General features: G+C 37.9%; 53 protein-coding genes and 1 tRNA gene. 16 read left to right on the forward strand and 38 right to left on the reverse strand.

The window, feature by feature from the left end; genetic code table 11:
- Positions 1-325 precede the first annotated feature (325 nt).
- The gene (gene mscL / locus RTK36_RS11315; RefSeq protein WP_312047298.1) at positions 326-715 is read right to left on the reverse strand and encodes a large-conductance mechanosensitive channel protein MscL; all 390 of its coding nucleotides are present in this window, start codon (positions 713-715) and stop codon (positions 326-328) included.
- Positions 716-1085: 370 nt separating this feature from the next.
- Here mscL and RTK36_RS11320 point away from each other — a divergent pair, with 370 nt between their 5' ends.
- A complete protein-coding gene (locus RTK36_RS11320; RefSeq protein WP_312047300.1) occupies positions 1086-1781 on the forward strand; it encodes a cell division ATP-binding protein FtsE in 696 nt (231 codons plus the stop codon).
- Positions 1778-2638: a C39 family peptidase gene (locus RTK36_RS11325; protein WP_312047302.1), complete on the forward strand. Its 861-nt coding sequence runs from the start codon at positions 1778-1780 to the stop codon at positions 2636-2638. The genes RTK36_RS11320 and RTK36_RS11325 overlap by 4 nt, the downstream gene beginning before the upstream one ends.
- Positions 2639-2724: 86 nt before the next feature.
- On the opposite strand, the gene RTK36_RS11330 is transcribed toward RTK36_RS11325, so the two are convergent.
- Genes RTK36_RS11330 through fliD form a run of 3 tightly spaced genes read right to left on the reverse strand, consistent with a single transcriptional unit; the run spans position 2725 to position 6041 of the window.
- Positions 2725-3147 carry a hypothetical protein gene (locus RTK36_RS11330; RefSeq protein ID WP_312047304.1) on the reverse strand — a complete coding sequence of 141 codons (423 nt, stop codon included), beginning with the start codon at positions 3145-3147 and terminating at the stop codon, positions 2725-2727.
- A gap of 22 nt (positions 3148-3169) precedes the next feature.
- Entirely contained in the window at positions 3170-3556 is a 387-nt protein-coding gene (locus RTK36_RS11335) for a flagellar export chaperone FliS (RefSeq protein ID WP_312047306.1), read from the reverse strand.
- Positions 3557-3581: 25 nt separating this feature from the next.
- Positions 3582-6041: a flagellar filament capping protein FliD gene (gene fliD / locus RTK36_RS11340; RefSeq protein ID WP_312047308.1), complete on the reverse strand. Its 2460-nt coding sequence runs from the start codon at positions 6039-6041 to the stop codon at positions 3582-3584.
- 140 nt (positions 6042-6181) lie between these two features.
- On the opposite strand from fliD, the gene RTK36_RS11345 reads away from it, so the two are divergent.
- Positions 6182-6955, forward strand: a complete 774-nt coding sequence (locus tag RTK36_RS11345; RefSeq protein ID WP_312047310.1) for a ParA family protein — start codon at positions 6182-6184, stop codon at positions 6953-6955.
- Positions 6956-7260: 305 nt separating this feature from the next.
- Positions 7261-7848, forward strand: coding sequence for a late competence development ComFB family protein (locus RTK36_RS11350; RefSeq protein ID WP_312047312.1), 588 nt, complete (start codon positions 7261-7263; stop codon positions 7846-7848).
- 129 nt (positions 7849-7977) lie between these two features.
- Here RTK36_RS11350 and RTK36_RS11355 read toward each other — a convergent pair whose 3' ends face one another.
- The 21 genes from RTK36_RS11355 to RTK36_RS11455 form a co-directional block, all read right to left on the reverse strand.
- Positions 7978-8901, reverse strand: coding sequence for a chemotaxis protein (locus RTK36_RS11355; RefSeq protein WP_312047314.1), 924 nt, complete (start codon positions 8899-8901; stop codon positions 7978-7980).
- A 220-nt stretch (positions 8902-9121) separates the two neighbouring features.
- Positions 9122-9607: a chemotaxis protein CheD gene (locus RTK36_RS11360; RefSeq protein WP_312047316.1), complete on the reverse strand. Its 486-nt coding sequence runs from the start codon at positions 9605-9607 to the stop codon at positions 9122-9124.
- On the reverse strand, positions 9600-10226 hold the full coding sequence (locus tag RTK36_RS11365) for a chemotaxis protein CheC (protein WP_312047319.1): 627 nt from the start codon (positions 10224-10226) through the stop codon (positions 9600-9602). The genes RTK36_RS11360 and RTK36_RS11365 overlap by 8 nt, the downstream gene beginning before the upstream one ends.
- A 30-nt stretch (positions 10227-10256) precedes the next feature.
- Positions 10257-11027 carry a flagellar hook-basal body protein gene (locus RTK36_RS11370; protein ID WP_312047321.1) on the reverse strand — a complete coding sequence of 257 codons (771 nt, stop codon included), beginning with the start codon at positions 11025-11027 and terminating at the stop codon, positions 10257-10259.
- An 86-nt stretch (positions 11028-11113) separates the two neighbouring features.
- Positions 11114-11860: a flagellar hook-basal body protein gene (locus tag RTK36_RS11375; protein ID WP_312047323.1), complete on the reverse strand. Its 747-nt coding sequence runs from the start codon at positions 11858-11860 to the stop codon at positions 11114-11116.
- Between the two features lie 98 nt (positions 11861-11958).
- Positions 11959-12720: a sigma-70 family RNA polymerase sigma factor gene (locus tag RTK36_RS11380; RefSeq protein WP_312047325.1), complete on the reverse strand. Its 762-nt coding sequence runs from the start codon at positions 12718-12720 to the stop codon at positions 11959-11961.
- Positions 12721-12737: 17 nt separating this feature from the next.
- Positions 12738-14795, reverse strand: a complete 2058-nt coding sequence (gene flhA, locus RTK36_RS11385; protein ID WP_312047327.1) for a flagellar biosynthesis protein FlhA — start codon at positions 14793-14795, stop codon at positions 12738-12740.
- An 18-nt stretch (positions 14796-14813) separates the two neighbouring features.
- On the reverse strand, positions 14814-15878 hold the full coding sequence (gene flhB / locus RTK36_RS11390) for a flagellar biosynthesis protein FlhB (protein ID WP_312047330.1): 1065 nt from the start codon (positions 15876-15878) through the stop codon (positions 14814-14816).
- Between the two features lie 108 nt (positions 15879-15986).
- Entirely contained in the window at positions 15987-16751 is a 765-nt protein-coding gene (locus tag RTK36_RS11395; protein ID WP_312047332.1) for a flagellar biosynthetic protein FliR, read from the reverse strand.
- Between the two features lie 87 nt (positions 16752-16838).
- Positions 16839-17096: a flagellar biosynthesis protein FliQ gene (fliQ, locus tag RTK36_RS11400; RefSeq protein ID WP_312047335.1), complete on the reverse strand. Its 258-nt coding sequence runs from the start codon at positions 17094-17096 to the stop codon at positions 16839-16841.
- Between the two features lie 15 nt (positions 17097-17111).
- Positions 17112-17768: a flagellar type III secretion system pore protein FliP gene (fliP, locus tag RTK36_RS11405; RefSeq protein WP_312047338.1), complete on the reverse strand. Its 657-nt coding sequence runs from the start codon at positions 17766-17768 to the stop codon at positions 17112-17114.
- 62 nt (positions 17769-17830) lie between these two features.
- Positions 17831-18163 (reverse strand): FliO/MopB family protein, encoded by a 333-nt coding sequence (locus RTK36_RS11410; protein WP_312047340.1) that lies wholly within the window; start codon positions 18161-18163, stop codon positions 17831-17833.
- 39 nt (positions 18164-18202) lie between these two features.
- Positions 18203-18562, reverse strand: coding sequence for a response regulator (locus RTK36_RS11415; RefSeq protein WP_312047342.1), 360 nt, complete (start codon positions 18560-18562; stop codon positions 18203-18205).
- 57 nt (positions 18563-18619) lie between these two features.
- Positions 18620-19975 (reverse strand): flagellar motor switch protein FliN, encoded by a 1356-nt coding sequence (gene fliN / locus RTK36_RS11420; RefSeq protein ID WP_312047344.1) that lies wholly within the window; start codon positions 19973-19975, stop codon positions 18620-18622.
- Positions 19976-20002: 27 nt separating this feature from the next.
- On the reverse strand, positions 20003-21001 hold the full coding sequence (locus tag RTK36_RS11425; RefSeq protein WP_312047346.1) for a flagellar motor switch protein FliM: 999 nt from the start codon (positions 20999-21001) through the stop codon (positions 20003-20005).
- 188 nt (positions 21002-21189) lie between these two features.
- Positions 21190-21981, reverse strand: a complete 792-nt coding sequence (locus RTK36_RS11430; RefSeq protein ID WP_312047348.1) for an OmpA/MotB family protein — start codon at positions 21979-21981, stop codon at positions 21190-21192.
- A gap of 227 nt (positions 21982-22208) precedes the next feature.
- Positions 22209-23009: a motility protein A gene (locus RTK36_RS11435; RefSeq protein WP_312047350.1), complete on the reverse strand. Its 801-nt coding sequence runs from the start codon at positions 23007-23009 to the stop codon at positions 22209-22211.
- A gap of 40 nt (positions 23010-23049) precedes the next feature.
- Positions 23050-23253 carry a flagellar FlbD family protein gene (locus RTK36_RS11440; protein WP_312047352.1) on the reverse strand — a complete coding sequence of 68 codons (204 nt, stop codon included), beginning with the start codon at positions 23251-23253 and terminating at the stop codon, positions 23050-23052.
- Between the two features lie 271 nt (positions 23254-23524).
- The gene (locus RTK36_RS11445) at positions 23525-24451 is read right to left on the reverse strand and encodes a flagellar hook-basal body complex protein (protein ID WP_312047354.1); all 927 of its coding nucleotides are present in this window, start codon (positions 24449-24451) and stop codon (positions 23525-23527) included.
- A gap of 95 nt (positions 24452-24546) precedes the next feature.
- Positions 24547-25038: a flagellar hook assembly protein FlgD gene (locus tag RTK36_RS11450; RefSeq protein WP_312047356.1), complete on the reverse strand. Its 492-nt coding sequence runs from the start codon at positions 25036-25038 to the stop codon at positions 24547-24549.
- 2 nt (positions 25039-25040) lie between these two features.
- Positions 25041-26261 (reverse strand): flagellar hook-length control protein FliK, encoded by a 1221-nt coding sequence (locus RTK36_RS11455; RefSeq protein WP_312047358.1) that lies wholly within the window; start codon positions 26259-26261, stop codon positions 25041-25043.
- Positions 26262-26885: 624 nt separating this feature from the next.
- Between RTK36_RS11455 and RTK36_RS11460 the strand changes: the two genes are divergently transcribed.
- Positions 26886-26958: transfer RNA gene (locus tag RTK36_RS11460), tRNA-Arg, on the forward strand.
- Positions 26959-27251: 293 nt separating this feature from the next.
- Here the strand turns inward: RTK36_RS11460 and RTK36_RS11465 are convergent.
- Genes RTK36_RS11465 through RTK36_RS11480 form a run of 4 tightly spaced genes read right to left on the reverse strand, consistent with a single transcriptional unit; the run spans position 27252 to position 34776 of the window.
- Positions 27252-32438, reverse strand: coding sequence for an S-layer homology domain-containing protein (locus tag RTK36_RS11465; RefSeq protein WP_312047361.1), 5187 nt, complete (start codon positions 32436-32438; stop codon positions 27252-27254).
- The gene (locus RTK36_RS11470; protein ID WP_312047363.1) at positions 32425-33033 is read right to left on the reverse strand and encodes a PilZ domain-containing protein; all 609 of its coding nucleotides are present in this window, start codon (positions 33031-33033) and stop codon (positions 32425-32427) included. Before RTK36_RS11470 ends, RTK36_RS11465 begins: the two co-directional genes overlap by 14 nt.
- A gap of 35 nt (positions 33034-33068) precedes the next feature.
- Positions 33069-33377 carry an EscU/YscU/HrcU family type III secretion system export apparatus switch protein gene (locus RTK36_RS11475; RefSeq protein ID WP_312047366.1) on the reverse strand — a complete coding sequence of 103 codons (309 nt, stop codon included), beginning with the start codon at positions 33375-33377 and terminating at the stop codon, positions 33069-33071.
- Positions 33364-34776: a hypothetical protein gene (locus RTK36_RS11480; RefSeq protein ID WP_312047369.1), complete on the reverse strand. Its 1413-nt coding sequence runs from the start codon at positions 34774-34776 to the stop codon at positions 33364-33366. The genes RTK36_RS11475 and RTK36_RS11480 overlap by 14 nt, the downstream gene beginning before the upstream one ends.
- Positions 34777-34902: 126 nt before the next feature.
- Here RTK36_RS11480 and RTK36_RS11485 point away from each other — a divergent pair, with 126 nt between their 5' ends.
- Genes RTK36_RS11485 through RTK36_RS11500 form a run of 4 tightly spaced genes read left to right on the forward strand, consistent with a single transcriptional unit; the run spans position 34903 to position 39404 of the window.
- Positions 34903-37005, forward strand: coding sequence for a chemotaxis protein CheA (locus RTK36_RS11485; protein ID WP_312047371.1), 2103 nt, complete (start codon positions 34903-34905; stop codon positions 37003-37005).
- Positions 37006-37020: 15 nt separating this feature from the next.
- The gene (locus RTK36_RS11490; protein WP_312047373.1) at positions 37021-37500 is read left to right on the forward strand and encodes a chemotaxis protein CheW; all 480 of its coding nucleotides are present in this window, start codon (positions 37021-37023) and stop codon (positions 37498-37500) included.
- A gap of 15 nt (positions 37501-37515) precedes the next feature.
- Entirely contained in the window at positions 37516-38328 is an 813-nt protein-coding gene (locus RTK36_RS11495; RefSeq protein ID WP_312047375.1) for a CheR family methyltransferase, read from the forward strand.
- 29 nt (positions 38329-38357) lie between these two features.
- Positions 38358-39404: a protein-glutamate methylesterase/protein-glutamine glutaminase gene (locus RTK36_RS11500; protein WP_312047377.1), complete on the forward strand. Its 1047-nt coding sequence runs from the start codon at positions 38358-38360 to the stop codon at positions 39402-39404.
- Between the two features lie 138 nt (positions 39405-39542).
- Here RTK36_RS11500 and RTK36_RS11505 read toward each other — a convergent pair whose 3' ends face one another.
- Positions 39543-40205: a CPBP family intramembrane glutamic endopeptidase gene (locus tag RTK36_RS11505; protein ID WP_312047379.1), complete on the reverse strand. Its 663-nt coding sequence runs from the start codon at positions 40203-40205 to the stop codon at positions 39543-39545.
- 265 nt (positions 40206-40470) lie between these two features.
- On the opposite strand from RTK36_RS11505, the gene RTK36_RS11510 reads away from it, so the two are divergent.
- Genes RTK36_RS11510 through RTK36_RS11540 form a run of 7 tightly spaced genes read left to right on the forward strand, consistent with a single transcriptional unit; the run spans position 40471 to position 45194 of the window.
- Positions 40471-40776, forward strand: a complete 306-nt coding sequence (locus RTK36_RS11510) for a flagellar biosynthesis anti-sigma factor FlgM (RefSeq protein WP_312047382.1) — start codon at positions 40471-40473, stop codon at positions 40774-40776.
- Between the two features lie 23 nt (positions 40777-40799).
- Positions 40800-41249: a flagellar protein FlgN gene (locus RTK36_RS11515; protein ID WP_312047384.1), complete on the forward strand. Its 450-nt coding sequence runs from the start codon at positions 40800-40802 to the stop codon at positions 41247-41249.
- A 33-nt stretch (positions 41250-41282) separates the two neighbouring features.
- Positions 41283-42848 (forward strand): flagellar hook-associated protein FlgK, encoded by a 1566-nt coding sequence (flgK, locus tag RTK36_RS11520; RefSeq protein WP_312047386.1) that lies wholly within the window; start codon positions 41283-41285, stop codon positions 42846-42848.
- Positions 42849-42867: 19 nt separating this feature from the next.
- Positions 42868-43860, forward strand: a complete 993-nt coding sequence (locus RTK36_RS11525; protein WP_312047389.1) for a flagellin N-terminal helical domain-containing protein — start codon at positions 42868-42870, stop codon at positions 43858-43860.
- Positions 43861-43897: 37 nt separating this feature from the next.
- The gene (locus RTK36_RS11530) at positions 43898-44503 is read left to right on the forward strand and encodes a DUF6470 family protein (RefSeq protein WP_312047391.1); all 606 of its coding nucleotides are present in this window, start codon (positions 43898-43900) and stop codon (positions 44501-44503) included.
- Positions 44504-44524: 21 nt separating this feature from the next.
- Complete coding sequence (gene fliW / locus RTK36_RS11535; RefSeq protein ID WP_312047394.1) at positions 44525-44968, forward strand: flagellar assembly protein FliW; 444 nt, start codon at positions 44525-44527, stop codon at positions 44966-44968.
- Between the two features lies 1 nt (position 44969).
- Complete coding sequence (locus tag RTK36_RS11540) at positions 44970-45194, forward strand: carbon storage regulator (protein ID WP_312047397.1); 225 nt, start codon at positions 44970-44972, stop codon at positions 45192-45194.
- A 221-nt stretch (positions 45195-45415) separates the two neighbouring features.
- Here RTK36_RS11540 and RTK36_RS11545 read toward each other — a convergent pair whose 3' ends face one another.
- From RTK36_RS11545 to RTK36_RS11580, 8 genes are all read right to left on the reverse strand, one after another.
- Complete coding sequence (locus RTK36_RS11545; RefSeq protein ID WP_312047399.1) at positions 45416-46231, reverse strand: hypothetical protein; 816 nt, start codon at positions 46229-46231, stop codon at positions 45416-45418.
- A 12-nt stretch (positions 46232-46243) separates the two neighbouring features.
- Entirely contained in the window at positions 46244-47005 is a 762-nt protein-coding gene (locus tag RTK36_RS11550) for an amino acid ABC transporter ATP-binding protein (RefSeq protein ID WP_312047402.1), read from the reverse strand.
- A 13-nt stretch (positions 47006-47018) separates the two neighbouring features.
- On the reverse strand, positions 47019-47777 hold the full coding sequence (locus tag RTK36_RS11555; protein ID WP_312047404.1) for an amino acid ABC transporter permease: 759 nt from the start codon (positions 47775-47777) through the stop codon (positions 47019-47021).
- A 102-nt stretch (positions 47778-47879) separates the two neighbouring features.
- On the reverse strand, positions 47880-48719 hold the full coding sequence (locus RTK36_RS11560; protein ID WP_312047406.1) for an amino acid ABC transporter substrate-binding protein: 840 nt from the start codon (positions 48717-48719) through the stop codon (positions 47880-47882).
- Between the two features lie 459 nt (positions 48720-49178).
- Positions 49179-50741 (reverse strand): DUF3794 and LysM peptidoglycan-binding domain-containing protein, encoded by a 1563-nt coding sequence (locus RTK36_RS11565; protein ID WP_312047408.1) that lies wholly within the window; start codon positions 50739-50741, stop codon positions 49179-49181.
- Between the two features lie 382 nt (positions 50742-51123).
- Entirely contained in the window at positions 51124-51627 is a 504-nt protein-coding gene (gene lepB / locus RTK36_RS11570) for a signal peptidase I (RefSeq protein ID WP_312047410.1), read from the reverse strand.
- 207 nt (positions 51628-51834) lie between these two features.
- Entirely contained in the window at positions 51835-52200 is a 366-nt protein-coding gene (locus RTK36_RS11575; RefSeq protein WP_312047412.1) for an ACT domain-containing protein, read from the reverse strand.
- A gap of 11 nt (positions 52201-52211) precedes the next feature.
- The gene (locus RTK36_RS11580; RefSeq protein WP_312047413.1) at positions 52212-52388 is read right to left on the reverse strand and encodes a DUF6472 family protein; all 177 of its coding nucleotides are present in this window, start codon (positions 52386-52388) and stop codon (positions 52212-52214) included.
- Between the last annotated feature and the right edge of the window lie 106 nt (positions 52389-52494).

A 52494-nucleotide genomic window follows, 5' to 3' on the forward strand; every position in this document is an offset into this window, starting at 1 on the left:
CCCAAGCTTTAGAGGTGGGTTCGATTCCCATCATCCGCTTTTTTGCAGTATTACCATAAAGTCCATAAAAATATCAAAAAAGCTTGAATTATGAGGAAAAATTTGCAATATTACATTGTATATCGTTACTGAAATTATTGTTTTTTTTCAAGCTAGATACATTATTTAATCACATAAAAATGGATAAAATCTTCTTTCTTGAGAAGATTTTTTTAATTTATCCCAAATCAAATAATAACTACTAATATATTAATTTCCATTCAAAAATCGAAAACAAATTAAAATAGACACAAAGAAAAAATCTTCGTGTCTAAAAAAATCTCTTTTATTGTTTTTCTTTTAAAAAATCTCTAATTTCTTCCAATAATAAAACCTCTGGGGCTGGTTGGGCAGGCGTAGGTTTTTCTTCTTTCTTTCTCACTGAAATTATTTTAATAAAAATAAAAATCGAAAACGTAATAATCATGAAATCCACAATAGATTGAATAAAAGAACCATATAAAATTGCAACCTCTGGGATATCTCCTACACTTGGAGTAATGACATATTTTAAATCAGCAAAACTGATTCCTCCTAAAAGCAAACCAAGAATGGGCATCAAAACATCATTGACTAACGAAGTAACAATTTTTCCAAAAGCTCCACCTATAATAACACCCACGGCCAGATCAATCACATTCCCTTTTAACGCAAACTTTTTAAATTCCTGAAGCATAAAGGACCCTCCTTTTCTATTGACCAAATAGTAAATTGATTTTCTTCTCAATATACAATATTTTACATTAAATGGCAATCATATTATAATATCTTTAAGGCTAAGCTATTTTAAAATACAATTGCCATTAAAACGATATCTTAAATGCGTCGTAAATACTTCCAATTTTTGTATTTTATTTCTTTATTTTTTGAGTTATTTTACAAAGAGTCCTTATAGCCTTAGCTAAATTGGATATAATGAAATAAAAAATTCCACTGAGATATTTTCTTTTCTATGATTTAGCAGTATATACAATTTTTCGCTTCGGTGTTATACTAAAAAGAAGAAAAAAGGCTTTATTTGTCTAAATGAAACTTATCTGAAAGGCATGAGAATTTTGATTATATTCCATAATGTAACAAAAACCTATCCAAATAATGAAATGGGTGTTGCGAATGTTTCTCTTGAAATAAAGGATGGGGATTTTGTGTTTCTTGTGGGACAAACAGGCTCAGGAAAAAGTACACTAATCAATCTTCTAACAGGGGAGTTAAAGCCCACCACCGGAGATATCACTGTGAATAATCTATCTCTAGTCAGTTTAAATCATAAAGATTTCCCCTATTACCGAAGAAGCTTAGGTATTATTAATCATGAATGTTTATTAATTGAGCATAAAACAATTTATCAAAATTTAGAAATTCCTATGTTAGCAACGGGGCATTCCAGTAAATCCATCCGAGAAGCTATCCCTTTAGCGCTTGGCTTGGTTGGAATGAGTAAGAAAATGTATGACTATCCCAGTAATTTGTCGGGCGGAGAAACCTTTAAGGTTCTTATGGCGAGGGCCGTTGTGAATAATCCAAAAATTATAATTGCCGACGAACCTACTGCCCATCTGGATTATGATTCCTCCCTTGATATCATGTCTTTATTTAATGAGATTAATCAATTGGGAATCACAATCATTATTGCCACCCACGCAAAAGAGTTTGTGGATACCATGAAAAAGCGCGTGATTACAATGCAAAACGGAAAAGTTCTTGGTGATGTGAGTAAAGGAAAATATGGTTGGATTATATGAAAAAACGAAAAAGGAAAAAAAATAAATTAAAAAAATTTTTTAGTACAGCATTTGTTGGAACATATATCAGCTTTTTGTTCTTTCTGTATTTATTTGCTACCCGCGTAACCCCATGGGATATAGATTATTTTATAAAAGGTGTATCCCAGCATGCCTCACAATTGGTAATGACACTGAAAACAGAAAAGGCAGCCTTTGATGCAAAGCGGGAAGCTGCTGCCTTAGCAAAAGCTCTGGCTGCTGAAAAAAAAGCTGCTGAGGAAAAGGAATCATCAAAAGAAGCTAAAAAGAAAGCTAAAGAAGCGGAAACAGATGAAACGATTCTGCATTCCGACACAATTGATTTAGTGTATTATTCCCAAAGTGATGCTCGCTGGAAAACTGAGATTTATGGTGGTGATAATATTATTGGTGTTTTTGGTTGCGGTCCAACTACCCTTGCCATGGTTGTAAGCAGCCTGACAGAAAATGAAGTGACCCCAGAAACCACTGCAAAATGGGCTTTTGATAATGGTCATTTTTGCAATAATAGCGGCTCCTATCATTCCATCATACCGAAAGGGGCGCAGAATTACGGACTTGTCTCAAAGAGTTTAAAGAGCCCTACTAAAGAAACAATTGTTCAGGAATTAACCAGCGGAAAACTAGTGGTGGTACTTATGGATCGAGGATTATTCACTTCCCAAGGGCATTTTATTATTCTTCGCGGAGTTACAGCTAAGGGGCAGATTTTGATTGCCGATTCTCAAAGCCCTGAAAACAGCAACCAACCTTGGGATATCCAAACAATCTTAGATGAAGCAAAATATTCCGCTAGTTCAGGCGGTCCATTTTGGTCTATTGGAAAAGCTTCTTAAGCTTATATATTCTATGTAATTAAATATAAAAGGCTTATGCACCCTTCATGCATAAGCCTTTTTCAGTTTTACTTTTCAAAAAAGTACTAAGAAAGCTCTTCTTTATTCTCTTCACTATAATAAAAGGAATTACTTCCCCCAATTTTTAGGCTAATTGCCTTATCAGATTGGATTGTGCTTTCCAAGCTTCTTTTTATCTTACAGTAAATTTCATTCATTCTTCTAAAATCTGTGTTTTCCATCAATGCAGCTTCTGCATCCATTGTTAGGGCTCTTTTTGCCAGTGCTTCCTCTTCTCCAGGCAAATGATGTATCAAGTCTTCTTGTAAATACTGCAGATTGTCCAATTCAAGCATAATTTCTGTGCGCATTTCCACTAGCAACTCAAAAGAATATGTGTCATTGCGCTGCAGGCATTCTGCCATTCGCTTTGTTACATCCTGCAACTCATTGACCTTGTTATATTTTTTTTGGAGGTTCAAAATAATCTCCATCAACGCTGTATTCATATAGGGCACATCCTCTGAAATTCTAATTTTTCACCAGTTCCGCCTGGGTGATACGATCCGCCTCTTTGAAGGTATTTTTAAGGTCTAAAATCATAGCCCTTAAATTGTGAATCAACTCAATATTTCTTCCTGCTTTAATTCTAGCAACTTGAAACTGGAAATACTCATACAGCTTAGAAATCTCCTGCCCGATGGGATATGTTTTGTCTAAAGTCGAATCTAGATATCTGATGATTTCCGAAACCCTGTTCATACATGCTTCAAACTCGGGGAAATTTTCAGCTTTTACCGACAATTCTGCCTTTGTAAGCCTTTTTGCGGATTCATCGAAAAGTAGCATCAATAGCTCACCAGAGGTCATAGTACTAATGGATTGCTGTTTATAATTTTGATAACCATAATTGTTCATACTGTATGCCAATCCTTTCAACCAATTACTGGCTACTATACTGATTCAACCAACCACTTTGGCTGTTCATCTTCTGCATAGCCACTTCTAATCGTGTAAATTGATTTTGATATCTTGTTCGCTCTGTTTTTAATTTTTTTTCATACTTCGTAATAACCTTATCAATATCATTCATCTGTGTAAGCAAGTTATTTTTAAGCATTGAGCTAGGGGATTTTACATTACCGGCTTTTTCAATTAATTTTCCTTTCGTTGCGCCCACAGTTGCTGCATACTTTTCTGTGATTGCCTTCATTCTTGACATAACCCCGCCTGTCATAAGATTATTGTCTTCTAAATCCTCTGTAAAAAGCTCCTTAACTCTCTCTGGATCGTCTTGCAATGCATTTTTCAGCTTAGTCTCATCCAGTGTTATTTTACCATTATCAGACCAACTTGACGAAACGGTAATACCAATATCAGCTAATTGATTACTCTCGCTGCCTGTCTTCATAAAGACAAATCTTAAATCGTTGGCTAAGCTAGATATATCTGAATCTCCAAACAACAGACCCGCTTTGGCCTTCTTCTCCCATGCGGTAACCTCAGACTCAGACATGTCCTTTTTTTGCTCATCTGTAAGGGGCGTATAATTTCTTTCACGTTTTTCCTTGACAGCAGTATTGCTATCCTCAACCAAGGTATTATATTCATCAATCATACTTTTGATGGCTTTGATTACTTTTTCAGTGTCAACCCCTGCACTAAATTTAATGCCCTCTGTTCCACCTACATACTCCAAACCATTAGAACCATTGTCCTGATAGCCAAAAGTACCGTTTGCGATGATTTTCATTCCGTTAAGATTAAACGAATTGGTTGAACGAGAAATTTCCGTGGCCTCTGCTCCACCTTCTCCATCAAAGTCTACTAGGATAATTGCATCCTGCCCTTCAACCTCTTTTCCATTCAACACTTTATTACTGGTATCAATTGTCCCATCTCCGTTACGCTTGCCAAAAAGCAATTGTTCCAACTCATTTAACTGGGTTACATTTCCATCCCCATCTCTAGCACCAATTTTTACAGAACCAGATGCTCCATTTTGTGAAGAAACAATGGAGAAGGAGTCACTGTTTGTTTGATAGGAAATATTGACATCTGCATTTTTATTTGAATTGATTGCATCAATTATATCCTTCAGTGAGGTTTTATCCTTTTCATATTTTATTTTAATACTTTCCCCATTGATTGTAATCTCATATTCATTACCATCAACAAGCCCTGCATTTTCAAAATCCTTTATTCCTGCCTTTTCTAATGTTGTTGTTAGATTCAATTTATTTGTTGAACCGTTCTCAATGCCAAAAATGCTGCCCTCTCCCGTAATACCAATGGATGGGCTGGAGACGTATAGTACCGATGATTTATCCTCAGCCCCAGATGGGAGTACTGTTTTAAATTGAAAAGTATTATCGCCGCCTTGTGTCAATTGAATTCTGCCTTTACCAAATGCAGTGTCCAATTCATCTTGCAAATACTTTTTAAAATCCGTTTCATTTAACTTTGTTTCATCATTAAAGGTAATAACCTTTCTAGTGCCATTGTATTCAAAGGAAAGGGATCTCCCCTTCATTCTTTCAGCAAAAGTTGTATCCTTTTTTAGGTCATCCGGATTTATCTCTGCAAGAGCACTTAATCCAGCAGAAGTAATACTTTTATCCATTATGGTGTTAGAACCTGATATAATTCCTAATGACGTAAAAAGTTGGGCATCGCCATTTACAATTTTTAAAGCATTGCCAGCCTCACTGGTATTTTTAAAATTTAATGTTTCTCCAACAGCAGACACATTCATAACACTGGCTAAGGTTTTATTCCCGCCAATGTCTACCTTTTCCAGGGCTTTGTTCATCCCTATAGCCACTTCTTCCGCATTGGTATATGGCCCGCCCCCTTCTTTCGGAGGAATAAATGCAGTGTATTGTTTATCTCCATATTGAACAATAAAGCCTTTCCCCAATATCGTAGAGACATCCTCATTTCCAAAGTTAACTGCTCCGGTTTGTATGTAGTTATCTGATAAAGTTTCTGTTGTGGTAAAGTTGGCATCCTGTGCCAGTTGTTTTATCCCGTTTACAGTGAATTGCTGATCGCCGGTAACACTTCCACTGGCTGTAACATACTTGCTGTTGCTGCCCGATGGGGTGATTACACTTCTTGAGTAAAAATTCGCACTGTAAAGGTTAGTGCTGGATGAGTAAGATGTGTAATTATCAGCAAAGCCCACCAACTTATCACTGATAGCTCGATAAGCATCCGTCTTCCATGACAATAAGGTTTTATTTTGTTTTTGCTTTGCAATTTTACTTCTTGTGCTCGCCGTCATCCCATCAATCAATTCATCGGTATTCAATCCACTGACTAGACCACCAATTCCCTTTGATTGGCTTCCATAGGCATTACTGGAAGATGACGCAGAAGTGAGGCTTGATATTGTTGCCATAGTATTCCTCCTTCAATATGGTTAAATGATATACGCAATATACATTCTTATCTAATTTTCCTCTATACTTATTTTTCGACATATAGTATACTTTTATTAATAGTTTGGTACCACAATTTAAAAATTATGAGGTGATACTCGTGTCAGTAATCATTACATTAACAAATCAAAAAGGCGGCGTAGGGAAAACAACAACCACTGCCACCCTTATTACAGGCTTATCCCTTCAAGAATATAAGGTTCTTGGAATAGATTTAGATCCACAGGGGAATTTAGGCTTCTCCTTAGGTCTTGACATAGAAAATACAGCAACTATTTATGATGTATTTCGTGGTGAAACAAATATTGAGGACGTGATACAAGAAACCGAATATGGTGATATCATCCCTTCAAATATTTTGTTAAGCAGTGCAGAGCTTGAATTCAACCGTTCCGGCAGAGAGTACCTTCTGAAAGAGGCACTTGAACCCGTCATGGATAAATACGACTTTATCATAATTGACACACCACCGGCATTAAATATATTAACAGTGAATGCCTATGTTTGCTCTGACCACCTAATTGTGCCTATGGTTCCTGAAATTCTAAGCCTTTTAGGCGTTAGCCAGTTAAAGGAAACTGCACAGACAGTGAAGAAATTCTATAATTCAAAACTTAATGTTTTGGGCCTTCTGTTGACAAAATATAATAGTCGTACAAATCTTGCCCTTGAAGTTGCGGATATGGCAAACGAGATCGCAAGTCAGCTGAATACCTCTGTTTTTTCTGCTAAAATCAGAGCCAGCGTGGCAGTTGCCGAAGCCCCTGCCCACGGTTCTTGCGTTCTAATGTATGCCCCCAGATCGAAGCCAACCCTTGATTATATAGACTTCATTGAAGAAGTGTTGATTCGTTGTAAAAGAGCAAGAAAATAATCATGGACTTCGTGGAAAATATCTCTATTACAATGGGAGATATTTTATTGCTTTTTTTTGGGGCTTATTTCTGCTTCGAGCCTACTAATTTAACTTTTTACAGCGTATCCATAACAAATGTTTGTTATGTTTTTTCATAATACGCTTTGTTTATTATTTTTTTGAAAAGAGGTATTAAAATGGCGCGTAAAACCAATAAGACCGCCCACGTCCTAAACCTGATATCTAAGGCAAAGGATGAACATCAAACTATGGATGAACAAATGGAAATAGATAGCACCGGCTCTGATGTATGAAATGATTTAATGTTTATGGGAATTGAGCCTTCCAATGATAAGTCTATTTCCGAAAAAATCAATGAAAACTTAGAAGCATTTGTAGAAGAGGAAGATAACTTGTCCTCCCCTGTTACAGAAGAGCTTCCCCAAAAAAGTCAGCTCTTGGAGAAAGAAACTTCTGTGGATGCAGTCCAAGAAATGGCTACAATAAATGCTAACACAGATACCACAGCAGACGTATCTGTTGTATCTGTGCCGGAACCACCGATACAACCCAAGGATGAAAAGCATGAGACCCATTCCGCTGTAATTACTCATCAGGAGCCTCCTGTTGAAGCACCCAAAGAACATGTTTTTCATTATGTAAATGTTTACGAAAATTTAGTGTTGGAGCGTCTTAAAGAGTTTCAAACTATGTTTGAAGTTTGTTCCTGCCCAAGATGTACTGCTGATGTAATTGCAATTGCACTTACAAACCTTCCTGCAAAATATATCGTTGTTGACAATCCTAGAATCATTCCATTGCTTAGTTTTTACCGTGAAAAATTTAAGACACCTGTAGCCACTCAGCTATCAAGTGCTTGTGTAACTGCAAAGGAAAAACCTCTGCATTAATAATTTTGTCTGCCTGAGGTATACGGATTCAATTAGATTATTAAAAAAGCCCATTGCTATCTACAGGTTTTCTCTGTAGCCTTAGCAATATGGGCTTTTTATCTATCAAAAATAAGACGCAAACTAAACTTATCTTCTTTTCTTTTCAAGCAAATGATCAATAACTTCCACCAAGCTTCCAATCTCAGGCTTACTTATCTGTTCATTTGCACCAATTTGTTTTCCTTTGATGTAAAGCTCTTCATTAATTAGCGAGGAAAAAATAATAACAGGAAGCTCCTTCAAAAGTTTATCACTCTTAATTAACTTCGTTAATCTATGACCATCCATAGCAGGCATTTCAATATCGGTAATCACTATGGACACTTTTTCAGCAAGGGTTGCCTCATCTGGAATGCTATGTAAAAAGTCCCATGCCTCTTGTCCATTATCAAACTTTCTGATATTTTTATATCCCGCTTTGTGCAAACACTCCAGTATCATCTTGGATAGCAAAATAGAATCTTCCGCCAAGACAATCGGTGCATCACTAACTTTTCTCTCGCCTAGCTTCGCAATATCCTCCGTCTGTATGCCTGTACGAGGGGCAATTTCAGAAACTATTTTTTCAAAATCCAAAATCACCACCAAATTTCCGTTTATTTCGGTAATGCCTGTGGCTACACCCTCTTCACCGCCACTTACGGTTTTATCAGGTTTTTGAATATCTGTCCAAGAAATACGTACAATACCTTCCACGCTGTTTACACGGAAAGCTATGTGCATTCTATTAAAATTAGTTACAATAAATAAATCTCGTTCCCCATTGGTCGCTTCATTCCCAAACAAATATTTAGCCAGATTTACTACAGTAATAACGGAACCTCTTGGCTTAAAAACGCCTTCCACAACAGGATGAGCCAAGGGCATCGCCGTAACAGCCTCTGCTACCATAATCTCTCTTACTTTGGCAACATTGATTCCATAGAGCTTATCATTAATCTTAAACTCCATAATTTCTATTTCATTCGTTCCTGTTTCAAGTAAAATTTCGCTCTTATTTTTTACGGCCATATGTATTCCTCCATTAAAAAATTGTAGTAATCCTTTGATGCATAAAACCTGTTACAAATAAATTGAAAACTACATATTCGTGATGATATGCAAATACCTTTGATAACATAATACCACAAATTTTTACAAAAAGAACAGCAATTAGAAAATTCATTAAAAAAAATATAAGAACGCCTTCTTTATTTTTGATTTCCATAATTACTGACCAAAAATAACTTATTTAAAAAATAATTTCTTTTCTACCAAAAGATCTAATATTACCTTGGCCATTGCTGCAATCAAAAACCAAAGTTCTTGCAAAATTTCCGCCCACTTCCTCACTAACAATAGGTATGCCTTCTTCTCGCAAGGTATTACGAACACTCTCTATATTCCGCTGACCAATATTCCCCAAGGACCCACCACCGGGGATATCGAACATTTTGGCGCCGCCGGCAATTTTTGCCGTTAGCCTTCTTTTAACGGCACCAAAAACTTCCATCTTTTTGATTGTTGCTCGTATTCCCGTGTCAGCAAACTTATATACATTTGCATCTGCACTGTTTTCTAATCTTTGAGGAAGCATAATATGTACCATGGCTCCAACCTTTGCAATGGGGTCATATAAACAAACCCCAACGCAGGAGCCAAGAGCATATGTGATCAAGCGTCCTTCCATCCTGGTAAACTTCATATCTGCAATTCCCACTGCAATCTCTTTATTCATTAAAAACACCCAACTTATTTAATAAAAAATTCAACGATTTGATATCCGGCAGCATAATCAAATTACTGGTCATCTCCCCGCCATTGTAAATGAATTTACCATCAACAACCATAATTGTATCGGTCACATATCCGTATTCTATCATAGGAACGGACATGATTCCTCCCAACATATTAATTGCCATGGCAGGCACAGAAAGATTAATTGAAATACTGCTTAACTGGGATACTGCATTCGCATAGGATGAAATGATGATATTGCTGACCTCGGCAATTGCAGATGCTCTGATTTCGTCAATATCTTCAAAATGATCAATTTTACCAAGAGAAAGTCTTTCAAAAACAATATTTACAAACTCAAAATCCAATAAATAAAGCATAATGCCACTGAATTCTCCGGTCATGTGCACCAAAACCGCTGAAACTATTTTTTCAGGCCCGCCTAAAAAATCAATTACTTGATTATAACCCATAATTTTGACTTCGGGTAATGACATTGAAATTTTTGCAGACAACGTATTAGAAAGAGCCGTTGCCGCATTGCCGGTGCCGATACTGCCGATTTCCCGAAGCATATCTATGGCAAATCCATTCATTTCTTCATATTTATTTATTTTCATAGTCCCTCCAGCCATCTAGATTGTTATCCGTCATCTTAAATTGTTCACTAAATTCTGAATTTCATCTGTTGTCTGAACCACTCTAAGTGAATATTGATACGCTCTTTGCGCTTCAATTACCTTCACAAATTCCTTAGAAATATCTACGTTTGAGCCCTCAAAGCTTCCACTTGTTACCTTTGCTTCCACCAAAAAGGGCTTTCCGTTCTTTTCAACGGGCTCAAAGTTTGTATCCCCAAGGCTTAGCATACCCTCAGTTCTGGGAAAATCAAACACAGCAGGCTTTGCATCTTTAATGGAAACCATTTCACCATCCAAAGGATTTCCATCCTTATCTGTTTCACCCTCCGTCAAATTTCCATCATCGGTTTTGATTTTAATGGGATTTCCACTCTCTCCGATGACAAAATATCCTTCTTTCGACGTTAAATAGAAGCCGTCCTCCTTCTGCGACAAAACAAAGCTTCCATTTGTCGTATAGCAATACTTTTTGGTCTGGGGATTTTGCAGAGCGAAAAATCCTCGTCCCTCAATGGTAAAATCCAGATCAGAGGAAGATAAATTTGTACTACCTTTTTCAAAGGAAATATTGGTTCTATCTGCCTTTGCCCCGCTACCTAACTTTACTTTAGATTCTAAGCCATCTTTCCCAGCCATATTGTTGTACATCAAATCGGAAAAGGATTGGTTTTTTGTTTTGTAACCAGCTGTATTCACATTGGCTATATTATTGGCGATCACATCAAGCTTCGTCTGTTGTGCAGCTGCTCCAACTTTCCCATTATAAAATGACATTTCCATACGCGATTCTCCTTTGCAAGTAAAACCATTGACAATTTACAATCTGCCAATAGAAGACGTCAAACAAGTTATGAGGCATTTGTAATTTATACTCTGCCAAGTTCTGTTGTGGCTTTGACTGCCATTGCATCGTACATTTTCAATATTTGAGCTGCACTTTGCAAGGTTCTTTGATTAACTAACATATCTGTCATCTCCCGTAGGGGATCCACATTAGAATTTTCCACGTACTTCCACAAAAGGGTTGCATCTGTTTTTTGGACTGTTCCGCCGGAAAAAACACCTTCAGCAACCTTACCCAGATCATCATAGTTTTCAAAATCCACGACTTTTAGTTTAGAAATCAAATTTCCCGTTGAATCATAAATTCCTCCATCAGGCATCACTTGAAAATCATCGGATTTTATCAAGATGGGGCCGTTTGTACCACTCACGCGACCCACGCCCTGAAGCACCACATATCCTTCCTGATCCAAACTAAAAGAACCGTCACGGGTGTATAATTTTTCTCCTTGTTTATCAACTTCAAAAAAGCCTTTCCCGTTGATTGCAAAATCTAATATACCCCCAGTCTCCTCCCAGCCACCATCAGAAAAGTTCGTTACCGTTTCATAAGGTACTGTAATCATGGAAGAATTGCCCAAAGGATTCCCTTCTGCCCCCGTAATATTATTGCCGGTTCTAGACATTACTGCATCTTGAAAAGTTCCTGAAACCATTTTATCTGACTTATAACCGCTGGTGGAAACATTGGCTAAGTTATTACTGATGACATTTAAATTCTTATTTTGCGTAAGCATGCTTGATGATAAATTATAAAACCCTTTAAACATTTTCCCCCTCCTTCTGGAGTGTCTCTATCCACTTTTTCAAAAACTCATTTTTTTTAAAATCTTATGCTGTCTTTTTAAAAGCCAAAGGTTATACTAAACTATTCTTTCAAATACAGCCTAAGCTTTCTTAAAGCATTGGAGTGTATCTGAGAAATTCTAGGCTCGCTGACACCTAAAACAGCGGCAATTTCTTTCATATTTAAATCCTGCACATAATGCAGTGAAACAACAAGCTTTTCTCTTTCTCTTAAGCTTTCCAAGCCTAATTTTATTTCCCGCTCCAACTCCATGCTATCAAGGTAATGCTCCGGCATGGTTTCTTTATTAGTATTCATAACCTGATTATGATATCCACCGTTATCCCCATCCTCCAATAACATCTCAAAGGAAAGAACATTCATCAGGTTGGTTTTGCGTAAATCATCATAATATTTTTCAACAGTAACATTCAGGTATTCTGCAATTTCCTCGTCGGAAGGGGCTCGCCCCAACTCCGTATGCAAAGCACTTATTGCTTTATCAATATCTTTTGCAGCCTTTCGAACACTTCTGGGGACCCAATCATTTTTTCTTGCAATATCAATTACAATTCCTCGCATGCGCTTGGCAATAAAACTTTCAAACTTCACATTTTTATCTATGTCAAATTTGTCGATTGCATGCATTAAAGCAAGAACACCTTCATTTATGATGTCATCTATTTGGGTAAAATCATGATAGACACCACGCATTTGAATTGCCACATTCTTTACGATATGTACATACCTTAAAACCAGCTCATTTTTAATCCCCAAATCACCGGTGGCTTTGTATTCAGCAAAAAGCTCTTCATTCGTCATTTCATTGCGTTTTTTCTTCAATATGATTCGCTCCTATGTTATAATACAATATTTCCAATGGATTGAATTTGAACATTATTCGCTATTTCGTTAAAGGAAATAACGCTGACATTGGGATAAAACTGCTCTATTAACCGATAAAAATAAACTCTTACCACATGGCTTGTCAATATTACGGGCTTCATTGAAATATCATTGAATTTCTTCACATTTTCCGATACCTGCAATAAAACCTTCTGCAGTATATCGGGGCTGAGGGATAGATAAATACCATGCTCGCTTTTTGCCATGCTAGATACAATGATCTTCTCAAGCTCCGCATCTAGGGTTATCACCTTCATTTGTCCACCTTCGCAGAACTTACGGGTAATGGTACGCTTTAGCGCAACCCTTATATTTTCTGTAATCACATCTAAATCCTTGGTGGTAGAAGAAGAATCTACAATGGTTTCAATAATCGTAACTAAATCCTTGATTGGCACGCCTTCCTTTAGGAGGTTTGACAAAATTTTCTGGAAACTGCTGTAGGATATAATATTGGGAAAAGCTTCTTCCACAAGTTCTGGGATACTCGCCTTCACATTCTCGATCAACTGCAGCACTTCTGCTCTGGATAGCAACTCATAGGAGTGTTTGGAAACCACTTCTGACATATGTGTCAGCATAACAGAAAGGGGATCTATGACCGTATATCCATAAATTTCAGCCAATTCCTTATTCTCAGGCAATATCCATTTGCTGGGTATTCCGTAAGCCGGTTCAATGGTGTCAATGCCATCAATTTCTCCCGCCAAATCCGAGGGTTCAATGGCCAAGTAATAGTCCACAAGAATTTCTCCTGAGGCAATTTCTTCCCCTTTGATTTTAATGGAATATTCATTGGGATTTAAAGATGCACTATCCCGCAACCGAATAGAGGGAATTACAAAGCCCATATCCTGAGCATATTGCCGTCGAAAGATAACAATTCTATTGATCAGTTTTCCCCCACCAGAATCATCCACTAAGGGAATCAAGCTATATCCAAACTCCATCTCAATAGGTTCTACATTTAATAGAGGATAAATATTGTTTACATCCTTAAAGTAATCCTCTTCGCTGGACATTTTCTGAGGAAGTTCCGCTTCTTGCATTACAGCATCCTGTGCTATGGCAAGCTTCATATTTCTCCTTGAGAAATAACCCAGGGAAAGCAGCATTGCCGAGGTGAGCAACAATGGTATCGTAGGCATTCCTGGAATTACAGAAATTAAGCCTACAATTGACCCACCCATAAGCATGGCTTGAGGTTGGGCTAAAAATTGAGCAGCCACATCCGTATTCAAACTTCCATCTGATACGGCTCTTGTAACAATCATACCTGTAGCAGTTGAAATCAAAAGTGCAGGAATCTGAGATACCAAACCATCACCGATGGTTGCAATAGAATAAACCTGCAGCACTTCTGAAAAAGACATTCCTGACTGCACCAAACCAATGATAACACCTGCGCAAAAGTTGATTACCGTAATAATAATAGACATTACAGCATCGCCTTTTACAATTTTAGTGGCACCATCCATTGCGCCATAAAAGTCTGCTTCTTTTTGTATTTTATAACGTCTTATCTTTGCTTCTGCCTCTGTGATCAGGCCTGAGTTCAAATCTGCATCAATCGCCATCTGTTTACCAGGCATAGCATCCAGGGTAAATCTTGCCGCAACCTCAGCAACACGCTCAGCGCCCTTAGAGATTACAATAAACTGAACAAGCACGATAATAATGAATATAATCGTACCAACAACTACGTTTCCTTGTAAAACAAAGCTGCCGAAGGCTGCAATAACTTGTCCTGCAGCTCCTTGTTCCGTCAAGATTAGTCTAGTTGAAGAAATATTCAAACCAAGGCGAAAAAGGGTTGTAATTAAAAGCAGCGATGGGAAAATTGAGAACTCTAAAGACTCCCTAATGTTCATTGTAATCAGCAATATAATGAGGGATACAGAAATATTTATAATAAATAAAGTATCCAACATAAAAGGCCTTAAAGGAATAAGTAACAGTAATACAATTAAGATTACAAACAAGGAAACTGAGTTTTGTAATAACTTTTTCATATCTCACACCATTTCAAGTTAAAGTAGCTTTTTATTTTTCAATTGATATACATATACCAAAATTTCCGCAACGGTGCCGTAAAAATCTGCGGGTATTTCTTGGTTAAGGTCGGTCATAGCATAGATAGCTCTAGCTAAGGGCTTATTCTCCAGAACATAAACATCGTTCTCTTCAGCCGTTTTTATAATTCGAAGGGCAACCTCATCCTGCCCTTTGGCAAGTAATATGGGTGCGCTGTCTTTTTCTAAATCATATTTCAATGCAACTGCAAAATGAGTAGGGTTTTTGATTACAACGTCTGCTTGGGGAACAGCCTGCATCATTCTGGACATGGCCATTTTTCGTTGTACCTCTTTGATTTTGCTTTTAATTTGAGGATCCCCTTCCATTTGCTTATATTCTTCCTTCAATTCGTGCTTAGACATCTTAATTTGACGTTCATATTCCCACCATTGAAAGAAAAAATCTAATACAGATATAACTACAAAAGCCAAACATATTTTGAACACAAGAGACATTGTCAAGTTCAGTAACAATGCGCTGGACGGGTAAACATCCCCTTGTATTGTTCTGGTAACTGATAAAATACTTTTGGAAATAAAGGAATACAGCATTACAATTAAAATAGTTATTTTTACAATTCCTTTTACTACATCAAATAAGCTTTTTACAGAAAAAAGTTTTTTTATCCCTTGGAGGGGATTCATTCTATTGAATTTTGGTTTTAAACTGTCTGCAACAAAAATGGGCTTGGTCTGTGCAACGGTTGCAAGGATTGACAACGCCACAGAGATAAAAACAATGGGTGCCGCAATCTGAAAAAATGCAAACATGGTTTCCTTTGATACTTCCATTGCAAACTCATTGGTAATCTCCGTTTTGGTTTGGGCATAGTTAAAGGCTTTATAAATAAACGTGTTGATCGTTTGGAGCATTTGAGGGAAAAATACTTTCAAAGCGAAGAAGGTTCCGATTAAGGATACCACAGCAATTATGTCCTTGCTGACTAAAACATTTCCCTTCTTCCGCTCGTCCTTCCTTCGCTTGGGCGTGGCCTTCTCGGTTTTAGAATCTCCAGCCAATGTTCTCCCCCCTTACACGAATTCTTATTTTTGGGATAAAACTCCCAAGTCACTTCTAACGATTACATAAAAGCATTGGCTCTACGCAAACCATGAATCAAATCCGATTTAACCCATCTGCATCAGAATCTGTCTTACGCTGTCCACCATAGTTACCACCAATGTATTCAAAAAATCCGCCATTGGCGAAAATATAATCAGCATTGTCAGTAATCCCACAAATATTTTAAGCTGAATATCAACAACAAAAACATTGATTTGGGGAATGGCTCTCATCAAAATCCCCATACCCACCGCGCACAAAAATTCGATGGCAATAATGGGAAATGACATTTTCAAGGCCAGCTCACTGCACAAAATAAAAGTATCCAATATGCCTTGAGCAACCTCTTGCCCCAAGGCAACTTGTCCATAAGGCACCACTTGTGCTGAATTTAATAAAATATGAATAATTGCTAAATGGGCATCCATTGCAAAGAACAAAAACATAAATAAAATATTATAGTAAGTTGCGCTAAGTGCTATAGAGGCGTTACTTTGAGCATCAAATATTTTGGACATGGATAATCCCAGCTGCATATCAATCATTTCTCCTGCAAAAATAATTACAAAAAGAAATAAACTGATAACAAAGCCAATGGCTGCCCCTGCCGCAAACTCCTTTATCAGGAGCACGGCGTACTCAAACATGCCCGAAAGTTCCATCTGCTGTTGTGGCAAAGAAGTAAATACAATCATAGCCAAAGCAAGAATCAATCCGGATTTCACAATACCAGGAATGTTTTTCCGTCCAAAAATAGGATTTAGCAGAACAAATCCCGACATTCTCATTAATACAAACGAGAAGAAAACAAAGTTTTTATAATAATCCATCTGTTTCTTTGCCTCCGAAATTACATTAGTGCAAAATGTATTTCCTTTACCAAACTCTTTGTCATTTAGAGAAATCTATAAAATAGCTTAAAGCATAAGCTGAAACACTTCATAGACAAAATCCTGCAACGTTTCAAGCATCCACGGTCCGCAAACGATACAAACAAAAACAATTAGTAAAACCTTTGGAACAAAGGTGATTGTCTGTTCATGAATCTGGGTTGCCGCCTGTATGATTGAAATAAAAACACCAATAATCATACTAAGTATAAGGATAGGGCCACCGATTTTCATTGCAACCATAATGGCTGAACGCATAATATCTAAAGCATCTCCGTTTGTCATATATTATCCCCCTGGCTAATTAAAGCTTTTAATCAAAGTAGAGAATAACAACTGCCACCCGTTTACCGTAATAAATAATAAAATTTTAAACGGAAGTGAAATCATAGCGGGAGGGAACATAATCATACCCATTGACATCAGCGTACTGGATACCACGATATCAATTAATAAAAAGGGAAGGAATAACAGGAATCCCATGATAAAAGCTCGCTTTAGCTCGCTTGTCATAAATGAGGGAATTACAACCGTTAAAGGTAAGTCCTCATATTGATCCGAAATTTTTTCCCCAGAAAAATCCATGAACATATCCAAAGTTTCCTTTTCTGTTTGTTTCAGCATAAAGGTTTTCATAGGCACCGATGCCCGATCCAATGCCTCCTGCCCGGTAATTTGCTCATTTTTATAGGGTATATATGCCTCTTCATTTATTTGATTTAACACCGGGGACATAATGAAAAGCGTAAGAAACAAGGCAATACCCACCAAAACTGTATTTGGTGGAGTCTGCTGCATCCCCAGCGCATTTCGCAAAAAAGACATCACAATAATAATTCTTGTGAATGACGTTGTCATAATAACAATGGAAGGCAGCATTGTAAGAACAGTTATCATTAATATCATTTCTAATGATTGAATCTGTCCGCCGTTTATATTGATAAAAGCATCATTCATGATAAACTCCCTCGTACACTAAATACATTTCATCCCCTGTGTTTCCTATGTATTTTTGGATTTTATTTCTTTTTGCCCGGTAAATACTGGGACAAGACTTCCCTAAAGTCGTATTCGCCTTTACTATGAAGCCCTTCCGTAATTTGAAAGGCTTCTTCATCTATATTATCTAATTCTTTAATAAGCCCAACCCCATTGGGGGATAAGGACAGTAAATAATAGTTTTTCTGCACTTTTAAAACAACAACAGATTTATCCTGGGAAATGGATAACCTATCTACGATTTCCATGTGTTGTGAGGCTCTGAATTTCATTGTCTTCGTGCCCACATACTTTGTAAACCAATAGCTCAGAAATAGAATTAAGATGACTGATAGAAAGGTCATAAAAATCATAAAAAAATCTTCAAAAATCAGACTCTCCTCCTGTCTAGCTTACCCCAGTACAGTTGTTACTGTCTTTAAAATTCTATCAGGCTTAAAGGGCTTTACAATGAAATCCTTCGCGCCAGATTTAATTGCCTCAATTACCATTGCTTCCTGACCCATGGCAGAACACATAACCACATTTGCAGTAGGGTCTAATTGTTTGATTGCTTTTAGTGCTCCCAAACCATCCATATTAGGCATGGTAATATCCATAATTACCAAGTCAGGATGAATTTCTGTATACTTCGCAACTGCCTCTACACCATCTGCCGCTTCGTAGATGTCACTATAACCATTTTTTGTCAGTGCATCCTTAATCATCATTCTCATGAAAGAAGCGTCATCCACCAATAAAATTTTAGCCATTATAACCATTCCTTTCTTTTCCCTATCTTTTTCGTTTTTTCTATTGTCATTATCAACTTATATTTTCTTTAAAACCTCTGTCACACGCACACCAAAATTATCATCAACAACAACTACGTCGCCCTTTGCAATACACTGACCATTTACATAGATGTCAACCTGCTCACCTGCCAGCTTATCTAAAACAATCAATGACCCCTTATTGTATTCAAGAATTTCACGAACATTTTTCTTTGTACGGCCAATTTCCACAGAAATTTCCAGTGGCACGCCCATAATTAAATCCAAGTTTTCCTTGCGTTCCTGTTCCAAAGAGCTTTCCCCTCTGCTTGACTCAGCATTTGGCTTTACATTAATTACTTTAGGTTGTGCCGCAGGGGTGTTTACCACAGGCGCATAGCTTGGTTGTGGTGCTGGTGTATTTTCCACCGGCGGTGCAACCACATTATTCTGACTAACCGCACTTTTAACGGGTTCAGGTTGGGTAACCGGAGCGTCATTCTGAAAGCTTTGAGACAGCAATTTTTCAATTTCCTCCTGACTCAGCTTTCCGCCGGAAGAGGTTTTTTCAATGGACGTATCCATATTATTTTGCGTTGCCTCTGCTTTTACCGGCTCAGTCTGGGTATTGCTAGGAGTATCACTTTGAGAGCTTTGAGATAGCAGTTTCTCAATCTCCTCCTGGCTCATCATTCCGCCGGAAGATGGCTTCTCCAAGGGCTCCCCTTCTTGGAAATTTTGATAGTTCATTTCCTGGGTCTCCACTGCAGGTGCAGGTGGTTCAGCTACAGCTTCCTGCGTGTCATCCGGCAAGTCCCCAATTGGAACCCCAAAACATGACAGCAGCTTCCTTGCTAAGTCTACCGTCATTATGTTTAAAAATTCGCTTTCCAAAGAGTCTTCCACTTTCAGTGAAAATCTCACCACTACCATTGGCTGGTCTTCCAATAAGTACTTTTCAGCAAATTCGGCTACCGTATTAATTTCAAACGAGGTGGGTGTTGAAATATTAACAGGTTCTCCCAACAACTCCGCTAAGGCGGTAGAGGATGACCCCATCATCTGATTCATTACCTCGCGTATTGCACTCATATTGATGTCATTAAGCTCAAATTCTTCCTCTGGGATTTCCGCCCCCATCAGGATTTCAACAATCACCTTAACATCGTGACGTTTCAGCAACATGATATTATTGCCGCTTAGCCCCGTAACATAAGTTATTTCCACCGCAACTGCCGGCTCCATATATGTAAATTCAAAGTCTTCTTTGCTTGATATCATTACAGTTGGAACAGTAATATCAACTCTTCTGTCAAGCATCGTTGAAACTGCTGTAGCAGATGCCCCAAGGCTGATGTTTAGAATTTCGCCAATGGCGTCCATCTCTAAAGAGTTAAAAATTTTATTGGCCATAACAATTAATCCCCCCTTTGGCTTTTCCTAGTTCTTATTTATTTCACTTATTCTCACTGCCATATTTTTATTATGAACCCCCAATTTCCCATGGAACCAGATATTGTCCTCAATAAAAACATCAACAAATGAGTTTTGGGGCCTACTTAGATTAATAATATCGCCCTTTTTAAGATCATAAACATCTTGCAACATTACAGTAGCATCACCAATTTTAGCAGTAATTTCCAGATCTGATTCCTTGATGGATTCAAAGATATCTCGTGAAGTATGGTCAACAGCTCCACCAGACGATCTGCTATTGGGAGATTTTTTGTTATCCAGTATCCCAAAAATATTCGTTAGCAATGTACTTGGGATACAAACATTTATTTTGCCTGCAACATTATTAATAACTACCTCAATTACGACAATGACTACAATTTCATCCATCCCAATTTCCTGCATCAATCCGTGGGAGGTTTCAACTTTTTCAATCTCAAAGTCAATTTCAAGATAATTTGCCCATCCATCTTTCATTACACCAACCAAATATTTTGTAATATTCTCGTAGAGTAAAAGCTCTATGTCCGTATAAGCATACTGAGAAGATACATTTTGTGGTTCTTCGCCCTTTCCCCCCAGCATTCGGTCAATCATGCTAAGCATCAGTGGCGTGGTAATATGCATGATAACCGTTCCACCGCTATCTTTACTTAGCAATGATGCATTGATTAGCGTCAATGCATCATTATCTGATAAAGCATTACTAAATTCATGATAACGCTCCTCTTCCACAGTAATAAGAGTAACTTGGCTGGATGCCCTAAGCAAACTGTTCAGTCTGGAAGAAACCAGCCTGCAATAGCTCTCATGGGTGTTTTTTATTATATTCAGTTTGTCCTTCGTGTATTTCTTGGGACTGTAGAAATCATATTTACGGTATTTCTCGCCAGCATCCTCAGAGACTTCTTTCTCAATGCTACCCCCATCAATTACTGATGCAAGAAGTGCATCAATCTGACTCTGGCTTAATACTTCAGACATCTTTTGCGTTCACCCCTGCCATATTCTATTAGGTTCGTTTTTGCTTATCTCTCTCAGATTTCCATAATTTCTTAAAATCAATAAATAGCAACGGAAGATTGAGACATTTAACGATATTCCTAATTCCCCAAAAATAATTATTTTAAGCTTCTTTGTCATCTTCTATTTTTCATCTTAATTATAACAGCTTAATTCTGCGTCTTTGTTTCACCAGTACCATACACTTCATTATAATAGTTATCTAGTGATCTAACAACACTGTCATTTTTGGAAATTATTATCTCAACTCGCCGATTTTTTGCTCTGCTCTCTCTGGTTTCGAAAGAACTGATAGGTCTAAACTGTCCGAATCCAATGGAAACCAGCTTCTCAGGATCAATGATTTTTTTCTTTTGCATATAAACAAGCACTTCTGCTGCTCTGTCTGATGACAAAAATCTATCGCTTTGAATCTCATTTGGTTCTGTAGGACTCGCCTGAGAGGTATGCCCCAATATTTGTATCTCACCAATTGAGTTATTGACGTCTTTAAGGATTTTACACAATTGGTCCAGAACAGTTTTTCCCTCTTGCTTGAGCACATAGCTATCCCCATCAAAAAAGATATTGTTCCTAAACGTAATGAATGTGTACCCATCACCCTTGGTGACTTCAACATCCGCAGAAAGTCCATTCACCTCGACATACTTAGACAATTTATAATACATTTCATCAAAGTCATCTGCAAACTCATAATCTTCTCCATTACCTAAAACATTACCTTCCACATCATAGTTCCCATCGGTTTCCTCTGCGTTTTCAACAATCTGACTTACTTCCGCATCTGTTGGATTAAAGCTTTTTACAATCATTTTCCACTTTGCACTATCAACAGATGATATTGAATAGAGCAATACAAAGAAACATAGGAGAAGTGTCACCATATCACTATAGGTGTTCAGCCATTCGTTAGAAACGCCTCCGCTCCTTTTTTTCTTCATTGTCTTATCCTCCTTTGTACTTCGTCGCCGCCTATGCTTAATTTGAATTATTTTCACAAGCATTCATCCTTTCAAATTCGGTGGATTGGCGAACGTCAAACGATTACAGTTCGTAAATTGTTTCTTTCTTTTCCCATATGGAGGATGTTGCTAATTCCTTGAATTCCCTATACACAAAAAAACTTATGCAGTTTCCAAGCCTCCGAAACGCTGAATATCGATAATTTTTATTCTTCTTCTTCTGCTGATCCGCCCTTACCTTTTTTCTGTTTTTTGGTTTTTTCATATTGTGGTAAATAAGCAATTAGCTTTTCTTTTAAGAAATTTGGATTTTCACCAGCTTGGATTGCCAAAATTCCTTCAATGATAATCTTCCTGCACAAGTACTCTTCGTCGCTGCGCACCTGCAATTTCTTTGCAATTGGCATAAAGAACATATTTGCCAGCAAAGAACCATAAAAAGTTGTAATCAATGCAATGGCCATGTTTTGACTAATTCCGTCTGCGCCCTGATCCATATTCATGGATTTTAACATATTAACCAAACCAATCAGCGTACCCACCATACCAAATGCCGGTGCATAGCCTGCACCTTTTTCATAAAATTCGATAATCTCACTGTGTCTCTCTGAAATATAATCCAATGTGTTATTTAAAATTTCATTTACCTGCTGGGGTGTGGTCGAATCCACAATCAGCATCAAACCTTCTCGAAAAAAGGGATCTTTCATGGTATTTGCCTTTTCTTCCAATGCAAGAAGTCCACTTTTACGGGCAATAATCGCCAACTCATATAATTGATCTATGAATTCCATAGCATTATATGGATTTTTTAACAATATCTTAAACTGCTTGGGTAGCTGTTTTAGCACCCTAGCAGGATAACTGGCAATTAAAGCAGCAAAAGTCCCACCAATTACTATAAGTATGCTATTCGGATCCCAGAAGTTCCCAAGATCTTTTATGCCAATGCCGTAAAGAACAAGCACCATGCCTGCTATAATCCCTATGAACGTTGTTAAGTCCATATTGCGCCTCCAAAACTATTTTTTCAAAATTATCTCGATTTTAAGCATCTTGATTTAAATTCATGGTGTGTATTGCTGATAGATATTTAATACTTTTTTCAATGATCTCATCCGGTGTTTCACGCACTATATAAAAGCTTAAATTATTAAGCAGTATTTTTGATTCCGGAATACACTCGATCGCAATTATCTGCTCACAATTTAAAACAAATTTTTCTCCGTTAAGCTTTGTTAATTTTATCATCTTATCCTCCTGAGATGTATACATTCAGTGCAGCAATTCCCTAAAACGCTGATAAAATATAGCCTGTTGCCCAACGCCAAAGGTCTTTTCAAGTTTTCCAAGCACTTCTAACTTAACATACGTAATACGTTTGTAAAGCAAAGAATTTATAAACCCATTTAACCAATACCCCATAAATAATAGTCACTTACAAAATCATATTTGTTTTTAAAACTCGCTTTAAGAGTAGTAAACCGCAGCCCAAATGGCAGCGGTCTGTACTCTAATAAAATTATCGTTTAATATTTACAAGCTCTTCAAGCATTTGGTCTGTAACAGTGATAATTCTTGTATTTGCTTGAAACCCTCTCTGTGTTGTTATCATTTCAGAGAATTCCTTTGCTAAATCTACATTGGACATTTCCAAACCAAAGTTCAAAATTTTTCCTGTTGTGCCTTCGCCGGGCTTATATGGCACAATAAAACCAGTGTTTTCACGGATGGCATAGTATGGCCCCTGTGTTTTCTCAAGGGCATTGGGGTTTGGCACATTTGCGATAGCCAACATACCAACACTAACTGTTTTGCCTGCGGAATCGGTACCGGTAATTTCGCCCGTTTGGGAAATACTAACACTGTTCAGCTTCAAAGGTGTTCCCGAGCTATCTCCAGGAGGGAGAAGCTTACCATCTTTGTCAACATATGGAACTTGGATTGGCTGAAGCGTACCCTCATCCAATGCACCATCTTTATACATAAATCCATAAATTACATTCCCGCTGCCATCAACAAGAAACCCATCACCATCAAAGTTGAAGTTACCCACTCTTGAGAGGGTATACTTAGACATTTCCTTAGACATTTCCTTGGGGTCAGTCTTAATCTCAGTTTCACCATTCTTTTGGCCTACAATGAAAAATCCTTGTCCATCAATCATACAATCCATGGAGCTGTCAGTTGGTGCATAAGATCCACTGGAAAACATAAGGTCAATGGTTCCCACCTGAGAACCATAACCAACCTGAGAAGGGTTGGAACCGCCAAAAACATCATTTCCGCCACTGGAGGAAGCTGTTGTTTGATAAATAGATTCCTTGAAGGTTACTCTCCCTGCTTTGTAACCGTATGTATTTACGTTTGCAATATTATTACCGATAACATCCATTTTTTGTTGATGTGCACGGAGCCCTGCAATTCCTGAAAACATTGACTTTACCATAACTATGAAATCTCCTTTCGCATTGCTATCGAATTTAAATTATTGAGCAACTCAACTCTCATTGCTTTTTGGCCTCTCTCTGACTTTCGAACGACTTAATCGCTCCCTGACCCTGACCCTGTTCCATCTCCGGTAGTAGGCTCAGTAGGTTCTTTTTCAGGAAGTTTTCCAACAGCCATAATAGCTGATAATTTGTAACTTTTCCCATCAACAAATACAACCTGTTCTCCAGAATACATGCCCGTTGCAGTAACCGGTCCATAAACTTCTGTTATCTTTCCACCGCTACCTATCTGAGCTACAGTTACATCCTTCCCTACCAGAGAAGCTGCATAAGAAATTAATGAAACATTTGTAATATCAGAAATTGACTGTATTGTAGACATCATGATCATCTGATTCATAAACTCACTTGTGTCCATAGGATTTGTCATATCCTGATTTTGCAGTTGGGCTGCAAAGAGTTTAAAAAAATCATCCATATCCAAAGTGCTTTTCCCCGTTGCTTTACTGGTCTGCTCACTATTGCTGAGCTTTTTGGCAGACCCGGTGGGGATGTTTGTCATATAATTATTAACAGAAGCCACGCTTACACCTCCATCGTTTCAATATTTTCAATACCTATACGTAGTTTCTGTGCAAAGTCCAAATCTGATTGCTCTTGCTCTTTATTTCTACTGTTGGAATCCCCTTGGTATTGTCCCTGACCTCTTCCGTCAAAATTTTCACGGTTCGCATTTTGTCCTTCTGCTTTTTCGTAGGAAATATTAACATTCGCTTCCTGCATCAGGCTAGATTGAACCACCTTTGACAAAGAATCCAAATTCGAAGATAGCAGCGCTCTTGTGCTCTCGTTGCTGCAATTTAATGAAACGGAAATCTTGCCATTCTTCATGGCAAATTCCACAGCAATTTCGCCCAAATCCTTAGGGTTTAGCTTGATGCTGACCTTTTGAATCTCATTGTTTACTTTCTCAACCACCATATTTCCAATTTCTTCAGCAACCTGCTTCCAAGAGTTGTCTAAAGAGGGATCTCCAACTTTAATCATCACTACAGAATCATCGGCACCTTCAGGTCTTAGTGGTTTTAAGTCAGTTATGATAGAACTGTTTTCCATATTCCCTGTTTCCTCAGAGAAAGCGCCTTCCTTATTCTGCTCCTTCGGGAATGCGCCTTGTTTTATTTCAACCGCCTCATGAGGATTGTCTACCACAGCTTTCATTGTGACATCCTGTTTTAGCAAGGGTATCGTACCATCATCATGAGTAGCATTTTCGCTCACCGGTTGCGCCGCATATTCAAGCGGAACAATTCCCCTTGTTTGTTTTCCCTCAATTCCCATTGCATCAGGAATTGTTTGCAAGCCTTCCATATTCACTTCCTGTATTCCTTTTTGCATATCTCCTTGCGCCGTTGCCTGAGTGTCTACAGGGGCTTCCTCTTGTGCTGGAACCCTGACCAGTTTTGCCAATTGAATTGGGTCAAGAATAGCTGTAGATGATGCAATGTATGCAGCTAGCTGGTTAACATTGTTCCCATCATCCTTATCATTCTTAGTTGCCCCTTTGTCATCAGTTACATCCTTGTCTTTGTTTGTTTCCTTTTGCCTCTGTGTTCCTTCATTGCTTGCATCCTTCAGGTCCTTCTTCGTGTCACTCGCCTGACTTCTGGTTTCAGGGGATTTCCTTGATGTTACATTTTTTATCATGTCTTTAAAGCTATCCTCTGATTTGCCGCTCTTTGGCTGTACTACCATTTTACTATTTTCAGAAATATTCAAATTTACTGAAACAGACGTAGTATTCAAGCAATCACCCCCTTAAACATAATGACTTACCCCATTCTTATCAATTGAAACTTGTAAAATTACGCTTTACGTCTATCTTTTTATATTTTATAACTTCCCTATACAGATAAAAATTTTATGGAAAGGGAAGCTTTTATTCGCTTTTTCTGCAAATCCATGACCAAATAATTCATAATTCCTATGATTTATAGATACTTCCCAACCAAAGTTACATCCATACCATAAAATTACATTTTCTAATAAATACTTACTTCTATGCATACATCGTCAATATATGCCAAATTCAGCTAATAACATATCTATAGTAGCATAATGCCCCCTCTTTTTCAATAGAAAGGCCTCTCATTTAATAATTAGTTTTTGAATATTTATTATCTAACCACAAGGGTTTGTTATTTGTTCCTTCCTATATAATTCGTTCTCCATTTTTATACAATAACATCACGAATAATACTAAAAAAATGCATTTTTGTATTAGTAAAAATACCCTCAAGCATTCATAAACTCAATGGTAAAACGTCAATTTGCTTGAAATCAAGGCTTTTTCAAAGATTTCACGAAAAATAACATAATATTCGTTTGACATCCCATCTTAATCCATGTAAAATATACATTGCAGTTTGTGCACTCTTAGCTCAGGGGATAGAGCGTTCGGCTCCGGACCGAAAGGCCGCAGGTTCGAATCCTGTAGAGTGCAGAAAGAAAAGCCCAAGAAACTATGGTTTCCAGGGCTTTTTTCTTTTTTTAAAAGCATTCATTCCAATTGCTTGGTGTTTATTTTATATTTCACTGTTCATTCTCAACCGCAAGCAAATAAAACTTTATATTTCTTTCCACAGCTTCTTAAACCTATGTAAACTTCCACCCACATTTTCTAAGCCTAAACCCTGGTTCTACTGAAATAAAAAACAGGCAGACAATTAAATTTGTCTGCCTGAAAAGAACTTTTGTTTTGTTGAGGACTTCCAAAATCCAGCACTCTTGTTCCTCTTAAGAAATAAATTGCTGTGTCCAATAAGAATTGGCTCTAATTTCGCCCTCTATTTCCTTATCCACAAATTTCATATACAGGAATCCTGCAATATTTGTGTTTTTATCAGATAACGCATAAGGGAAGTTAATAACCGAATTATTGTAAATACCACTAAATTTTATGGTAACAGAGGTTAATGCCCTTTCACCTGAATCTGTACTTGCTGTTTTATAAGATATTACTTCAAGTTTCATATTGCCTGAATCTTCATTTTCAGCAAGCCCAATCTCCAACCCCTCTTTGAACACAGTAACATCCAAAGGCTTTAAAGCCGCCTCTTCCTTAGGCAGATAGAACATTGGCTCAGAGAAAGTTAAGGTCAGCGTACCCTTATACGGTGTTTGTGTATAAATATCACCGTAGTTTGTAATAACTGTATCTGCAATTACAGTAGGTTTAGATTTATCCGCAGGTGTAATATTGATTACCTTAATAATAGAGGAATCGCCACCGCCAGCAGGACTTTTTGCCACTGCATAGAAATTGTAGTATACGTTTCTTTCTATGTTATTAATCGTAATGGTAGCTCTTGCTAATGTGTCTCCCTTACTGATTTTTGCCGAAGCAGAACCAAAATCAATGGGTCTGTACGCAATATTTTCCTCCCGCTTTCGGATAAAATCGCCGTTAATTATCGTTTCCAACGGCATGGACTGCTTATTAAACACAATCCAATCAATATCCGCTTCCTTATCAAGGGCAATATCAATAATTGCAGAATTCTCCAACCGATCCCTGATATATGCACTATCCAGCTTTGGAGGTGCAACAGACACTGTAGTAAATTTTATTTCTTTCATTGCAGAGGTTGCCGCTGGCGTTCCCTTCAAGAAGCAATACATTACATAATTCACATTGGGCTTTAGGCCTTCAATTCTAAACTCGTACTCTGTCTCTGCGCTTACAATAGGAAAGCTGCCATAAACCCCATCTTGCGGTTTGTAAGTTCCATTCATAATACCATCAGCAGTAGGGTTTACCACTGTTCCCTCTTTTGCAATCAGATAATAGAAGGTTGACTGCTTTGTTACCATTACCAATGGACGAATCAGCGTGTCCCCAATCTTGCTCGCCCCTTCGGCACTTACAAGGGCAGGATAACCTATTGAAAATTCAGGAATGATAGTGTCTGTAAAATAAACCTTCACGCTGAAGTCTTTCGGATAGTTTACAACTGTTACCTTTCCTGCACCAATGGCTTCCGTAAGTCGCTCCGTAGGATTATCAGAAACAGGGCTTAATGCAGAAGTGCCCCCGATAATGCACTTAACGCCAAAAATAACTGTGCTGGACCATCCTTTTTTCACTGTATCTCCATTGATAGAAACTATCTTTATTCCATATTCCGTCTGCTTTAAATCTTTAAATCTTTCATAGTTATACTGATTATCTTCATCAGGGTCACTAAAAATCTTATCCTTTATATTCTGGAGTGAAACAGACTTACCTTTTTCCACGATAACTAAACTCTTTCCTCCAGAAGTGATTTTTGTAAAGCTTGAACTTCCCTTAGGTTTTTCATAAACCTCAAAGCCAACCTTTTCGTTGCTCTGGAACACAATGTCATAAAAAATATTATCGTTTGTTTCTGTAACCTGAGGTGTCAGCTCAAAGGACATGTCTATATCCGCCGAGGAAACCGTCTCCATGATCTCTACCATAGGGGCCACAGTATTAAAGGAAGGCAGAAGCGTTTTCTCATCCATTCTGTTTCCCGAAGTATCTGCAATTTTATTCAACTCAAATTCATATGCATTACCGCTATTTAATTCCAGAATTCCTTTAGGGAAGGTAACCACAGTATTTCCATCAATGTCCTCTACCAGAACCTTAGAGAAATCAATTGGAACCACAGGCCTTCTTAATGCAGACATGTCATACAAAGTAATATTCTTCTCAAGCTCTGATTTATCCAACGTAGAGAGCTTTTTCTTTGTAGCATTATCCACAACCTCTTCACTGAATTTGATACGAATTTCACTTCCTGCAACCACATCGCCGCTAATGGTTTCTTCAAACTCTAATACAGCTTTAGGTGCAGTGAAGTCAGCTGTTTTTACATCCATGTAAATTACATTGGAAATATTATTAAAACTGTCTTGCGCCACAATATAAAGGTTATATGGCGTTTCCGCCGCCAATCCTGTGATGCTGATTTTTCCTTCTGTGTTTTGTCTCGCTGTCACCTTACCATTTTTTAAACCACTGTTGCCCAACACAACCTGATTTTTCGCCTCATCGGAATCCAGTGTTGGTTGCACGCCCCCCGGAGTAGCAGGAAGGGGGAAGGTATCACCTTTTTTGCACAAAACATAGTAAATCGTTGCATTTTCATTCACTTTATACTTGACATCCAAAGATTTATCCGCCACCTTGTCCAATGTAGGATACCCATTGGCAAAAACGGGAGGCGTTAAATCTGCCGTCTGAATTTGAAGCTTGGTAACTGCCGAGCTTATCAGATCATCCGTAACAAGGATATAAAAATCGTACTCAGCAAACTCTTTTAATCCATCTACCGTTAAGACTTTTTCCTCATTCTTCTTGCAATCTTCCAGAATGCCCATATTTGTGGCACCAGAAATCACTTGTGCTTTCAAATTCACTTCCGTGGGTGCAATGCTCCCCTTGGGAAGAATCGCCCAATATGCTTTACAATTCTTTGTAACATTCACTGCAATGTCCGCAGATAAATTCCTAATAGACTGAACTCTGGGATAGCCTGTAATAAAATCAGGCTTAGCTTCAATGGAAACTTTTTTAATTTCTGATAAATTTCCACTTTTATCTTGAGCAATAAAATAAACATCATACTCCGATTCAGGCTTCAAACCGGATAATTTGATTAAGCTCACCGTATCAGCTTTCATATTGGAGGACTTGCCAGTCTTTTCCGCACCTTTCCCTTTAATTACCTGCTGTTTCGCATCGTCAGAGGTAATGGGAGGTGCGTCAGCATCAGGCCGTTCCTTCACAGGGAAAGAAGTACCGCCTTCATAAATTGCATAATAAACAAGGCCCTCTTCGTTCAGGCTAACACTAATTTCAGAGCTTGTTTTATCCGTAGCCGTAATTTTAGGATAACCTAAGTTAAACTGTGGCGAGGTAGCATCCGTTGTGTTAAAGGAAAGTCTTGTCACTGAAGATTCATTGGTACCATCGGACAACAAAATATAGCAATCATAGCTGCTTAATTCCTTCAAGCCTGAAATATCAAGGGTTCCTCCCTCATATTTCAAACACTTCGTTTTGATACCATTTTTTACTGCTCCATAGAGTTTTTGGGATTTAAGCGCCTTTGCATCCGGCGCGGGATATCCCTTTTCATACACTGCCCAATACATATCACTGTCTTTTAAAGTAACATATTCAATGGCAGCTGCCACATCTGTAACCGTCTTAATTCGAGGATATCCGGATAAGAAGCCGGGCTTGCTGTTATCCATTGTTGTAAAATAAGCCGTTTTTCTGGCACTTGTATCATCTCTGTCATCCACCAAAACTGCTGACAACGTATACTCCATGTTCATTTCCAAGCCTGTTATTCTTACAGTATATTCCTTATCGGACTCCACCGGGATAGAACCATTTTTCTTGATCTCTGTATTATATTTTCCAGGCTTAATCAGTTCATCTACGCTGGTTCTGCCGTCCTCATAGCGAGTAACTGCCCAATAGATAGTGCCAGGCTTATTCGTTTTAAATTTGGCCACTGCATCAGTGGGACCAACATCTTCCATTTCCGGATAATCCACTAAAATTTTAGGGCCGGAGGATGCTTCATTTGCATCCTTGCTAGACATGTTTTTTCCTTTTATATTGGCGGTTAAGCCAGGCCTTACCTCTATATCGTCAGGTAGCATTTCAACCTTACTGCCCGCAGAGTTTACTTTTATATATCCAATTTCTCCAGTACCGGAAATATCCACACCTACATCCAAATAAGCACCGTCTACATAGGTATTGCTATCTAAAAAAACCTTGCTGTTTACAGCCTCTTCATCAATCACCAGGTTTTTCACGGTATCCTTGTCCACATACAAATTGTTTTGGGGCCCCTTTACTGTTACCTTATCGAATAGTCCTGCCAAGTGAAGCTCCGTTTTTGCAGGCCCATTTAGCACAACATTCTTGAAACCGCCGCCCCTGCTGGCCATTTCCTCTAGATATGCATTGGTCTTAACCAACGTTTCATCTACAATTGTGTTTCCATTTAACTTAATAGACTTAATGGTACCTTTTGTATCAGGAACAATAAGGTTGGTAATGGTACAGTCTGTAAAGGTTATACTACTTTTACCCGCCTGGCTTTCCCCTGTTCCGTTTACAATCACATCACCCATAACAAGAACATTGTCAAAAACTGTGCTTCCAAGGCCAACGCCCCCCGTAATATAAAGGTCTCCCCTAATTACAGTATCCTTTAGGGTGACCCCAGAAGCAGCTATGGTTACATTACCATTTTGGGTACCTAAAGTTCTTGTTCCAGAATGGTTTACTAGCTCACCCACAGCATCTGTTAGTACCTTAGCCACTTCAGCTCTTGTGATATTATTCCCCGGCTTAAAGGTATTGTCCCTATAGCCCGAAATAAATCCCTTTGATGCCGATGTATTTACAAAGCCCCTACTCCAGTTAGCAATACTGTTGTTGTCTGAAAAAGAAGAGGATGCTGTGGGCATTTCCTCAATTTGTAGGTTTCTGCCCAATAAAGCAATGGCTTGCTCTCGGGTCAGCAGACTCTTGGCATTGGCCGTTCCTTTTCCATCACCTGAAAAATACCCTTGGTTATAGGCAATGGCAATATCCTTGGCATACCACTCAGTCCCCTTAATGTCTTTGAAGGGAGTCTTTCCCGCTTTTGTATAGCCGAAGGTACGGTTAATAATCGAAATAAATTCTGCCCTTGTGATTGGCTTATCTGGATTCATATTCCCGTTTTTATCCCCACTCATAAGCCCGCGGTTATATAAATTACGCATAAAAGATTCTGCCCAATGGTTTTCAATTCCCATATTAAACGAAGCTGCATATGCGTTTTCCGTATGTACAAAGCTAAAACTCGTCACAGTCATGGCTACAGTCAAGGTCAGTGCGGCCATTCGCTTCATTTTACTGTGCAACGATTTCTTAAACTGCATCATTTTCATCCATCCTTTTTCGTCTGTAATTGATTGCTTGTATTTTAAACACACTTGCCCTTAACAAGCATTCTTCCGTTCTTAACAGACCAAGAAATTCGCATCCGTAGGCAAATTGATTATAATTCGACTCCTCCTTGCGTAAAATCTTGAACTTCACCAAAAATGGTATATCTAACCAATTGGCCAAAAACTCATACTCGTTATCCTTACTCAGTTCTTCCTTACAAACAATGCACATGCCACCACAACTTAAATCCCGAAGTTGAACCTCAACAGGAATATCCTTCTCTTCCTGGGTGTAGAAAATCGTTGTTTTCATATCTACCTCAACCCGAACATCTCTATGTAATAATGGTGCCAAATTTCTTACTTCCTGTAAATGAAGTTTGCCATAGGAAATTTCAGAGATGTCAGCATCGAAAATTTGATTAAACTTATCCTCCACCTGAAAAACAACCTTATCTCCTATATGAAACTGATTTAGCGTAACCTCTTCATAGGGAACCAAAAAAGTATCATCACTCCCCAAAAAACTCAAATCCGCATAATCAATTAAATTATTTCGTTCGTCCAGTAAAATACACTTAATTGACATTGTCTATCCCTCCAAGCGATTCCTTTCTATTTACGTTAGCCCTTTGTCGTATCCGTTTCAGAGGCATTCCGTATATTTGACGGTGAAAATTTCAAAAAATATACATATATATCAACAATTGCTTTATACAGTTCTTCCGGAACCTCTGCGCCAAGCTCAAGTCTGGATAAAATTGTAGCTAAGGAGGTATCCTCATAAACAGGCACACGGTTTTCAGCAGCAAGCTCCACAATTTTTTCAGCCACATGGCCCATACCTGAAGCCACAATCACAGGGGCCACTTGATCGCTGTCGTATTTCAACGCCACAGCCTTTTTGTTAATTTTATCCTTATATCTTGACATTGACAGTATTTTTCCTTTCATAAATTTTAGGGAATACTTCCGATATGCTGATTGGCGCTTTGCTTTTTTCTACGGATATGGATTTGATTGCAAGCCCATTGCGCTCCATAATCTCCGTCAGCCCCGCGCGGATTCCTTTATCCAGTGCAAGGACTTTCTCCGGACAGAACAATTGCATATCAATTTTCCCTTTGCTGTGCAGTATAATTAAGTCAAAAAATCCTACATCTTTTATATCGAACTTAATCAACAATTTTTCCTTTCTCTCATCTTCCCCCGTCTTTCCCTCCTCATCATCAGGATCAATCCAAAGCTCGGAAAACATCATCGCCCCATCCACATTTAAGGGCAGTGACATGTGCAACAACGGCACATATACACTTTCGTTTAATAGCATAGAGGATAAAATCCCCTTAAACATATCTATATTTTCGTAGCCAGCCTCTCCTTTTATTCCTCTTTCCAAAATATCTATCAGCTTTTGGTTATACTCGTTCCCCTTGCCATCTTCCCCGTGCATTTGCACCAGTACGTCAGCAAATGTTTGAGCATCTATATTGCCAAGCTTATCCTTTATTACATTATAATTCATAATGCCTTCAAATGCATCAACAAATCCACTTTTATTTGCATTTTCATAGCGGGCTATGTTTAACATCAAAGAAGAGATGAAATCTCTGACCCGGCCAAAATCATTTGTATAACTAATATATTTCGATAAGAATGGAATCATTTCTTTTTTTAATATTTCTAGATTTTTTGAAACATCTCCGGGCTTTGCATTTTGATCTAAAAGCTTTGTAATTTCCAATAGCTGAACAGAATAACTTTTAGGCAGACTTTTGGATAAATTGGATAAATCAATTACTATGCTATTCAAAATATGCCGGCTGGAGGTAAAATCATTATATTTTTTTAATAAGTCCAGTATTTTAAAATTCAAATCCGCTGAATTCGATTGCGCCAGGGTTCCTCTTAAAAAATCAAAAAAGGCCCCCGAAAATTTTGTTGCTCCATCAGCCTGATTTTTCAAATGTCCCCCAAGCTCCTCCTTGGAGAGCTTAATCATCTCAAGAAAACGAGAAATCTCCTCTGCGAAATTTTCATCTATGCCTGAATTAACCAAATTTCCCAGTTTTAAAAATAACAAATCCCCCATCAATTCAGTCATTGAGGGTGTATCTTTTAAGGCACGCAAAAAACCTTCATAATTTGACTTATGGTTTTGTACAAACTCATTCTGCTGGTAATCCGCATTTGTAGATTTACTGTCGGGTCTGGTCACTTTATTAACGTTTGTAATATTATTAATATTAGCGTCGTTTGTTGTGATGGGATTGGTTCTGGAAGCATTATCATATCCTGATACAGGAGTAGTGACTTTCATAATATTAGACATTATTTCACATCCTTTCCACTCAACTATTATATTTTCCCTCTTTTTGTCGAATAAAATATGTAGTATAATTAACCAAAAGGTATAAAAAATGGTATAACATATTCTTTACTAAGGTGGTGCTCAAAAATGAACAACGGCATGGATAGTATGATCGATATGTATCTTTTCGAAACAAATTCTCTACTGGAGCAGTTGGAAAACATCATGCTCGAAGCGGAAAAGGCAAAGTCCTTCTCCTCCGCAGATATTGACGAAATTTTCCGAATCATGCACACAATCAAAGGTTCTTCGGCTATGATGGAATATGATTCCATTTCTAAAGTTGCCCATAGATTTGAAGATCTTTTCTTCATCTTTAGGCAAAACAACACAACCAATTCCTTGTCAGAAGGGATGCGCAAAGAACTTTTTAATTTAATTTTAAGAACGAATGATTTTATGCGCACAGAAGTGGCAAAAATCGAGCAAAATGAACCTATCTCTGATAATATCGACCATTTTATAAACGATATTAATACTTTTATTGAAAAATTGAATGCAGATGAGCAAAGCACCTTGGAAGCCGCTGAAATGACAAACGCACCCAATGAAAATAACGTAACACAGAACAGTGCTGTTTTGCAATCTATTCCCACAACCACATCCCCCTATATCATTAAAATCCTTTTTGATGACGGTAGCGGTATGGAGCATTTGCGCGCTTTTATTGTAAAAAATGCAATTTCTGATGCCATTGGTAACAATTTTAATTTTTACCCTGAAGATGTGGAACATAATTCAGAAACCTGCAATTATATTATTGATCATGGTTTTTTCATCTTCCTGGACGATGAATCTCTTATGGATGCAACCATATCTGCAGTAAAAAGTTCACCAAACATTGCATCCTTCGAGGTTATTGCCAATCCTACTGTGGAAGCATCTAAGGCTGAGGAAGTGCAACCGGAATTACAGCCAAAGGTATCAACCCAGAGTGTTACTCCAAGCCAAAGCAAGCCTGCCAAGGGGACTACGCCCCCTGCTCCGCAGACACAGCAAGCTAAACAAAGTATTATCAGCGTGAATTTATCAAAATTAGACAGTCTAATGGCCATTGTGGGTGAAATTGTTATAACCGAATCCATGGTGACCTCCTCCCCTGATTTAAAGGGATTGAAGCTGGATAATTTTTTGAAATCCACAAGACAACTTAGAAAGCTGACAGATGAGCTGCAAGACATTGCTATGTCCATGCGTATGGTTCCCATTTCCGGTGTATTTAATAAGATGAACCGCATTGTTCGGGATATGGGTCAAAGCTTAAATAAGGATGTACGCCTTACCATTATCGGTGAAAATACCGAATTGGATAAAACAATTGTTGACAGTATCAATGACCCATTAATCCATATCGTCAGAAATGCAATGGATCATGGTATTGAAGAGTCGGTAGAAGAAAGACTTGCCGCTGGCAAAGAGCCACAGGGTGAAATCGTATTGGAAGCAAAGCATACCGGCAGCGATATTATGATTACCATTGCCGATGACGGTGTAGGTGTAAATACAGAAAAAGTACTGGAAAAAGCAAAAAGAAACGGTATTTTAACAAAACCCGAAAGTGAATATTCAAAACGTGAAATTCTCATGCTTTTGCTTGCCCCCGGCTTCTCTACAAACGAAACCGTTACCGAATACTCTGGGCGTGGCGTTGGCATGGATGTAGTAAAACAGAATATTGAAAAGGTTGGCGGTATCGTTTCAATTGAAAGCGAATTGGGCGAAGGCACTTGTATTACGCTGAAAATCCCCTTGACCTTGGCAATTGTGGATGGCATGGAAATCTCCGTAGGTAAATCTACCTTCACCCTGCCAATCACAAACATCAGACAGTCCTTCAAATGCACCCAGGATGAAATTATTCACGATTCCTTGGGGCATGAAATGATTGAGCGCATGGGAAATTATTACTCAATTGTCAGACTGCATAAACTTTACAATTTAGAAACAGAGGTTACGGATATCGAAGAAGGTATTTTAGTATGGGTTGAAGCCAGCGATATCTCCTATTGCCTATTTGTAGATTCTTTTATTGGCGAACAACAAGTGGTTGTAAAACCTCTGCCACCATACCTAAATGGTTTTAATATCAAAAACTCGGGAATCGCAGGCTGTACCATTCTGGGAGATGGAAATATCAGTATTATCTTAGATGCACTTAGCCTGCAAACAGCATTCGAGAATTCATTATAAGGGGGGAATGTTTCAATGAATAAGGAAAATAATTTTACCGACGATCTGTTGAATGGCGAATTAAACCTAACAGAGGCGGATGAAAACTTAAACAAATATCTTACATTTATATCTGCCGAATTGGTATATGGCATCCCAATCGATAATGTAGTTGAAATCATTACAAATCCTGGCATTACCTCTCTACCCATGGTTCCATCTTATGTAAAAGGAATCATGAACCTTAGAGGTCAGATTGTCCCAATTATAGACATTCGTCAAATTATGAATAAACCTATAAATGATGACACAGCCATCACATGTGTTATCATTTTGGAAATCGACTCGATTTCCATTGGAGTTTTGGTGGATACTGTTTTACAGGTAATCAATGTTACCAATAAGCTCTTAGATCCTCCTTCCAAAAATCTGGACTTTATCAATGGCATGACAAATCTGAGTGACGGAACCGTTATGTTCTCCTTGGATTGCCAATCATTGATCAGCAATAAATAATAAGGTGGTTAATCCATGAATACTTTAAACGAAAATGACTTCATCCGTCTTTATACTTTTATTCAAAAAAAGTACGGAATTAATCTTTCCAAAAAGAAACAGCTCATCGAGGGACGTCTGAATTCGACGCTGTTTTCCATGGGCTTCAATGATTTTTCAGATTATGTAGATTTTATTCTGACTAAGTCCACGGAAAAAGATGTGGAGGTTCTGTTGAATAAACTTACAACAAACTACACATATTTTATGCGAGAGAAGACCCATTTTGATTTTTTTTCGCATAATATCCTACCTACTCTCGTAAAGAATAAAAAGGATAAAGTCTTGAGTGTTTGGAGTGCAGGATGTTCAACAGGTCAGGAACCTTATACTCTTTCTATTTTAATGAAAGAATTCTTAGGCAAAGATGCTCCCAATTGGGATACCCGCATTTTGGCAACGGATATTTCTCAAAAAGTTCTTTTGCAAGCGCAAAAAGGACTTTATCCCGGTGATTCCCTAAAGGATATGCCGACGGAATGGGTGCGTAAATACTTTACCCGTGTTGCTAACACAGATCAATATGAAGTAACACCGGAATTAAAGGCGAACGTGATCTATAAAACGTTTAATTTAATGGATCCCATACATTTTAGAATTCCGTTTGATGTTATTTTCTGTCGAAACGTTATGATTTACTTTAATCAACCTACAAAGGATGCTTTGGTAGACCGCTTCTATGATTCTACCAATCCCGGAGGTTATCTTATTATTGGGCTTTCAGAAACCATTAATAAGCATAGCACAAAATATAAATATGTTATGCCTGCAGTATACAGAAAAATATAAGGAATTTCTAAAAAGAAAGGTAGTTCTCTATGAAAGAAAAAATCAAGGTATTGGTCGTAGATGACTCACTGTTTTTCCGAGGAGTACTCACAAAAAAGCTTGCTGAATTTGACCATATTGAGGTTTTGGGGTATGCTAGAGATGCCTTTGAGGCAAAAGAAAAAATACCCCAACTCAAACCCGACGTGGTTACATTGGATGTGGAAATGCCCAAAATAAATGGTATTGAGTTTTTAAAGCAGCTTCTACCAGATCGACCAATTCCCGTTGTTTTGGTCTCCGCCCTCAATATTAGCGTGTTTGATGCACTGGCTGCTGGCGCAGTGGAATTTGTGAAAAAGCCGGAGCTATCCAATTCCGACACCATCTCCGCCTTTATTGAGGAACTGGCCGCAAAAATAACCATTGCAAGCCGAGCAAAAGTGTCACCGCCCTCAGGCGTAAGTAAAATTTCTATAGCGGCCAAGCCAAGTTTTGCACCAATCAATCCTTCTAGGTTGGCAAACACAACGGTTATTGCATTGGGCGCATCAACAGGAGGTACCGAGGCTACCATCTCCGTAATCAAAGACTTGCCGGAAGATACTCCGGGCATTTTGGTTGTACAGCATATGCCCCCTGGCTTTACTAAAATGTATGCCGAAAGACTGAACCGCCTATGTAAAATGGAGGTTCGAGAAGCCGTGGATGGGGATATTGTGAAAAACGGATTGGTTTTAATTGCCCCTGGAGATTTCCATATGAAGCTTACAAAGCTGGGCTCCACTTACGTTGTAAAATGCTTTCAGGCAGAAAAAGTCAGTGGTCATAGACCCTCTGTGGATGTCTTGTTCAATTCCGTGGCAGAGGTGGCCAAAAAAAATGCTGTGGGTATTATCATGACAGGAATGGGCAGAGACGGCGCCCAAGGACTTTTGAATATGCGTCAGCAAGGTGCATACACCATCGGACAAAACAAAGAATCTTGTGTTGTCTATGGAATGCCCATGGTAGCAAAGAATATTGGGGCTGTTATGATTGAAGCATCCAATGAAAATATTCCCTTAGTTTTACGCAGATATTTAGCATCACTTTAAAAAAACAGACCACAGCCTTAGCCTAAATCGAAATTATTTATATAAATGAAAACAAGCCGAAAATCAGAATTTCCCGCAAAAAGGAAAAACTATCTGTTTTCGGCTTTTTATCTGTCTGAATCTCTATTTTAATAAAAATCATTGGAACCAGTTTTGATAAATCAAACCTGTGAAAGCAAAAAAATTCGTTAAGATATGAGCTGCCGTTACAACTTGAATAGACTTAGTTTTATATGCAACCCCACCCCATAATAAACCCATTAAAAAAGAGCCGCCTACCAATGAAGCAAAACCACCTTGGTACTCCATGCCTTTTGCAAAATAAACCCCGACATGCCAAATACCAAAAAATATAGTAGGATAAATATATGCCAAAACGATGCTATTCTTAAAACTCTGATTGAAACATCCACGCCAAAATAATTCTTCAATCCATCCATTAATCAGTGCAAACAATAAGGCCAATCCTATTACCCAAGGCCCTGCAAGGAAAGCTATTTTCTGAAATACCGCAAAAAATGTACCTATACAAGGGATCAATGCTAATAAATAATATAGCAACCTCTTTGCTGTTGGATCATTGAGTTTTTGGGCATACATCTTCTTAAGTCCGCCAATTTCATTGGCGCTATACAAAGAAATAGGAAGGCAAAAGACAAACCAATACATACAAAAACCCATAATAAATCCGGATGTTTTCCCTATTCTGTCAGTTAAAAATGGCATGAGTAATAACATTGAACTGCACAGTATGGGAGGGGAACAAATCAAAACAAATTGTTTTTTTCCTATCTCTTTCATAAAACACCTCTTTTGTATTTTAATCATTATAATAGAATTTTTATTATTTTACAAACGAGCAAACCTCTTTTACTGACTCTCTTTCTATTCAAAAATCGTTTTATGGTTTTTACATATTATAAAATTGTATTCTTTAGAAAAAAAGCCCAGATTATTATTTTTATAAAAATTATATTATTTTTACATCCAAAATGCCGATATCATTAAGTGAGTACAATTGTCTGTTAATATAATTACGTTACTTTAAATTTAAGGGGAAATTAATATGAAAGTTACCGGAAACCATTTTTTTAATCTGCAATCAAATGCAGCAAATAAAGATAAAATCACCCAAACCACCTCACAAAGCCCTTCTGTTTCAAGGGCCAAAAATTACGATGAAATTATTATCTGTGGTAAAGCAGAAACACCAGAACAAAATAGCTTTATTGACGCGCTGAAAAATAAAGTTTCAAAGGAAGTAGCAACACCTACCTCTGCGGAAAAAATCGCTGATTTGAAGCAACAAATCCAAGACGGAACTTATCAAATTGATATCGACCAAATTGCAAAAAAAATGCTCTTAAGCTAACTATTTGAAAAGGACTGAAAAAAATGACAACCATAATTGATTTTCATAACATTGTAATTCATTTAATCGAATTATTAGAAGCACTTATTTCCATTGAAAAGGATAAGCTGGAATCCATAACTTCCAAAAATTTAGATGTTTTAAATAATTGTATTAAAAACGAACAGGTTTTAGTGTTGAAACTAAAGGGTCTTGATAAAAAGCGGGAACAAATTCTTTCAGCCTTGGGCTATGACGGCCTTACTTACAAAGAGATAATATCTCGCCTTCCAGCAGAGGAAAAAGAAGAAAGCAGTAAACTTTTCGCAACGCTCCAGAAAACGACAGATGATTTTCATGCAATCAATGACAGTGTAAAAGTTGCTCTTGATGTAAATTTACATGTCATCAACACGACACTTAGCAAATTAGGCCAAAACCCAGAAACCCAACAAATACCCTCTGGGAATAATTTGAAAAATAGATTTGCTTAACTCTTTATTTATTACCAAAGGGGGAAAACTTTTATGCGTTCTACGTTTGGCAGTTTTACTACCGCCCAGTTAGGTCTTCGTGCAAGTCAGTATGGGTTGGATGTAACAGGTCAGAATATTTCAAATATAAATACAAAAGGTTATACAAGGCAAGTCGTTGACCAAATTAGCTTAAACCTTAAAAACAGCGGGCGCTATGCCTCTGTTGCCAATGTAGGTTATGGCGCACTGGTTACAGGCATATCCCAAGTAAGAGACCCTTACCTGGATATCAGGTTCCGAAACGAAGTATCCAAGGTTGGCGAAGCGGATGTGAAATTAGATGGGTTGAAAGAAATTGAATCTATTTTAGATGAAATTGCCACTGACGGTATTCAAACACAGCTAAGCGACTTAAATACCATGTTGCAAAAGCTTGCCGGAAAAGTTAGCAGCGAAGAATATGAAAATATGGTAAAATCCTCTGCGGAATCCTTGACAAATTACTTGAACCAATGCGCAAAGCAATTGGAAACCGTCCGCTCCAATCAAGAATACAGTTTAAAAAAAGTCGAGATTCCGGAAGTTAATAATATTTTAAAGAATATAGCAGAATTAAACAAATCAATTAAGGACGGTCAAGTGAATGGTAACCCTGCTTTGGAACTAATTGATCAAAGAAACGTTTTAATTGATAACTTGGCTGGTTATATGAAAATTGACGTAACCTATGTTCCAACCAAAATCTCTGATAGTTTAACCATTGACGAATTAAAGATTGATTTGGTTGGTGCAAATAATACAATAAATCTCTTAAATCATTTGGACCATGTAAGCCTCGATATGCCAGATGGAACAACCCAGTTGAATATTCTAGATGCCGAAGGAAATCCCGTTAAAAATAGCGGTGGTACCGTGATTGGCACCGATGTTTTTAAAGAACTGACAAGTGGTTCTTTAAAAGGATCTTTAGATTATCTAAATTCCAATGGGGAATTTGATACTGGCAAAGACTCTTTTCGCGGTATCGGGTATTATCAAAAAATGTTAGACCTTATGGCAAATACCCTTGCCTCAACCCTTAATGATATTAATAATGCAGGACTTCCCAGTGGTACATTACATGATATGTTCGGTACCTCCGATGGCAGTACAACCATTACGGCGAAAAATATCAAAGTTGCATCGGGATGGGCAAACTCTGAATACGGCTTAACGAAATCCGTGAATGATGATGGTTCTACACCTGCTTCCGGTGCGCAAGAAAATATATTAAAAATGATTGATGCCCTAAAATCAGATCAACCTTTCATCAAAAAAGGTGCTTTACCTGCCGATGATGTGACAATTTTTAATGGAAGTTTTCACTCATTCGTTTCTAATCTGAATACGACATTAGGCATTGACATTAAATCTACAAATACGTTACTAAACAACCATGTTTCCGTTGCCAACGAAATTTCAAGTGCAAAAAGTGCTATTTCTTCCGTTAGTTTAGATGAAGAAGGCATGAATATGTTGAAATATCAAAAATCCTTTGCTGCTGCCGCAAGATTAATGACAACATTAGATGAGGCATTGGAAACCATCATCAATAAGATGGGCGTTGTTGGACGATAATGAAAAGGAGTTGCGATAAATGAGAATAACAACAAATCAGGTTTTAAGCAATTACCAAACAAATCTCTCTAAGACTACGAATGAACTAGATACAGCAAGAAACCGAGTGCTTACGAAGCGAAATTTCATGAAAACATCTGAAGATCCTGCTTCCGCTGCAGTTGCTTATAAACTAAGAAAAGAATATATCGAAACTGGGGATCATATTGATAACGTGAAAGATGCGACCTCTCAGTTTGATGCAGTAGAGAGCAGCGCCATGGAAATGAGTACCATTGCAAAAAAAGCCAATGCCCTAATACTAGAAGGTATCTCTGGCAATACCAGCATAGAATCGAGAAAAACCATTGCAACAAGCCTTAGACAAATGCAAGAATCCATCGTTATGTCTGCAAATTCAAAGCTGGGTGAATCTTTCTTATTCGGTGGGCAAACAACTGACTCTACTCCTTTTGAACTGGTAGATGGGAAGCTTCAATACTATGGATTAGATGTATCAAGCACCGACCCTGCCGTGCAAACAAAATTAAAAGAAATGTCAAATGCGGCGGTATATGTAGACCTAGGCTTTGGTTTATCCTTTACCAGTGGAAAAATTGATACCAATAGCGCTTTTAACGTTGCCGTATCTGGTTTGAATGCCCTTGGCTTTGGCCAAAGCGATGGCAAGGATCAGAATTTGGTGAATATACTGGGCAATATTGCCGATGAGTTGGAAAAAGATCCAACTGATTCCGAAAAGCTGGACGGACTTAGCAAGCAATTTACAGAATCTTCAAGTAAACTGGCAGACTTCATCACCTCTATCGGTACAAAAAGTAACTTCTTAGAATTAACCCAGACACGTTTGGAAGATAACCAATTTACTTTAAATGAAAAAATCGTTTCCGTGGAAAACGTTGATTTAGCTGCTGCAATTACAGATTATTCTTGGGCGCAATATCCATACAATTCTGCATTAAAAGTTGGAAATAGTATTCTTAGCCAATCTTTTATAGATTTTATGAACTAAAAACCAAACCAAATGAGTAGAAGGGAGGGCAAAAACGGTGGAACCTTTATTGAATATTACCACAGTACCTTTAAAGTTTGAAATGACAGTAAACAATGCACGTCTGGAATACAATAATTCAAATGCACAGCTGGAAATTTCCAGAGATAATGGCGGTCTGAAAATCAAAAGCAACCCCATTAAATTAGATATTGATTCCTTTGAATGTTATAATTCTATAAATCCAACAGCCAGAACAAGCATTAAGGATGCTGCAGAAAAAGGGAAAATGGTCGCCTATGAGGCAACCGCCGCTTATGCAAGGGAAGGAAAATTATTTTTAAATGCAAAAATAGGTGAAGATGTCATTAGTAAAATTGCTGCTTCAAAAACAGAGGTAAACACCAACGTTGGAATAACCTTTACCCCTACCGCAAGGCCCGAATTGAATTGGTCTAAACCGGAAATTATGATAGAATACGAGTTGGATAAGCTCAATTTTGACTGGAAGGTTATGAACGGAAACTTTGAGTTTATTCCAGGGAATATTGAGATTTCCATTACACAGCGACCTGATGTTGTAATTGAATACATAGGAAACCCTATCTATGTTCCGCCAAGCGCAGACCCCCAATACGTTCCGATTACCGATTTAAGAGCATGATTAATCAAACGAGGTGAATAAATGGAACTGGTAACAAAATATTTTTCCAATATAACATATGAAGACAACGATGTTATTATTTTTAATAATGGACTATTTGGGTTCGAGAAATATAGAAAATTTCTCTTAATCCGCTTTGATGACCACGAAAACTCTCCAGTATGCCTTCAAAGCATTGAAGAAGCAGACATTGCTTTTGTGATGATAAATCCTTATAATTTTATTCATGATTACAATGTTTCACTATCAGAAACAGATATTCAAGATTTAAAACTTAAGGATGCGGATAATCTAACTGTCTATAATATTTGTGTCCTTCTGGATTCCATTCCCCAGAGTACAACAAATTTAAGGTGTCCTGTGATTGTAAATACGCAGACCCGATTAGCAAAACAAATTATATTGGAAAACTCGGAATATCCCTTTAAATACTCATTTAAGGATCTTATTCCTAAGGAGGGCTGATATGCTGGTATTGCAAAGAAAAATTGGTCAATCTATCTATATAGGCGAAGATATTATAATCACCATACAGGATATTTCTGCTGATAAGGTGAAAATTTCTATCGATGCGCCGAAGGATATTATGATTATGCGAGAGGAATTAAAGCTGGCTACCATGAGCAATCAGGAAGCATTGTCCTCCTCGGGTGACTCCGTTGCAATGTTAAAAAAATTATTTCAGAAGTAGTTACAAAAAGGAAGCACTATTCGTTGAAAAATAGCCCTTCCTTTTTTGATGTCAATAATCAAACCCTTCGAAATACTAAGTTCCTTATCTAACGGGTTTTGAAATCCCTTGTTTTTCATATTCGGTTTGCTTAGCTCCAAAGAAGAATTGTTCCGGTTATATTTCTAAAATTTCAAAGAAACAAAATAAGTGTATCGGTTTTCACCAATACACCCTTATTGTTAAATATATGCTTTTCCCTTAGCCACAATGGAAACATAACCTGATATTTCCAGGGCAGTTATCTTCCCATCCTGCAAAACCGCCTGAACACCCATGGTCCCTCCTGGCTGTTTGCAATCTACGGAAACAGTGTTTCCTGCCCGCATTGCCAAAAGTACACCAATTGCGGAGGTTCCGCTTCCGCAGCCCCTCTCCCAAATCATGCTTGTCCCTTTCACACAAACCAGCGGATCCAGTTCCTGGGTTTTTCCATCCCATAGTAGGAGGCCAAAAGCATCGGGCATATTGTGTGACCATAAGGAAGAAGCCTTCTCCGCCTTCATTCTGGCATCTGCACCCCAAATTTTCCGATCTACAATGATATGTGCAATCCCTTCAAATCGTACCACAGGCAGTGTGAAGGCCTCACTGCCAAGAAAAAACTCCTCCCAATCCACAGAAAGGGGCAAAGGCATATCAACCTTCCCGAAGTATCCACACTCTAACTTCTGAATTTCACATGAAACTAAATTCTTAGCGCCGGAAACTTCCAATAATACAGTTTCTATTGCAGTCAGGGGCAGTTGTTTCTCCTCCATGAGATAGGCCGCCAAGGAAAGGGTGGCGTTTCCACAAAATTCCCCTGCCATCATGCGTAATGCCTTGGCCGCATGTTTATCCTTAGGCTCCTGTATAAAGCCTACCTGCTCACCATAAATGCTATTGTAAGCCATTAGCTTTTCCGCCACCTGGAGATGTTTCTCTTTGGAAATTGGAGTTTCCACTAAAATTGTCATATTTTCCGTTGGATTGGTTTTTATAAAATTAATTTCCACATAATTCCCACCTTACTGTTGAAAACGTCCCAAAAAGGCCTTTGTTCGCTCCTGCTTCGGATTGTTGATTACCTCCTCGGGTGCCCCTTCCTCCACAATCACACCGCCGTCCATAAAAACAATATGGTTGGACACATCTCTGGCAAAGGACATCTCATGGGTTACAATCACCATAGTCATATGCTCCGCTGCCAAATCCTTAATTACCTTCAATATTTCCCCTGTTAATTCAGGGTCAAGGGCAGAAGTGGGTTCATCAAAAAACAAAATTTTGGGATTCATAGCCAATGCTCGTGCAATGGATACACGCTGCTGCTGTCCGCCTGAAAGCTGATGGGGATATGCATCTTCCTTTTCGGAAAGACCCATTTTCGCCAAAAGTACCCTTGCCTCTGCATAAACCTCGTCCTTTGGCCGCTTACCAATTAAAATAGGCGGTTCCGTAATATTCTTCATCACAGAATAGTGGGGAAACAAATTAAAATTTTGGAATACAAGCCCAAAATGTTTTTTAATCTCTCTAATCTTATTTTCATCCACATAGTTGGATTTTCCATTTTCGCCAGCCTTAGCCGCATAGTTTCCAAGATAAATTAAATCTCCTCCATCCATAGTTTCCAATAGGGTTGCACAACGCAACAAGGTAGATTTTCCTGAACCTGACGGCCCAATTATCGATACAACCTGTCCCTCTGATACAGAAAGGGAAATATCTTTCAAAACTTCATTATCTCCAAATTTTTTATTACAGTGATTGATTTCTAATACCTTCATGCTTATCCCTCCCTTATCGATAATAGCTCAAGGATTTTTCCACTCGTTCCATGACATACGCCACTACCCAGTTAAAAATAAAATAGAAGGCACCTGCAATGAATAGAGGCATAATCGTGGTTTTTGCCGCCGCAATCTGCTTTGCCAACGTAAACATTTCTGTGTAATTTAAAACAAAAGCCATGGCGGTATCCTTAACCAAAGTAATAATTTCATTGGTCACAGGAGGCAAAATTCGCTTTACCATTTGGGGGAATACAATCTTAAAAAAAGTCTGATATTTATTATAACCTAAAACCGAGGCCGCCTCGTATTGCCCAACAGGAATGGCCTCGATGCCTGAACGATAGATTTCTGCAAAATAAGCCGCATAATTGATAGAAAAACCAATTAAAACTGCAATCAAACGATAGCTTTTACTTAAGGTAACACCAAAAACGTAGTATGGTGCAAAATAAACAACCAAAAGCTGAAGCATTAAGGGAGTACCCCTTAAAATAGAAATATATATTTTGGCCAAAAATTGAATAGGCTTAAAGTTCCCAAACCATCCATTTAGTCCGCCAGTAATAACCCCTTTTCCCGCATTCCCATCTTTTTTCAGCATAAACCCAAAGGGTGTCCATTTTGACATACGGGCAAAAGCCACCAAAAGACCTAATGGCATAGAAAATACCAAAGTCAAAATAAAAATAAGTAGTGTTGCCAGCATGCCATCGCCAAGCTGCTGTATGATATTGAGTATGATATTGAAATATTCGGCCCAACGCATAAGAAAACCCCCATATTTTGCATTTTTACAATCCTTCAAAAAGCAAGGATAAGCGTGCCAGATTACCGACACGCTTGAATGACTCATTTATTTTACACCAAATTACTTGCCAAGGCAAATCATTTGATCTAAATTATAATCCTTATAATTCGCTGCAATGGTATCAATGGTACCATCTTTTACCATTTCATATAAGGTTTCCTGAACTTGATCACGAAGCTCTGTGTTACCCTTCTTAAAGCCTATTGCGTACTGTTCTGTAGACAGAGGCTCCTCCAACTTTGCAAATTTATCTCCACGTGAGGTCAACTGGTACTGTGCAACACCAATATCCACTGCAATGGCATCAATGGAACCAGCTTCCAAATTCATAAAAGCTGAATTATAATCTTTTGACTGTTCTAAAGAAGCAAAACTTGCTGCCAATGCTAGATTTGCTTCATTGTCTTCCTGATTTGTTAAAGCAGTCAATGCAGAAGAATCGGCCTGAGTCATCACAACTTTTCCAGCTAAATCAGCTTTTGTTTTAATGTCGGAATCTGCTCTCACCACAAAAACAATGCTATTGTCTACATAAGGATCAGAAAAAGTGTAGCTATCTTCTCTGCCTGTCATAGTAAAACCATTCCAAATACAATCGATGGATCCGCTGTTCAATTCCATATCTTTGGCATCCCAATCAATTGGTTGTTTCACCAATTCCCAACCACGGCGCTTACACACCTCTGCGGCCAAATCCAAGTCAAACCCAACATAATCTCCGGCATCATTACGGTATCCATAAGGAGGATACTCAGCATCAAAACCAACAACCAATTTTGTACGTTCTTGCGCTGTAGCTTCGTTTTCAGGAGCCGCACTAGATTTTTCGTCACTGCTACATCCCGCTAACACAGAAACACCCATTAGCATTGCAATAAATATTCCCAAATATTTTTTCATACTTCATTTCCCCTTTTTCTTTTTTTATAACCTAAGCCCAAAAGCCTTAACTCTTTATTATACTATCACATTACCACGCTAAAGTAAAGAGGTTTTGTCAAATTATCTCTTCTTTTTCTGACACGCAAAAAAACAGACAGCTTATCTGTCTGTTCAAGCATGGGATATAACCCGAATCCTTTTTATGATAGCCTTATTTTCTCTTTAAACAGTGTATAACATCTTTTTCCATGTACCCTAATAAAAATATCAGCCCAATTACTTCCATAGCCTAGAAAGCTCTCTAGCTGCTCAGAGTGAGTCCCTCTATCTTTATCTATCAAGATTTTCTAAAGTAGGGTAATGATGTTAAAGTTCATCCTAGCTTATACTTCTTTTAAATCATTTTTATATGCATCCACCGCCTAATAAGGCGGTGGAATTCAATAAATTCGTTGAAATAACCCGCATACAATACTGTTAACGCATCATTTTAATAATTAATAACTTCTGACCCGGGTAAATTTTATCAGGGTCCTCAATGTCATTTACCATCAAAATACGTTCAATCGTGGTGTCAAAGTGTTTTGCAATCTTCCATAAACTATCTCCTGGCTGCACCGTATAAATTACAGCACCTGCCATAGGCTTTTGAGATGTATCGATATTTTTCAGTCGAATATCCGTAACAAGCTGGGCAGTTTCTTGTCTTTTCGCATCTGCCTCAAGCACAATAGACGCATATAACTCACCCTCTCGATCGGATAAAATCTGAAAATCGATTTCTTCAAGTCTGCCTTTTACATTTATTTCATCAGTAGGCAAAACACCTTTCATCTCAATTTTTTGACTAAAAGGAATCCCTTTGTTAGTCATACAAACTGCATGATCATCTTCTTGGCATAAATACATAATTTCCACATTCAAAACGCCCTCAACTTGAATCATATCCTCTTGGGGGCTTACGTCCTGAATATGCAGCGTTCCCCATGTTTTCCCTGCTTGTAGCATAGGAAGCTCGCTTTGATCCAATGTAATTTTTTCTTTCAAAGAAAACTGATTTTTAGCTCTTCCAATGCTAACAGGATATGTCACAGTATCCCGCATAACTTCCGTTTCCATCCCCGGTGCATATGCATCGGTAACTACTGTTTTCTCTGTTGAATCCCAAGCTGACATCTCACTCATAATAGATGCATTAACATCTAAAATTCTGGGTTCGCCATCGTCATCAAGGCTGGTTTTGATTGAGGTATCATCGATGGTTAAATTTACGTCAACCATACTTTTTGGTGTAATTTTATCTGCTTCTAAATATCCGTTGAAGGGTATTTTTTCGCTCCACGAATGCACAGTTCCCGTTCCCTGATCATCCGTATATAAAATATCAACAATAAGATTACTACGAATCATTACCTTGCCATCCATTGGACGCACTTCTTGATCAGTCAAATAAAAATCGCAGCTTAATATTTCTCCAACAGCCGGCGCCGTTTGAGGTAACGTAATTTCCTCTTTAACTGTGAATCCTTCTTTTTTCTCAGCGACTACTTCTTCCATGCGAAGCTTACCTTCCAAAAAGGCCATTCCGCCGCTGTCTCCAGGTGAAACAACATTTACTTTATGTACACGTTCTGCATTTGCTGTCAATCCAATGACTGCCTTTATTCCTAACTTTCTATCATTGATTACTTGGCAATCCAAATGTTCCAGTGTTGTTGTTAGTTTTACCTGCATATCTTTTTCCAGTCCGTCCATGTAGATAATATCCTCAATGGGTAAACTGGATTTCATCGCATATACTGCATCGTCACCCTTATCAGAAGAATATAGAATTGTAAGGTCCAAGTCGCCTGATAGGTTAATGCGATCGTCCCCCACCCGTACATCCTTCATTTTTACTTTTCCGTGGCAACACAAAACTTCATTTACGTCAGGCTTGCTGTCAGGCGCGATGATATCCCCTTCCAGCAAGATTTGGGAGGCTTGTTTCCCACCCTGCTGCTTCAATTCAATTTCTTCTCTTTCCCATTCCATCGGCATAAAAAACCTCCTTCGCTATTCTTGCGGCAGTTTTCAGACACTGATTTCGGGCTTTTCCTTTTTTTCGGTCACCATCCACCCTTTGTCTATATATAAATATATTGAAATTCCTCTATTGTATTCCTAAAAATAAGGGTTTCTAAGAAAAATGTTCTTTTACTTTTATTGTCTGTAGTGAAAAAGTAAAATTAAAAAATCCTATTATACAACGTTTGACGAAAACACGTATAATAGGATTTATTATTTATAGGCAAATTATCTAGAGACCCATTCATTATATAAAAGGCTTACAGCAGTAAAATATATATTTAGCAAGGAACTTGCGCACACATTAAAATCTGTGGTGCATCTCAAAAGAAATACGCCTTTTAATATGCTTGTGTTAAAATCCCCTCAATTCCGTAATGGGAAACCAGCGAAACACAACCTTTCCTGTCAAATCACTACAAGAAATCACGCCCATTTGACGGCTGTCATAACTTAAATCTCGATTGTCACCCAAAACAAAAACAGTATCTTTGGGAATTGTCATATCTACAATTCCGTTGGTAGGTTCATCTATATATTCTTCTTCTAATATTTCTCCATTTATTTCAACGAAGCCACCAGGTAGTAGTCTAATATGATCCCCCTCAGTCGCTACAATTCTCTTTAAAACTGTTTTCTCCCTTCCGCTATCATTGTACTGAAATACGATAATATCTCCTTTGTCATACCATCCCATCTGAACAAAAAAGCGGCTCATACAGATAATATCTCCGTCATTTAAGGTAGGGTCCATAGAACTTCCCTCTAGTTTCACTGGCCATAAAAAGAAAAATAATATCATTATGATAATTGCGGCTCTTAAAATTACATTTGCCCAATCTTTTACAACTTCATTCAAAACTATTTACCTCTCTGTGCTATTATTTTCTTGTGACAAATTGTTATCTCTCTATATAAAAGTATACAAATTTCTCCAAAAATAGCAAGTCAAAAAAATAGGTAAATTTAGGAAACTTATTAAATCGTAAAAATATTATTTTTTAAACAAAAAAATAAGCCCAATATTTCAGGCTTAACTTATCTTTCATTATAGCAGCAAAACACCTTATATTTTATCCAAAAAGCTATATCCAATGGCCTCCAAAGCAACCTGTGCTTCATGGCATTTCTCTTCCTTTATAAAAATATAGTCTGTGTCAAAAGTAGAAACAGCGAAAATACTAATTCCGCTTTCCCCTAAACATCCTGATATTTTGGCTAAAACTCCAACCATAGTAAATTCCATCTGCCCCACAACTCGAAAACAGCTCCACCCATCTTCATGTACCTCAGCGTCTGTGGGCAAAAGTTCTGTAGGGCAAACCAAAGAAAGCTCATGATCCGTTCGAGACCAAAAGCTAAAACGACCCAAATCTATTATTTCATGGCATTTTGCGACTGAAAAATCTATATTCAACCATTCTAATAACATTGGCTTTTCCCTCACATTTGCTTTTGCACAGTTTTATATTCATCTTCCAAACGATAATAGGGACATTCGCTATTTTCGTCCTTTAAAAACCGTTCCATCTCGTCCTCATCTAAATTCACTTGACAATAATATTCATCATATACTTCGTCATAACTAAAATATACACATGTATCACAATTTGACTTCATTTCCTTCTCCTATTAGTATAAACTTAATAAAAGTAAAAACCACTTCTTAATTTAAGAAGTGGTTTAAATATGGGAGTTACAGGGCTCGAACCTGTGACCCTCTGCT

The organism is Anaerotignum sp. (genome assembly GCF_031981185.1).
Classification (GTDB): Bacteria; Bacillota; Clostridia; order Lachnospirales; family Anaerotignaceae; genus Chakrabartyella.

Coding starts and splice junctions, on each gene's coding strand:
- mscL (WP_312047298.1), bottom strand. CDS start 715: ATGCTTCAGGAATTTAAAAAGTTTGCGTTAAAAGGGAATGTGATTGAT.
- RTK36_RS11320 (WP_312047300.1), top strand. CDS start 1,086: ATGAGAATTTTGATTATATTCCATAATGTAACAAAAACCTATCCAAAT.
- RTK36_RS11325 (WP_312047302.1), top strand. CDS start 1,778: ATGAAAAAACGAAAAAGGAAAAAAAATAAATTAAAAAAATTTTTTAGT.
- RTK36_RS11330 (WP_312047304.1), bottom strand. CDS start 3,147: ATGAATACAGCGTTGATGGAGATTATTTTGAACCTCCAAAAAAAATAT.
- RTK36_RS11335 (WP_312047306.1), bottom strand. CDS start 3,556: ATGAACAATTATGGTTATCAAAATTATAAACAGCAATCCATTAGTACT.
- fliD (WP_312047308.1), bottom strand. CDS start 6,041: ATGGCAACAATATCAAGCCTCACTTCTGCGTCATCTTCCAGTAATGCC.
- RTK36_RS11350 (WP_312047312.1), top strand. CDS start 7,261: ATGTTTATGGGAATTGAGCCTTCCAATGATAAGTCTATTTCCGAAAAA.
- RTK36_RS11355 (WP_312047314.1), bottom strand. CDS start 8,901: ATGGCCGTAAAAAATAAGAGCGAAATTTTACTTGAAACAGGAACGAAT.
- RTK36_RS11360 (WP_312047316.1), bottom strand. CDS start 9,607: ATGAATAAAGAGATTGCAGTGGGAATTGCAGATATGAAGTTTACCAGG.
- RTK36_RS11365 (WP_312047319.1), bottom strand. CDS start 10,226: ATGAAAATAAATAAATATGAAGAAATGAATGGATTTGCCATAGATATG.
- RTK36_RS11370 (WP_312047321.1), bottom strand. CDS start 11,027: ATGGAAATGTCATTTTATAATGGGAAAGTTGGAGCAGCTGCACAACAG.
- RTK36_RS11375 (WP_312047323.1), bottom strand. CDS start 11,860: ATGTTTAAAGGGTTTTATAATTTATCATCAAGCATGCTTACGCAAAAT.
- flhA (WP_312047327.1), bottom strand. CDS start 14,795: ATGAAAAAGTTATTACAAAACTCAGTTTCCTTGTTTGTAATCTTAATT.
- RTK36_RS11395 (WP_312047332.1), bottom strand. CDS start 16,751: ATGGATTATTATAAAAACTTTGTTTTCTTCTCGTTTGTATTAATGAGA.
- fliQ (WP_312047335.1), bottom strand. CDS start 17,096: ATGACAAACGGAGATGCTTTAGATATTATGCGTTCAGCCATTATGGTT.
- fliP (WP_312047338.1), bottom strand. CDS start 17,768: ATGAATGATGCTTTTATCAATATAAACGGCGGACAGATTCAATCATTA.
- RTK36_RS11410 (WP_312047340.1), bottom strand. CDS start 18,163: ATGATTTTTATGACCTTTCTATCAGTCATCTTAATTCTATTTCTGAGC.
- RTK36_RS11415 (WP_312047342.1), bottom strand. CDS start 18,562: ATGGCTAAAATTTTATTGGTGGATGACGCTTCTTTCATGAGAATGATG.
- fliN (WP_312047344.1), bottom strand. CDS start 19,975: ATGGCCAATAAAATTTTTAACTCTTTAGAGATGGACGCCATTGGCGAA.
- RTK36_RS11425 (WP_312047346.1), bottom strand. CDS start 21,001: ATGTCTGAAGTATTAAGCCAGAGTCAGATTGATGCACTTCTTGCATCA.
- RTK36_RS11430 (WP_312047348.1), bottom strand. CDS start 21,981: ATGAAGAAAAAAAGGAGCGGAGGCGTTTCTAACGAATGGCTGAACACC.
- RTK36_RS11435 (WP_312047350.1), bottom strand. CDS start 23,009: ATGGACTTAACAACGTTCATAGGGATTATAGCAGGCATGGTGCTTGTT.
- RTK36_RS11440 (WP_312047352.1), bottom strand. CDS start 23,253: ATGATAAAATTAACAAAGCTTAACGGAGAAAAATTTGTTTTAAATTGT.
- RTK36_RS11445 (WP_312047354.1), bottom strand. CDS start 24,451: ATGGTAAAGTCAATGTTTTCAGGAATTGCAGGGCTCCGTGCACATCAA.
- RTK36_RS11465 (WP_312047361.1), bottom strand. CDS start 32,438: ATGATGCAGTTTAAGAAATCGTTGCACAGTAAAATGAAGCGAATGGCC.
- RTK36_RS11470 (WP_312047363.1), bottom strand. CDS start 33,033: ATGTCAATTAAGTGTATTTTACTGGACGAACGAAATAATTTAATTGAT.
- RTK36_RS11475 (WP_312047366.1), bottom strand. CDS start 33,377: ATGTCAAGATATAAGGATAAAATTAACAAAAAGGCTGTGGCGTTGAAA.
- RTK36_RS11480 (WP_312047369.1), bottom strand. CDS start 34,776: ATGTCTAATATTATGAAAGTCACTACTCCTGTATCAGGATATGATAAT.
- RTK36_RS11485 (WP_312047371.1), top strand. CDS start 34,903: ATGAACAACGGCATGGATAGTATGATCGATATGTATCTTTTCGAAACA.
- RTK36_RS11490 (WP_312047373.1), top strand. CDS start 37,021: ATGAATAAGGAAAATAATTTTACCGACGATCTGTTGAATGGCGAATTA.
- RTK36_RS11495 (WP_312047375.1), top strand. CDS start 37,516: ATGAATACTTTAAACGAAAATGACTTCATCCGTCTTTATACTTTTATT.
- RTK36_RS11500 (WP_312047377.1), top strand. CDS start 38,358: ATGAAAGAAAAAATCAAGGTATTGGTCGTAGATGACTCACTGTTTTTC.
- RTK36_RS11505 (WP_312047379.1), bottom strand. CDS start 40,205: ATGAAAGAGATAGGAAAAAAACAATTTGTTTTGATTTGTTCCCCTCCC.
- RTK36_RS11510 (WP_312047382.1), top strand. CDS start 40,471: ATGAAAGTTACCGGAAACCATTTTTTTAATCTGCAATCAAATGCAGCA.
- RTK36_RS11515 (WP_312047384.1), top strand. CDS start 40,800: ATGACAACCATAATTGATTTTCATAACATTGTAATTCATTTAATCGAA.
- flgK (WP_312047386.1), top strand. CDS start 41,283: ATGCGTTCTACGTTTGGCAGTTTTACTACCGCCCAGTTAGGTCTTCGT.
- RTK36_RS11525 (WP_312047389.1), top strand. CDS start 42,868: ATGAGAATAACAACAAATCAGGTTTTAAGCAATTACCAAACAAATCTC.
- fliW (WP_312047394.1), top strand. CDS start 44,525: ATGGAACTGGTAACAAAATATTTTTCCAATATAACATATGAAGACAAC.
- RTK36_RS11540 (WP_312047397.1), top strand. CDS start 44,970: ATGCTGGTATTGCAAAGAAAAATTGGTCAATCTATCTATATAGGCGAA.
- RTK36_RS11550 (WP_312047402.1), bottom strand. CDS start 47,005: ATGAAGGTATTAGAAATCAATCACTGTAATAAAAAATTTGGAGATAAT.
- RTK36_RS11555 (WP_312047404.1), bottom strand. CDS start 47,777: ATGCGTTGGGCCGAATATTTCAATATCATACTCAATATCATACAGCAG.
- RTK36_RS11560 (WP_312047406.1), bottom strand. CDS start 48,719: ATGAAAAAATATTTGGGAATATTTATTGCAATGCTAATGGGTGTTTCT.
- RTK36_RS11565 (WP_312047408.1), bottom strand. CDS start 50,741: ATGCCGATGGAATGGGAAAGAGAAGAAATTGAATTGAAGCAGCAGGGT.
- RTK36_RS11575 (WP_312047412.1), bottom strand. CDS start 52,200: ATGTTATTAGAATGGTTGAATATAGATTTTTCAGTCGCAAAATGCCAT.
- RTK36_RS11580 (WP_312047413.1), bottom strand. CDS start 52,388: ATGAAGTCAAATTGTGATACATGTGTATATTTTAGTTATGACGAAGTA.